Origin of the sequence: Streptomyces sp. NPDC018019 (assembly GCF_044327805.1) — a bacterium.
Taxonomy (GTDB): Bacteria; Actinomycetota; Actinomycetes; order Streptomycetales; family Streptomycetaceae; genus Streptomyces.
Map to the genome: position 1 here is coordinate 54,106 of NZ_JBIRGD010000025.1, position 56,340 is coordinate 110,445.

At 73.9% G+C, this 56,340-nt stretch carries 50 protein-coding genes and 3 tRNA genes (1 of these 53 only partly in view); 30 read left to right on the forward strand and 23 right to left on the reverse strand.

The annotated features are described in order from the left end of the window. The 5 genes from ACH4FX_RS32570 to ACH4FX_RS32590 all read left to right on the forward strand — a co-directional run. Nucleotides 1–671, forward strand: the 3' portion of a protein-coding gene (locus ACH4FX_RS32570) for a PucR family transcriptional regulator (protein ID WP_398485027.1). The gene continues 385 nt to the left of window position 1, outside the view; only the last 671 of its 1,056 coding nucleotides appear in the window; the start codon falls outside the window, past its left edge; the stop codon is at nt 669–671. 185 nt (nt 672–856) lie between these two features. Beyond that, the gene (locus tag ACH4FX_RS32575; RefSeq protein ID WP_398485028.1) at nt 857–1,159 is read left to right on the forward strand and encodes a DUF6412 domain-containing protein; all 303 of its coding nucleotides are present in this window, start codon (nt 857–859) and stop codon (nt 1,157–1,159) included. A gap of 96 nt (nt 1,160–1,255) precedes the next feature. Then, nucleotides 1,256–2,155 carry a YidC/Oxa1 family membrane protein insertase gene (locus tag ACH4FX_RS32580; protein WP_398485029.1) on the forward strand — a complete coding sequence of 300 codons (900 nt, stop codon included), beginning with the start codon at nt 1,256–1,258 and terminating at the stop codon, nt 2,153–2,155. 138 nt (nt 2,156–2,293) lie between these two features. Beyond that, nucleotides 2,294–3,151, forward strand: coding sequence for a fumarylacetoacetate hydrolase family protein (locus ACH4FX_RS32585; RefSeq protein ID WP_398485030.1), 858 nt, complete (start codon nt 2,294–2,296; stop codon nt 3,149–3,151). Between the two features lie 208 nt (nt 3,152–3,359). Beyond that, nucleotides 3,360–5,138 carry a choice-of-anchor A family protein gene (locus ACH4FX_RS32590; RefSeq protein ID WP_398485031.1) on the forward strand — a complete coding sequence of 593 codons (1,779 nt, stop codon included), beginning with the start codon at nt 3,360–3,362 and terminating at the stop codon, nt 5,136–5,138. Between the two features lie 7 nt (nt 5,139–5,145). Here the strand turns inward: ACH4FX_RS32590 and ACH4FX_RS32595 are convergent, their stop codons facing one another. Together ACH4FX_RS32595 and ACH4FX_RS32600 are read right to left on the reverse strand one after the other, a co-directional pair. Continuing rightward, nucleotides 5,146–5,664, reverse strand: a complete 519-nt coding sequence (locus tag ACH4FX_RS32595) for a heme-degrading domain-containing protein (RefSeq protein WP_398485107.1) — start codon at nt 5,662–5,664, stop codon at nt 5,146–5,148. A gap of 5 nt (nt 5,665–5,669) precedes the next feature. Beyond that, a complete protein-coding gene (locus tag ACH4FX_RS32600; RefSeq protein ID WP_398485032.1) occupies nt 5,670–6,767 on the reverse strand; it encodes a Gfo/Idh/MocA family oxidoreductase in 1,098 nt (365 codons plus the stop codon). A 200-nt stretch (nt 6,768–6,967) separates the two neighbouring features. Between ACH4FX_RS32600 and ACH4FX_RS32605 the strand changes: the two genes are divergently transcribed. From ACH4FX_RS32605 to ACH4FX_RS32665, 13 genes are all read left to right on the forward strand, one after another. Next, nucleotides 6,968–8,077 carry an ROK family transcriptional regulator gene (locus ACH4FX_RS32605; protein ID WP_398485108.1) on the forward strand — a complete coding sequence of 370 codons (1,110 nt, stop codon included), beginning with the start codon at nt 6,968–6,970 and terminating at the stop codon, nt 8,075–8,077. Between the two features lie 115 nt (nt 8,078–8,192). Then, nucleotides 8,193–8,537, forward strand: coding sequence for a hypothetical protein (locus ACH4FX_RS32610; protein WP_398485033.1), 345 nt, complete (start codon nt 8,193–8,195; stop codon nt 8,535–8,537). A gap of 103 nt (nt 8,538–8,640) precedes the next feature. Next, nucleotides 8,641–9,399: a GntR family transcriptional regulator gene (locus ACH4FX_RS32615; protein ID WP_398485034.1), complete on the forward strand. Its 759-nt coding sequence runs from the start codon at nt 8,641–8,643 to the stop codon at nt 9,397–9,399. Nucleotides 9,400–9,536: 137 nt separating this feature from the next. After that, a complete protein-coding gene (locus ACH4FX_RS32620; protein ID WP_398485035.1) occupies nt 9,537–10,658 on the forward strand; it encodes a TIGR03364 family FAD-dependent oxidoreductase in 1,122 nt (373 codons plus the stop codon). Between the two features lie 5 nt (nt 10,659–10,663). After that, entirely contained in the window at nt 10,664–11,404 is a 741-nt protein-coding gene (locus tag ACH4FX_RS32625) for a phosphonatase-like hydrolase (RefSeq protein WP_398485036.1), read from the forward strand. Continuing rightward, nucleotides 11,401–12,531 (forward strand): ABC transporter ATP-binding protein, encoded by a 1,131-nt coding sequence (locus ACH4FX_RS32630; RefSeq protein ID WP_398485037.1) that lies wholly within the window; start codon nt 11,401–11,403, stop codon nt 12,529–12,531. Before ACH4FX_RS32625 ends, ACH4FX_RS32630 begins: the two co-directional genes overlap by 4 nt. Further along, nucleotides 12,524–13,459 carry a 2-aminoethylphosphonate ABC transporter permease subunit gene (locus ACH4FX_RS32635; RefSeq protein ID WP_398485038.1) on the forward strand — a complete coding sequence of 312 codons (936 nt, stop codon included), beginning with the start codon at nt 12,524–12,526 and terminating at the stop codon, nt 13,457–13,459. The genes ACH4FX_RS32630 and ACH4FX_RS32635 overlap by 8 nt, the downstream gene beginning before the upstream one ends. Further along, complete coding sequence (locus ACH4FX_RS32640; protein ID WP_398485039.1) at nt 13,446–14,243, forward strand: ABC transporter permease; 798 nt, start codon at nt 13,446–13,448, stop codon at nt 14,241–14,243. Before ACH4FX_RS32635 ends, ACH4FX_RS32640 begins: the two co-directional genes overlap by 14 nt. 41 nt (nt 14,244–14,284) lie before the next feature. Beyond that, nucleotides 14,285–15,349 (forward strand): 2-aminoethylphosphonate ABC transporter substrate-binding protein, encoded by a 1,065-nt coding sequence (locus ACH4FX_RS32645; RefSeq protein ID WP_398485040.1) that lies wholly within the window; start codon nt 14,285–14,287, stop codon nt 15,347–15,349. A gap of 200 nt (nt 15,350–15,549) precedes the next feature. After that, on the forward strand, nt 15,550–16,329 hold the full coding sequence (locus ACH4FX_RS32650) for an HAD-IIA family hydrolase (protein ID WP_361144700.1): 780 nt from the start codon (nt 15,550–15,552) through the stop codon (nt 16,327–16,329). A 175-nt stretch (nt 16,330–16,504) separates the two neighbouring features. Continuing rightward, nucleotides 16,505–17,251, forward strand: coding sequence for a hypothetical protein (locus tag ACH4FX_RS32655; RefSeq protein WP_398485041.1), 747 nt, complete (start codon nt 16,505–16,507; stop codon nt 17,249–17,251). Next, on the forward strand, nt 17,241–17,954 hold the full coding sequence (locus ACH4FX_RS32660) for a class F sortase (RefSeq protein ID WP_398485042.1): 714 nt from the start codon (nt 17,241–17,243) through the stop codon (nt 17,952–17,954). Before ACH4FX_RS32655 ends, ACH4FX_RS32660 begins: the two co-directional genes overlap by 11 nt. A 397-nt stretch (nt 17,955–18,351) precedes the next feature. Further along, on the forward strand, nt 18,352–19,419 hold the full coding sequence (locus ACH4FX_RS32665; protein ID WP_398485043.1) for a glycoside hydrolase family 6 protein: 1,068 nt from the start codon (nt 18,352–18,354) through the stop codon (nt 19,417–19,419). A gap of 66 nt (nt 19,420–19,485) precedes the next feature. Here the strand turns inward: ACH4FX_RS32665 and ACH4FX_RS32670 are convergent, their stop codons facing one another. From ACH4FX_RS32670 to ACH4FX_RS32685, 4 genes are all read right to left on the reverse strand, one after another. Next, a complete protein-coding gene (locus ACH4FX_RS32670; RefSeq protein WP_398485044.1) occupies nt 19,486–21,459 on the reverse strand; it encodes a galactose oxidase-like domain-containing protein in 1,974 nt (657 codons plus the stop codon). Next, nucleotides 21,456–23,417: a glycosyltransferase family 2 protein gene (locus ACH4FX_RS32675; protein ID WP_398485045.1), complete on the reverse strand. Its 1,962-nt coding sequence runs from the start codon at nt 23,415–23,417 to the stop codon at nt 21,456–21,458. The genes ACH4FX_RS32670 and ACH4FX_RS32675 overlap by 4 nt, the downstream gene beginning before the upstream one ends. Before the next feature lie 351 nt (nt 23,418–23,768). Then, complete coding sequence (locus ACH4FX_RS32680) at nt 23,769–24,449, reverse strand: FadR/GntR family transcriptional regulator (protein ID WP_398485046.1); 681 nt, start codon at nt 24,447–24,449, stop codon at nt 23,769–23,771. Between the two features lie 125 nt (nt 24,450–24,574). Continuing rightward, nucleotides 24,575–24,648 (reverse strand) — tRNA-Lys (locus ACH4FX_RS32685). A gap of 332 nt (nt 24,649–24,980) precedes the next feature. Between ACH4FX_RS32685 and ACH4FX_RS32690 the strand changes: the two genes are divergently transcribed. The 6 genes from ACH4FX_RS32690 (at nt 24,981) to ACH4FX_RS32715 (ending at nt 31,753) form a co-directional block, all read left to right on the forward strand. Further along, the gene (locus ACH4FX_RS32690) at nt 24,981–26,363 is read left to right on the forward strand and encodes a peptidoglycan-binding protein (RefSeq protein WP_398485047.1); all 1,383 of its coding nucleotides are present in this window, start codon (nt 24,981–24,983) and stop codon (nt 26,361–26,363) included. Nucleotides 26,364–26,707: 344 nt separating this feature from the next. Beyond that, complete coding sequence (locus ACH4FX_RS32695; RefSeq protein ID WP_398485048.1) at nt 26,708–28,042, forward strand: SPFH domain-containing protein; 1,335 nt, start codon at nt 26,708–26,710, stop codon at nt 28,040–28,042. Between the two features lie 52 nt (nt 28,043–28,094). Beyond that, nucleotides 28,095–28,985: a C40 family peptidase gene (locus tag ACH4FX_RS32700; RefSeq protein WP_398485049.1), complete on the forward strand. Its 891-nt coding sequence runs from the start codon at nt 28,095–28,097 to the stop codon at nt 28,983–28,985. Between the two features lie 48 nt (nt 28,986–29,033). Further along, on the forward strand, nt 29,034–30,158 hold the full coding sequence (locus ACH4FX_RS32705; protein ID WP_398485050.1) for a hypothetical protein: 1,125 nt from the start codon (nt 29,034–29,036) through the stop codon (nt 30,156–30,158). Between the two features lie 238 nt (nt 30,159–30,396). Next, nucleotides 30,397–30,990, forward strand: coding sequence for a lytic polysaccharide monooxygenase (locus tag ACH4FX_RS32710; protein WP_398485051.1), 594 nt, complete (start codon nt 30,397–30,399; stop codon nt 30,988–30,990). A 175-nt stretch (nt 30,991–31,165) separates the two neighbouring features. Continuing rightward, entirely contained in the window at nt 31,166–31,753 is a 588-nt protein-coding gene (locus ACH4FX_RS32715) for a lytic polysaccharide monooxygenase (RefSeq protein WP_398485052.1), read from the forward strand. A gap of 61 nt (nt 31,754–31,814) precedes the next feature. Here the strand turns inward: ACH4FX_RS32715 and ACH4FX_RS32720 are convergent. From ACH4FX_RS32720 to ehuB, 6 genes are all read right to left on the reverse strand, one after another. Beyond that, nucleotides 31,815–31,888, reverse strand: a tRNA-Lys gene (locus ACH4FX_RS32720). A 112-nt stretch (nt 31,889–32,000) separates the two neighbouring features. Continuing rightward, on the reverse strand, nt 32,001–32,759 hold the full coding sequence (locus tag ACH4FX_RS32725; protein WP_398485053.1) for an IclR family transcriptional regulator: 759 nt from the start codon (nt 32,757–32,759) through the stop codon (nt 32,001–32,003). Between the two features lie 321 nt (nt 32,760–33,080). Then, nucleotides 33,081–33,896, reverse strand: coding sequence for an ectoine/hydroxyectoine ABC transporter ATP-binding protein EhuA (ehuA, locus tag ACH4FX_RS32730; RefSeq protein ID WP_398485054.1), 816 nt, complete (start codon nt 33,894–33,896; stop codon nt 33,081–33,083). Beyond that, nucleotides 33,886–34,539 (reverse strand): ectoine/hydroxyectoine ABC transporter permease subunit EhuD, encoded by a 654-nt coding sequence (gene ehuD, locus ACH4FX_RS32735; protein ID WP_398485055.1) that lies wholly within the window; start codon nt 34,537–34,539, stop codon nt 33,886–33,888. Before ehuD ends, ehuA begins: the two co-directional genes overlap by 11 nt. Continuing rightward, entirely contained in the window at nt 34,536–35,267 is a 732-nt protein-coding gene (gene ehuC, locus ACH4FX_RS32740) for an ectoine/hydroxyectoine ABC transporter permease subunit EhuC (RefSeq protein WP_398485056.1), read from the reverse strand. The genes ehuD and ehuC overlap by 4 nt, the downstream gene beginning before the upstream one ends. Continuing rightward, nucleotides 35,264–36,196 carry an ectoine/hydroxyectoine ABC transporter substrate-binding protein EhuB gene (gene ehuB / locus ACH4FX_RS32745; protein WP_398485057.1) on the reverse strand — a complete coding sequence of 311 codons (933 nt, stop codon included), beginning with the start codon at nt 36,194–36,196 and terminating at the stop codon, nt 35,264–35,266. Before ehuB ends, ehuC begins: the two co-directional genes overlap by 4 nt. Before the next feature lie 256 nt (nt 36,197–36,452). Between ehuB and ACH4FX_RS32750 the strand changes: the two genes are divergently transcribed. Then, nucleotides 36,453–36,953, forward strand: coding sequence for a DUF3830 family protein (locus ACH4FX_RS32750; RefSeq protein ID WP_398485058.1), 501 nt, complete (start codon nt 36,453–36,455; stop codon nt 36,951–36,953). Here the strand turns inward: ACH4FX_RS32750 and ACH4FX_RS32755 are convergent. Together ACH4FX_RS32755 and ACH4FX_RS32760 are read right to left on the reverse strand one after the other, a co-directional pair. Further along, on the reverse strand, nt 36,934–38,358 hold the full coding sequence (locus tag ACH4FX_RS32755; RefSeq protein ID WP_398485059.1) for an amidase: 1,425 nt from the start codon (nt 38,356–38,358) through the stop codon (nt 36,934–36,936). The two genes, ACH4FX_RS32750 and ACH4FX_RS32755, sit on opposite strands and share 20 nt — an antisense overlap. Nucleotides 38,359–38,403: 45 nt before the next feature. Then, a complete protein-coding gene (locus ACH4FX_RS32760; protein WP_398485060.1) occupies nt 38,404–39,369 on the reverse strand; it encodes a D-2-hydroxyacid dehydrogenase in 966 nt (321 codons plus the stop codon). Nucleotides 39,370–39,576: 207 nt separating this feature from the next. Between ACH4FX_RS32760 and ACH4FX_RS32765 the strand changes: the two genes are divergently transcribed. The 3 genes from ACH4FX_RS32765 to ACH4FX_RS32775 all read left to right on the forward strand — a co-directional run bounded on the left by ACH4FX_RS32765 (nt 39,577) and on the right by ACH4FX_RS32775 (nt 42,644). Then, nucleotides 39,577–40,506 carry a decarboxylase gene (locus ACH4FX_RS32765; RefSeq protein WP_398485061.1) on the forward strand — a complete coding sequence of 310 codons (930 nt, stop codon included), beginning with the start codon at nt 39,577–39,579 and terminating at the stop codon, nt 40,504–40,506. A gap of 132 nt (nt 40,507–40,638) precedes the next feature. Beyond that, nucleotides 40,639–41,379, forward strand: coding sequence for a decarboxylase (locus tag ACH4FX_RS32770; protein WP_398485062.1), 741 nt, complete (start codon nt 40,639–40,641; stop codon nt 41,377–41,379). 101 nt (nt 41,380–41,480) lie between these two features. Continuing rightward, nucleotides 41,481–42,644 carry an LLM class flavin-dependent oxidoreductase gene (locus tag ACH4FX_RS32775; protein WP_398485063.1) on the forward strand — a complete coding sequence of 388 codons (1,164 nt, stop codon included), beginning with the start codon at nt 41,481–41,483 and terminating at the stop codon, nt 42,642–42,644. Between the two features lie 249 nt (nt 42,645–42,893). On the opposite strand, the gene ACH4FX_RS32780 is transcribed toward ACH4FX_RS32775, so the two are convergent. Then, nucleotides 42,894–44,804 (reverse strand): putative bifunctional diguanylate cyclase/phosphodiesterase, encoded by a 1,911-nt coding sequence (locus tag ACH4FX_RS32780; protein ID WP_398485064.1) that lies wholly within the window; start codon nt 44,802–44,804, stop codon nt 42,894–42,896. Between the two features lie 387 nt (nt 44,805–45,191). On the opposite strand from ACH4FX_RS32780, the gene ACH4FX_RS32785 reads away from it, so the two are divergent. Then, nucleotides 45,192–46,415 (forward strand): M6 family metalloprotease domain-containing protein, encoded by a 1,224-nt coding sequence (locus ACH4FX_RS32785; RefSeq protein WP_398485065.1) that lies wholly within the window; start codon nt 45,192–45,194, stop codon nt 46,413–46,415. 64 nt (nt 46,416–46,479) lie between these two features. Here ACH4FX_RS32785 and ACH4FX_RS32790 read toward each other — a convergent pair. The 7 genes from ACH4FX_RS32790 to ACH4FX_RS32820 form a co-directional block, all read right to left on the reverse strand. Beyond that, nucleotides 46,480–46,553: transfer RNA gene (locus ACH4FX_RS32790), tRNA-Lys, on the reverse strand. A 142-nt stretch (nt 46,554–46,695) separates the two neighbouring features. Then, on the reverse strand, nt 46,696–47,430 hold the full coding sequence (locus ACH4FX_RS32795) for a hypothetical protein (RefSeq protein ID WP_398485066.1): 735 nt from the start codon (nt 47,428–47,430) through the stop codon (nt 46,696–46,698). 157 nt (nt 47,431–47,587) lie between these two features. Further along, a complete protein-coding gene (locus ACH4FX_RS32800) occupies nt 47,588–47,971 on the reverse strand; it encodes a hypothetical protein (protein WP_398485067.1) in 384 nt (127 codons plus the stop codon). Between the two features lie 289 nt (nt 47,972–48,260). Then, nucleotides 48,261–49,616, reverse strand: a complete 1,356-nt coding sequence (locus ACH4FX_RS32805; RefSeq protein WP_398485109.1) for an AAA domain-containing protein — start codon at nt 49,614–49,616, stop codon at nt 48,261–48,263. 53 nt (nt 49,617–49,669) lie between these two features. After that, the gene (locus ACH4FX_RS32810; RefSeq protein WP_398485068.1) at nt 49,670–51,379 is read right to left on the reverse strand and encodes a hypothetical protein; all 1,710 of its coding nucleotides are present in this window, start codon (nt 51,377–51,379) and stop codon (nt 49,670–49,672) included. Beyond that, the gene (locus tag ACH4FX_RS32815) at nt 51,370–52,740 is read right to left on the reverse strand and encodes a hypothetical protein (protein WP_398485069.1); all 1,371 of its coding nucleotides are present in this window, start codon (nt 52,738–52,740) and stop codon (nt 51,370–51,372) included. The genes ACH4FX_RS32810 and ACH4FX_RS32815 overlap by 10 nt, the downstream gene beginning before the upstream one ends. Beyond that, nucleotides 52,640–53,704, reverse strand: coding sequence for a phosphatase PAP2 family protein (locus tag ACH4FX_RS32820; RefSeq protein ID WP_398485070.1), 1,065 nt, complete (start codon nt 53,702–53,704; stop codon nt 52,640–52,642). Before ACH4FX_RS32820 ends, ACH4FX_RS32815 begins: the two co-directional genes overlap by 101 nt. A 318-nt stretch (nt 53,705–54,022) precedes the next feature. On the opposite strand from ACH4FX_RS32820, the gene ACH4FX_RS32825 reads away from it, so the two are divergent. Then, entirely contained in the window at nt 54,023–54,616 is a 594-nt protein-coding gene (locus ACH4FX_RS32825; RefSeq protein ID WP_398485071.1) for a histidine phosphatase family protein, read from the forward strand. A gap of 154 nt (nt 54,617–54,770) precedes the next feature. Here the strand turns inward: ACH4FX_RS32825 and ACH4FX_RS32830 are convergent, their stop codons facing one another. Further along, complete coding sequence (locus ACH4FX_RS32830) at nt 54,771–56,291, reverse strand: tetratricopeptide repeat protein (protein WP_398485072.1); 1,521 nt, start codon at nt 56,289–56,291, stop codon at nt 54,771–54,773. Nucleotides 56,292–56,340 lie beyond the last annotated feature (49 nt).

Genomic DNA, 56,340 nt, shown 5'->3' on the forward strand with positions numbered 1-56,340 from the left:
CCCTCGCCTCGCCCGCCGAAGCGCACCAGCTGGCCGCCGCCCTCGGCGACGCCCTGATCGGCACGGTGGACGGCGACACCTGCCTGCTCGTGCCCGACCCCGGTACGCAGACCCGCGCCCGGCTGGAGGCCGCGCTCAAGGGCCGGGCGGCGGCCGTCGGCCATGTCGTACCGGCCGGTGACACCGCCTCCTCGCTGCGCTGGGCCCGTGCCCTGCTGGCGCTGTCGCCCGTCCGCGGCGGGCCCGATGCGCGCCCGGCCTTCGTCGACGACCACCTCTCCGCGCTGCTCCTCCTCCAGGACGAATCGCTGGCGCGGGCGCTGTCCTCGCGCTGGCTGAGCCCCCTGGAGGGCCTGACACCGCGGCAGAGCGAGCGCCTGGAGGTCACCCTGCTGGCCTGGCTGGAAGGCGGGGGCGCGCCGGAGGCGGCGAAGGTGCTCCAGGTGCACCCGCAGACGGTGCGCTACCGGCTGCGCCAGATCGAGAAGCTCTTCGGGCCCGCGCTGCGTGATCCGCGCACCCGCTTCGAGCTGGAGATGGCGCTGCGCAGCCGCCGTCTGATGGCACACGTACGGCGCTACCGCTCACGGGCCGGCCGCCGCGCGCGGGCCGTCGCCTCCACCATCCGCCCGCTGGGCATGGCCCGGGAGGCCCGGGTCAACGGGCTGTGACGGCATCCCGGACCGCGGCGGCCCCGGACTCCCCTCCGGGGCCGCCGCCCCGCGCGGCGGACCGCCCGGGCCGCCGCCCCGCGTCCGGTGCCGCCGGCCGTCCGGGGCCACCATCCCGCCGGCCGCCACTGCCGTTACCCTGGGGCGGACACCGGTGGTACGGCCTGCGGAAAGGGAGTGAGCACATGCAGCGCTTCGCCGACGCCTGGCGGCTGTATGTGGGCGCGCTCTTCTTCCTGCTCTCCGGGTTCCTGCTCGCCCAGAGCGGGCTGGCCTCCGTGTTCGCCGCCGCCGCGGCCACCGCTGCCGTGCTGCTGTGCCGCGCCTTCCTGGCCGCCGCACTCGCCCGGCCCGAACCGCCCGGCCGCGTCCGTACCGCCCTGCGCGACCGGGAACGCCGTACGGCCTTCCTGCCGCAGCGCGATCCCGATGCCGCCGGCCGCCCGCGGCCCAGGGCACCCGGCCGTCCCCTCCCGACGGCCGCGTAGGCGCCCCACCTCGCACGTCGCGGGGGCCCAGGCCCCGCGCGGCTCGTCACGCCGACCCTTTTCCCGGCACGACGAGACCCCGTGGAGGGCTCACCCATGTCCGTTTTCTCTGCCCTGGGCAGCGCGCTGTCCCAGGCCGCCGACGTCATCGCACCACTCTTCGGCGCCTCGGCGACGGCCGCCGCGATCGTCCTGTGCACCCTGTGCGTACGGGCCGCCCTGCACCCGCTCGCCCGCGCCGCCGCCCGCGGCGAGAAGACCCGCGCCGCACACGCCCCGCGCTTGGCCGAGCTGCGGCAGAAGTACGCGAAGGACCCGGAACGGCTGCGGGAGGCGACGGCCGCGCTCTACGCCGAGTCCGGCTCCTCGCCCCTGGCCGGCTGCCTTCCGGCGCTCCTGCAACTCCCCGTCTTCTTCGTCATGTACCACCTGTTCACCACCGACGGCAGTGGCCTGCTCGGGCACACGCTGCTGGGCGCGCCGCTCGGCGGGCACTGGTCGCAGGCCCTCGCGGACGGCGGGCCGTTCGGCCCGCACGGGCTGGTCTACCTCGCTCTGTTCGCGCTGGCCGCCGCCGTCGCCACCTGGAACTACCTGCGGGCGCGTACGACGATGGCGCAGAACTCCGCCACGGCCGCCGTCCCCGGGCGGGCGGGCGCTCCCGGCGGCGACGCGGTCCCGGGCCTCGCCGGCCTGACGAAGGTGATGCCGTTGCTGTCCTTCGGGACGCTGGTCAGCGTCGCGGTACTGCCGCTGGCGGCGGCGCTCTACCTGGTGACGACCACGGCGTGGACGGCGTGCGAGCGGGCGCTGCTGCACCGGGACCGCGGCCGGGGCGGCGACGGGGACCGTACGCCGGGGAAGGGGGCTGTGAGCGCGACGAGTACGCCGGGCAAGGAGGCTGTGAGCGCGACGAGTACGCCGGGGGAGGAGGCCGTGACCGCGGCCCGTACGCCGGAGAAGGGGACCGCGGCCCCGGCCCGTACCACCGGGTAACGGTCCAGTACGTGAACCGGGTCTTGCGGACCGGACGGCCTTCTTGGACGATCGTCCGAATCGCTCGATGGCCGTCCCCCATCGGCCGGTCCGGGAGAGCCCTCCCGGACCGACCCTTCGACCACGGGAGTTGTACCGATGAAGCTGCTGCGTGTCGGTCCGGTGGGGGCGGAACGCCCGGCGCTGCTCGACGACCAGGGCGCCCTGCGCGACCTGTCGGGGCTGGTCACGGACATCGACGGGGCGTTGCTCGCGGACGGCCCGGCCCTCACGCGCATCCGGGCGGCGGACGCCGCCGGCGTGCTGCCGCGCCTGGACCCGGCCGGGCTGCGCACCGGCCCGCCCGTCGCCCGGATCGGCAAGGTCGTGTGCATCGGGCTGAACTACCACGACCACGCCCGGGAGACCGGCGCCGCCGTCCCGGCCGAACCGATCGTCTTCCTCAAGGCGCCGGACACGGTCGTCGGGCCCGACGACACGGTGCTGGTGCCGCGCGGCAGCGTGAAGACCGACTGGGAGGCCGAACTGGCCGTCGTCATCGGCCGGACCGCGCGCTACCTGGAGACCGACGAGGAGGCCCGCGCCGCCGTCGCCGGATACACGATCGCGCACGACGTCTCCGAACGGGAGTTCCAGATCGAGCGCGGCGGCCAGTGGGACAAGGGCAAGAACTGCGAGACGTTCAATCCGCTGGGCCCGTGGCTGGTGACGGCGGACGAGGTGCCCGACCCGCAGGCGCTGGGCGTACGGCTGTGGGTCAACGGCACACTGCGGCAGAACGGCACGACCGCCGAGCAGATCTTCCCGGTGGCCGAAGTGGTCCGCTACCTCAGCCGGTTCATGACCCTCTACCCGGGCGACGTCATCAACACCGGCACCCCGGCGGGCGTGGCGATGGGCTGCCCGGAGCCCAAGCCGTACCTGCGCGCCGGTGACGTGGTGGAGCTGGAGATCGACGGCCTGGGGCGGCAGCGGCAGGAGCTCAAGGGGGCGTGACGGGCGCCCGCCGCTGTTCCGGCGGGCAGTCGGCGGCATCCTGACGGGCGATCAGGTGCGGGAGGCGGCGGGGCGGCCGGCGGCCGGCTGCCGCCTGTCGGCTGGACAGGGGGAATCGCCGTACGGGTGCGCGGGCCGTCGGGCTGCCCGGCCGGTCCGCGCACATAGTGCCCATATGCCTGCAAAAAAGACAAAATGGTCCCATGGGGTGGCCGCCGCCGTGCTGGGGGGCGTCGCCGCCGTGCTCCTCGGCCTGTTCGCGGCGTTCGGCTTCGCGGCGCCGCTGCCCGGCGGCCTCGGCCCGTGTGGGGGAAACCAGTGCCCGTCCTCGTACGACGATCCGAACAACGGACCGGTGGCCGGGCGGGACGAGAACATCAACATCTTCGTCGGCGGTGACTTCCGCGTCGGCGGCTCGGCCGCCGAGGCCGAGGGCAAGATCGTCACACTCGGCGGCTTCGAGATGAACAAGACCGGCGGCTCCAGCGTCTACAACGTGGGCATCGTCGGCGTGGGCTCCCGGGTTCCGCCGCCCAACGGCTCCGACTTCCTGACCGTGGGCGGCGACGTCACCATCGCCCCAGGACAGCGGCTGCTCGCCGAGGAGGGCATCAGCCACGGTGTCGTCGCCTACGAAGGCAGGCTCAGCGGCACGGTGATGCCCCAGGCGGACCAGCGGCCCGGCGTCGCCGGCCCGTACCGCCGGCTGGTGCCCGACCTCACCGCGGCCAGCCGGTGCTACGCGCGGACCGGGGACGGGCCGCGCCCCGCGACCGGCACCGCCGTCAACCAGGGCTACGCGACCGTCTTCACCGGCGACGGCACGTCCGCCCTCCAGGTCTTCACCGTGGACTTCGACCTGGTGGGCCGGAACGGCGGGGCCCAGGGCATCACCTTCACCGGCATCCCGGAGGGCGCGACCGTCCTGGTCAACATGGTCGGTGACGCCCGCACGGTCAACACGTACATCGGACACGACCTCCGGCCGCCCGGCATCCGCCGGCGGCTGCTGTGGAACTTCCCGGACGCGAACACGGTCGAGTTCAAGGGCGGTGCGCAGTTCCAGGGGAGCGTGCTGGTCGGCCGGCAGGGCAGTACGACGACGGTGTCGGTACCGGGCATGAACGGCCGGTTCTTCACGGTCGGTTCACTGGTGCACACCTCGACGTCCGGTGCGGAGATGCACAACTATCCGTTCGACGGCGACCTGCCGGACTGCCGCGACCGGTCCCCGTCACCCAGCCCGAGCCCGACCGAGCCGTCCCCGTCGCCGACAGAGCCGTCGCCTTCGCCCACCGAGCCGAGCCCGTCCCCGACCGAGCCGTCCCCGTCGCCGACGGAGCCGTCGCCTTCGCCCACCGAGCCGAGCCCGTCCCCGACCGAGCCGTCCCCGTCGCCGACCGAGCCGTCGCCGTCCCCGACCGACGAGCCGTCACCGTCACCGTCCCCGACCGACGAGCCGACGCCGAGTCCGACCGAGCCGACGCCGTCGCCCACCGAACCTTCGCCGTCCCCGACGGAGCCGAGCCCCACACCTACGGAGCCGTCGCCGTCCCCCACCGAGCCGACCCCGTCGCCCACGGAACCCACCCCGTCCCCGACGGAGCCGAGCCCGAGTCCGACCGAGCCGAGCCCGTCCCCGACGGACCCGACCCCCGGCCCCACCGATCCGACCCCGGCCCCCACAGACCCCACTCCGGACCCCACGGACCCCACCCCCGAGCCGACCGACCCGGAGCCGACCGACCCCGAGCCGACCACCTCCGAACCGACCCCGTCCCCGACCCCCACTCCCACCGACTCCTCCGGCACCCCCGCCCCCGCTCCCAGCCCCACGCACAGCCACGGGCCGGGCGATGACGGGGACCAGCTGGCGCACAGTGGCAGTGCGTTTCAGGATCCGCTGTTCGTCGGGGCGGCCGTGGCCGCCGTCATCAGCGGTGCGGTGCTCGTACTGATCATCCGCACCCGGCGCCGCTCCGGCTGACCCCGGGTCAGTCCGCCGGCTGCTGCTCGATGTAGCGCCCCAGGGCGTCGACCACCAGCGCGTGGTCGTCGCCCTGGGGGAGGCCGGAGACCGCGACCGTGCCGACGACTCCCGTACCGCGCAGCCGTACGGGGAAGGCGCCGCCGTGCGCGGCGTAGCGGTCCGGGTCGAGCCGCGACGCCTCCTCGAAGGTGCGGCCCTTGGCGCGGAAACGGGCGCCCACCAGGTACGACGATTCCGCGTACCGTTCCACGACGCGGCACTTGCGCTCGATCCAGGCGTCGTTGTCCGCCGACGTGCCCGGCAGCGCGCAGTGGAACAGCTGCTGCGCGCCGCGCCGGATGTCCACCGTCACGGCCGCGCCGCGCTCGCGCGCCAGGTCCGTCAGCAGGCAGCCGAGCCGCCACGCGTCCTCGTTGCCGAAGCGGTCCAGGACCAGCCGCCTTTCCTGTTCCTCCAGCTCGCGGACCTGGTGGCGCGCCGCCTCCCGCTCGTCCGTCCCGTTCAGCACACCCGTGCCGTTCATGCTGCTCATGCCGTCTCCTCGATCCGGACCGTGCGGCCCTCGGCCGCCGACGTCTTCGCCGCCTCCAGGACGCGCAGCGTGGCCGCCGCCTCCCTGGCGCCGACCGGCGGCTCGCCCCCGGTGCGCAGCGCCTCCGCGACGGCGGCGTAGTACGCGGGGTAGTCGCCGCGCAGAGTCGGTACGGGGTCGCCGCCGCCGGTCGCCGGGGACTCCCCGGCGCCGATCCGGCCCCAGGCCGATTCGGGCTCGGTGCCCCAGCCGGCCGGGTCGTCGCCGGGCCGCCGGCCGTCGCGCAGCGCCGCCTCCTGCGGGTCCAGCCCGTACTTCACGTAACCCGCCCGGCTGCCCAGCACCCGGAAGCGCGGGCCGAGCTGGGCGGTGGTCGCGCTCACCCACAGGTGGGAGCGGACGCCGTTCGCGTGGGTGAGCGCGAGGAACGTGTCGTCGTCGGCCTCGGCGCCGGGGCGGCGCACGTCGGACTCGGCGTAGACCTGGGTGACCGGCCCGAAGAGGGCGAGCGCCTGGTCGGCGACGTGGCTGCCCAGGTCGTACAGCAGCCCGCCGATCTCGGCCGGGTCGCCGGACTCGCGCCAGCCGCCCTTGGGCTCGGGACGCCAGCGTTCGAAGCGCGACTCGAAGCGCTGGACGTCGCCGAGCGCGCCCTCGGTGACCAGCTTCCGCACCGTACGGAAGTCGTTGTCCCAGCGGCGGTTCTGGAAGACGGAGAGCAGCAGGCCGCGGTCGTCCGCGAGGGCGGCCAGCCGCTCGGCCTCGGCGGCCGTCCCGGCGAGCGGCTTGTCGACGACCACCGGCAGCCCGGCCTCCAGCGCCGCGGTGGCGAGCGGGACGTGCGTCTTGTTGGGGGAGGCGAGGACGACCAGGTCCAGTTCGCCGGCGCGGTCCAGGACCTCGGCGGGGGTGGCGACCGTACGGACCTGGGGGTGCTCGGCGCGGGCCCGGGCCTGCCGGTCCGGGCTGCCGGTGGAGACGGTGTCCAGCACCAGGCCGCGGGTGGCGGCGATCAGCGGGGCGTGGAAGACCGAGCCGGCCAGGCCGTAGCCGATCAGGCCGACGCGTAGGGGTGTGCCGGGGGAGTCGTTCATGCCGTCCACTTAAGCAACGCTGTTGCCAAAGTGCAAGCAATGCGGACAATGGACGGGTGACCAGCAACGACCCCGAGGAACGTGTCGCCGCACCCCCGGCCCCCGCGTCGGTCCCGGTGCCGCCGGGCGACGCCGCGGCGGCCCCCGCGCCGTCACGTGCCGCCGGCCCCGCCCCCGCACCGCCGGGCGGCGGAGCCGGTCTGCCCGCCCTGCGCGGCCACAACACCGCCCTGGTGCTGGGACTGCTGCGCACGGTCGGCCCGGCGGGCGTCAGCCGCCTGGAGCTGGCCGCGCACACCGGGCTGACCCCGCAGGCCGTCAGCAAGATCCTCGCCCGGCTGCGGGCGGACGGCCTGGTCGCCGAGGCGGGCCGGCGCGCCTCCACCGGCGGCAAGCCGCCCACGGTGCTGCGTCTGGTCCCCGGGGCCCGGTACGCGATCGGGCTGCACCTGGACCGCGACGAGCTGACCGCCGTCCTCACCGACCTCGCGGGCCGCACCGTCGCCGCGCGGACCGCCCCGCTCGACTTCGGCGCGGGCGCGTCCGCGGTGCTCGACACGGTGGCCGGGCAGCTCGCGGCGCTGCCCGACGAGGCCCGTTCGCCCCGCGTCCTGGGGGTCGGCGCGGCTTGCCCGGGACCGCTGGACCACGCGTCCGGCGTGCTGCGCCGGGTCACCGGGTTCCCGGACTGGGACGGCTTCCCGCTGCGCGCCGCGCTCGCCGGGCGGACCGGCCTGCCCGTCGTCCTCGACAAGGACACCAACGCCGCGGCCCTCGGCCTGGCCCAGCGCGAGCCGGGCGGGCGGGGCTCGTTCGGCTATCTCCACCTCGGTACGGGCCTGGGCGCCGGCCTGGTGCTCGGCGGCGCGCTGTACCGGGGGGCCAGGACCGGCGCGGGGGAGTTCGGGCACCAGGTGCTGCAACTGGACGGCCCGCGCTGCGGGTGCGGCAAGCGCGGCTGCGTCGAGGCGCTGTGCCTCGACAGGGCGGCCCGCGGCGAAACCGCCGAGGCGGCCCGCATCCTGGGCGTCGGCGCGGCCAACCTGGTGGAACTGCTCGACATCGACCGGGTGCTGCTCGGCGGCCGTACGGTGCTGGCCGATCCCGGTACGTACGTGCGCGGTGTGGCCGGAGCGCTGGCCGAACAGGCCCGCACGCGCGGCGACGGCGTGGCGTCCGCCACCCCCGTGGCCCTGGCCGAAGGGGGTGCGCAGGCGGTGGCGGACGGCGCGGCGCACCTCGTCCTGGCGCCGCTGTTCGGGGCGCCGGGGGCGCCGTTCGGGGGCGGGGCGGCGGCGGAACTGCGCTGAACGCGCGGCATTCGGGCGATCGGGCAGCCGTACCGGCGGCGTCGGTGCCACGGCGCAGGACCCGCATGGCAAGGTCCGGAAGCAACCGGTCATACGAGCGGCAGGAGCGTCCGTCATGCCCGTGCGTCCGCCCCGCGCGCTGCTGCGCGCCACCCTTTCGGCGGCCTTGCTGTCCGTACCCCTCCTGATCGGCACCCCGTCCGTGCCCCTCCTGAACGGCACCCCACCGGCGCACGCTGCCGAGCCCCTCGCCGCCCGTACGACTGCCCTTCCTACGGAGGTCGCGCCCGCGTCGCGCCCCGCGCCGCCTGCCGGCGACGCCCCGGCCCGCCGCGGCCCCCCTGGGCATCTGGCCGACACCGGTTCGCCGGAAGTGGCCCGTATCGGGGCCGCCGCTCTGGTGTTCCTGTCCGTCGGGGCGCTCCTCGTGGCGGCGGCCCGCCGCCTCCGCCGACGCTGACCCCGGCGCGCGTACGCGCGTGCACCACCGCCGGACCCTGTACAAGTCCCCGCCTTCACCGGCCCGTCGGCCCGCGTTGTGCCGGGGGTGCGAGGATCGGCCGGTGGACTACCCGAACGGCCAGGAACCTGGCGCACCGATCCGCTCCGGCATCCCCGAGCACGGACGCATCCCCAAGTACTACGCGGCGAAGGTCCAGGTGGAGTCGCTCCTCGCCGAACTGGGTGAGGGGGAGGCGCTGCCCACCGAACGCGAACTGGCCCTGCGCTTCGAGGTGTCCCGGGAGACGCTGCGCCAGGCCCTGCGCGAACTCCACCTGGAGGGACGGCTGCGGCGCCTCGGCCGCGGCACCGTCGTCGCGGGCCCGAAGCTGGAGCAGCCGCTGTCCCTGGCGAGCTACACCGAGGGCGTACGGAAGCAGGGCCGCCGGCCGGGCCGCCACCTGGTCGGGCTGGACCGCTTCCCGGCGCCGGAGAAGCTGGCCGGCGAACTGGGCCTGCAAGTCGGCGACGAGGTGTGGCACATGGAGCGGGTGCTGCTCGCGGACGATGAGCGGGTCGGCCTGGAGAGCACGTATGTCGCCGTGGCCCGGGTACCGCGCCTGGACACGGAGTTCGAGCCCGACTCCTCCTTCTACGCCTACCTCCACGAGCGCCTGGGCATCGGTTTCGGGGACGCGGACGAGCGCCTGGAGACCGTGCTGGCCACCCCGCGCGAGGCCCTTCTGATCGGTACGCCCGGCGCGCTGCCGATGCTCCTCATCCACCGGCTGTCCCGTGACACCCGCGGCCTGCCGCTGGAACGCGTGCGGTCGCTCTACCGGGGAGACCGGTTCTCCTTTACGGCCCATCTGGGCGGCTGACCGCGAGCCTGGAGCGCCAGGAGCCCGCGTTTTTATCACGCCAAGATAACGGGTCTAGGCCAAACTTGCGGCCCCGTTCACCGCCCCGTCCCCTCCCGGACCGCCGCGCGCCACCCGCCCCGAGGAGCGTTCCGGGCATGCGAGTCATAGTTGTCGGAGCGGGTGTGCTGGGAACCCTGCACGCCTGGGAAGCGGTCGGGCGCGGCCACCAGGTCGTGCACATCGAGCGGGAGGACGAGGCGCGCGGGGCGTCGGTGCGCAACTTCGGGCTGGTCTGGGTCGGCGGCCGGGCCGGCGGCGCGGAACTGGACACCGCGTTGCGGGCCCGCGCGCTGTGGGAGGAGATCGGCGAGCGGGTCCCCCGGCTCGGCTTCCGGGCCAACGGTTCGCTGACCGTCGTACGCGACGGGGCCGAGCGGGCCGTCGCCGAGGCGGCCGTCCGCCGTCCCGATGCCGCGTCCCGCGGGTACCGGCTGCTGGGCGCCGACGAGGCCCGGGACCTCAACCCCGCCCTGCGCGGGGAGTTCGCCGGAGCGCTGTGGTGCGAGCGGGACGCCGCGGTGGAGCCGCGTACCGCCCAGCGGGCCCTGCGCGAGGCGTTGTCGGCATCCGGGCGCTACACCTTCCTCGGCGGGCGCGAGGTCCGCGATGTGGTCGGCGAGCGGGCGGTCCACGACGACCACGGCGACGTGCACGAGGGTGACGTCGTCGTGCTGTGCACGGGCGCCTGGCTGGGCGGCCTGGTGCGCGAGCTGGCGCCCAGCCTGCCGGTGCGCCGGGTCCGGCTCCAGATGATGCAGACCGCCCCGCTCGGCGAGGCCCTGACCACGTCCGTCGCCGACGCGGACAGCTTCCGCTACTACCCGGCCTACGCGGGGCCGGAGTTGGATGCGCTGGCCGCCGCGCAGCCGCAGCCGCCGGTCGCGGCCGAGCACCGGATGCAGCTGCTGATGGTGCAGCGTGCCGACGGCGGCCTGACGATCGGCGACACCCACGAATACGCGACTCCCTTCGGGTTCGACGTGACCGAGGACCCGTACGAGCACCTGACCACCGTCGTCGAGTCGCTGCTCGGCCGCCCGCTGCCGGCCGTGCGCCGCCGCTGGGCCGGGGTGTACGCGCAGTGCACCGACCCCTCGCGCGTCGTGCACCGGCAGCGGGTACGGGACGGCGTCTGGCTGGTCACCGGCCCCGGCGGGCGCGGCATGACCTGCTCCCCGGCGCTGGCCGAGGACACCGCGAACGAACTGGGCTGGTGAGGGCCATGCACGGCAACTACACGGAGGACGCGCCGATTTCCCTCGTCGTCCTCGACATGGCCGGGACCACGGTCGCCGACGGCGGACTGGTCGAGCAGGCGTTCGCCGCTGCGGCCGGCCGGCTCGGCGTCGTACCGGGCAGCGCCGAACACCGGGAGCAGCTGGCGTACGTCCGCGCCACGATGGGCGAATCGAAGATCTCCGTCTTCCGGCACCTCTACGGGGACGAGGCGCGGGCCCGGCGCGCCAACGCCGCCTTCGAGGAGGCGTACGGGGAACTGGTCGACGCCGGACGGATCGCGCCCGTGCCCGGCGCCCGGGAGGCGATCGAGGCCCTGCGGGACGCGGGCCGCACGGTCGTGCTGACCACCGGCTTCGCCCGGGTCACCCAGGACGCCATCCTGGACGCCCTCGGCTGGCGGGACCTGGCGGCGCTGACCCTGTGCCCGGCCGACGCGGGCGGGCGCGGACGGCCGTACCCGGACCTGGTGCTGACGGCACTGCTGCGGACCGGCGCCGCCGACTCCGTGCAGCAGGTCGCGGTGGCCGGGGACACCTCGTACGACATGCTGTCCGGGCGCCGCGCGGGTGCCTCCGTCGTCGCCGGGGTGCTGACCGGCGCCCACGACGAGGCGGCACTGCGCGGCGCGGGCGCCACCCACGTCCTCGCCTCGGTGGCCGGGCTGCCCCGGCTCCTCGACGGCCGGGCGGGCGACGGGCCGCGGGCGGCGGAGGGCCCCTCATGAGCGCGCCCGCCGAAACGGTCCGCCGCACCGCCTCCGGACCCGCCCCCGCCACGCCCTCCGGCATCCGCTTCGACCACGTCTCCGTCGCGTACGGCGGGCACGTCGTCCTGGACTCCTTCGACCTGACCGTCGAACCGGGCGAGGCGATGGCCCTGCTCGGGCCGTCCGGCTCGGGCAAGACCACCGCGCTGCGGGCGGTCGCCGGGTTCGTCCGGCCGAGTGCCGGGCGGGTGCTGATCGGCGGCCGGGACGTCACCGGACTGCCGCCGTACCGGCGCGGCATCGGGATGGTCGTCCAGCAGTACGCTCTCTTCCCGCACCTGCGCGTCGAGGACAACGTCGCCTTCGGCCTCAAGGCGCGGCGCGGGCGCACCGCGTCGCGCGCCGAGACCGCCGCGCGGGTGGCCGAGGCGCTGGAGATGACCGGCATGGCCGCGTACGCCAGGCGCTATCCGCGGGAGCTGTCCGGAGGGCAGCAGCAGCGGGTCGCCATCGCGCGGGCGCTGGCCATCCGCCCCGGGGTGCTGCTCCTGGACGAGCCGCTGTCCGCCCTCGACGCCCGGCTGCGCTCCGGCATGCTCGCCGAACTCGCCCGGCTGCACCGGGAACTGCCGGACGTCTCGATCCTGTACGTCACCCACGACCAGGTGGAGGCGCTGACGCTGGCGGACCGCATCGCCGTCCTGGACCGGGCGCGGCTGCGCGACTGCGGCACTCCGCAGGACCTCTACCGCCGCCCGCGCACCGAGTTCACCGCCTCCTTCGTCGGCAACGCGAACCTCCTGCCGGTCACGGCCGGTCCGGACGGCACGGCGGACTTCGCCGGCATCCGGCTGGCCGTCACGCCCGTCGACGGCGCGGCGCCCGGCGCCGCCGCCACACTGTGCGTACGCCCGCACCTGGTCGGCCTCGGCGAAGGCCCCAACGCGCTGCACGGCCGCGTCACCGAGGTGCAGTGGCGCGGCGCGACCCACCGGGTGTACGCGGACGTGGCCGGGCACCGCGTCATGGCCGACGTGCGGGAGCTGCGGACGCCCCCGGAGCCGGGCGGCGAAGTGGCCCTGCACTTCGCCGCCGAGGACGCGGTGCTGCTGCCGGCCGGAGCGGGGAGCGCGGGCGATGACTAGGCCGGGCACCCTCGCGCCGCCGCGGGACCGTACGGCGCCGCAGCCCCGGGCGGAGAAGCGGCAAGCCGCACCGGCCCTGTGGTCCCTTCCGCCGCTGCTCTGCCTCGGGCTCGTCTTCCTCTACCCGCTGGCCCTGGTCGTACGGCAGTCCTTCACGGACGCCGCGGGCGGCCCGCCGTCCACCGCCCCCTACGCGCAGGTCTTCGCCGAGGCGTCCTTCCGGGACGCGCTCGGCACCACCGTGCTCCTCGCCCTCGGCGCGACCGCCGGCTGTCTGCTGCTCGGCTTCGTGCTCGCCCTGGTGCTCGCTTTCGTGCCGTTCCCGGGCAGCCGGGCCCTGAGCCGCTCCATCGACGTCTTCCTCGCCGTCCCGTCCTTCCTGATCACCCTCGCGCTGCTGTTCGTCTACGGCACGGCCGGGCTGGCCAACGGACTGTGGACGGACGCCACCGGCGCCGCGACCGGGCCCTTCGCCTTCCTGCGCACCCCCTGGGGCGTGCTGCTCGCCGAGATCACCTACTGCACGCCCTTCGTGATGCGCCCGCTGCTCGCGGCCTTCTCCCAGGTCGAGACCGGGCAGCTGGAGGCCGCCGCCTCGCTCGGCGCCCGGCCGGCCCGGATCGTACGGAAGGTGATCTGGCCCGAGGCGCTGCCCTCCCTGGCGGCGGGCGGGGCCCTGGTCCTGGTGCTGACGCTGAACGAGTTCGGGATCGTGCTGTTCACCGGCGCCAAGGACGTGGTCACCCTGCCCGTGCTCGTCTACACGAAGGCCATCCTGGACGGCGACTACACGGGGGCGTGCGTGGTCGCCGTCGTCGACATCGTGCTGTCCCTCGCCCTCTACGCCCTGTACCGGGCCGTGGCCGCACGGGCGGGCGGGGCGCGCACGCCGTCCGCGGGAGGTGACGACCGCCGTGCTCGTGCATAGCAAGGGCGCCCGCCGGACCGCCTGGGCCCTGTTCTTCGTCCTCTTCCTGCCGGTCTTCGCGCTGCCGCTGCTGGTGATCGTCGCGGCGTCCTTCGCGAGCAGCTGGAGCGGGGCGCTGCCGTCCGGCCCGACCCTGGCGCACTACCGGGACATCGCCCGGGGCGACTCCCTCCAGGCGCTGGTCACCAGCCTGGTCACGGCCGGCGCCGCGAGCCTGCTCGCACTGGCCGCCGGAACCTGGGCCGCGCTGGCCGCGCAACGGCTGCGGCCCGGCGCCCGCCGCGTGGTCGGCGCACTGTTCATGCTGCCGGTCGCGGTGCCGTCCGTCGTCGTGGGCCTGTCCCTGCTGGTCGCCTTCTCGCAGCCGCCGCTGCTGCTGAACGGCACCCCGCAGATCGTGGTCATCGCGCACACGGTCCTGGTCACCGCCTTCGCGTACCAGTCCGTGACGGCCGCGCTGGCCCGCCTCGACCCGGCGTACGAGCAGAGCGCCGCCGGCCTCGGCGCGCGCCCCGCCTACGTCCTGTGGCGGGTGAAACTGCCCCTCCTGCTGCCGTCCCTGACCGCCGCGGCGGGCCTGTGCTTCGCCCTGTCCATGGGCGAGCTGAGCGCCACGATGATGATCTACCCGCCGGACTGGCTGCCGCTGCCGGTACGGGTCTTCGCCGCCACCGACCGGGGCGCCCTGTTCGCCGGCGCGGCGCTCGCGGTGACACTGCTGGCCGCCACGCTGCTCGTCCTGTTCGCCGTCTCCCGTATCCGCACCAAAGCCCCGTACCGCTGACGTCCTCCGTCAGCGCCCCGCCCAAGGAGTGACGTCACGTCATGCGCAGCCCCCTCAAGCCGACCGCCGCCGGCTGCGGCGCCCTGCTCCTGGCCGCCGCCCTGACCGGCTGCGGCGGCGCCTCCCGCGCCGACGCCAACGCCCGGGAAATCACCGTCTACAGCGCCGACGGCCTGCGCGGCGAGCGGGGCGACGGCTTCTACGACCGCGTCTTCGCGGACTACGAGAAGAAGACCGGCGTCAAGGTCAACCTGGTGGAGAGCGGGTCCGGCACCGCCGTGCAGCGGCTGGCCCGCGAGCAGGCCAACACCAAGGCGGACCTCGTCGTCACCCTGCCCCCGTTCATCCAGCAGGCCGCCGGCAAGGGCCTGCTGGAGACCTACCGCCCCAAGGGCTCCGAGCAGGTCGCCGCCGCGGACAAGGACCCGGACGGCAGGTGGACCGCCGTCGTCAACAACTACTTCTGCTTCATCTACAACAAGCGGCAGCTCAAGCAGCCGCCCCGCACCTGGCAGGACCTGACCGCCGCCCGCTTCAAGGACAAGCTCCAGTACTCCACACCGGGCGTCGCCGGGGACGGCACCGCCGTCCTCGTCCAGGCCCTGCACGACTTCGGCGGCCAGGGCCCGGCCATGGACTTCCTCAAGCGGCTCCAGGCCAACAACGTCGGCCCGTCCTCCTCCACCGGTCAGCTCGCCCCGAAGACCGACAAGGGCGAACTCCTCGTCGCCAACGGCGATGTGCAGATGAACTACGCCAACCTGAAATCCATGCCGGACCAGGGCATCTTCTTCCCCGCCGCCCGGCCCGGCGCCCGGCCGTCCACCTTCGCGCTGCCGTACGCGGCCGGCCTGGTCAAGAACGCCCCGCACGCGGCGCAGGCCAAAAAGTTCCTCGACCACCTGCTCTCGCCCGAGGTGCAGCGGCAGGTCTCCGCGGTCGGCGGCGGCTTCGCCGCGCGTACGGACATCAAGGCCGCCGACCGCAACGCCACCGAACTCGCCAGGATCATGCAAGGCGTCGACATCTTCCGGCCGGACTGGAACGACATCGACAAGAACCTGCCCCGCTACCTGGACGCCTGGAAGGCGGCGACGGGCAGCTGACCACCGCACCCGCCCCGCGAGCGGCCCGGAGATCCGGGCGTCCGGCGGGGCCGAGATCCCGTCGGCTGACTTAGGCTGGGGGCGTCGGCCATACGTACGAGACGCAGGTCACCCGGGGTGACGGGCGGGACGTACGGGACCCCGCGACGGCGCGGGCGCGGCCGGCGCCCCTGGCAGACACGCACGGCGGGAGACCGGCAGTGGCAGAGCGCAAGCCGATCGAGTCATGGCTGACCGACATGGACGGGGTGCTGATGCACGAGGGCATCCCGGTGCCCGGTGCCGACGCCTTCATCAAGCGGCTGCGCGAATCGGGCAAGCCCTTCCTCGTCCTGACCAACAACTCCATCTACACCCCGCGCGACCTGCACGCCCGGCTGAACCGGATCGGCCTGGACGTGCCCTGGGAGTCCATCTGGACCTCCGCGCTGGCCACCGCCCAGTTCCTGGACGAGCAGCGGCCGTCCGGCACGGCGTACGTCATCGGCGAGGCGGGCCTGACCACCGCCCTGCACGACATCGGATACGTGCTCACCGACCACGAACCCGACTACGTCGTGCTCGGCGAGACCCGCACCTACAGCTTCGAGGCGCTCACCAAGGCCATCCGGCTGATCAACGACGGCGCCCGGTTCATCGCCACCAATCCGGACGAGACCGGCCCCTCGGCACAGGGCGCGCTGCCCGCGACCGGCTCGGTGGCCGCGCTGATCACCAAGGCCACGGGCGTCGAGCCGTACTTCGTCGGCAAGCCCAACCCGCTGATGATGCGGCACGGCCTGAACGTCATCGGCGCGCACAGCGAGACCTCCGCGATGATCGGCGACCGGATGGACACCGATGTGCTGGCCGGTCTGGAGGCGGGCATGGAGACCTTCCTGGTGCTGACCGGGCTCACCGGGAAGGGCGACATCGAGCGCCACCCGTTCCGGCCGTCGCGGGTCGTGGACTCCATCGCGGACCTCGTCGACCTGGTGTAGTCCGGCACGTTCCGGGGCCTTCGCGGACCTCGTCGGCCCGGTGCAGGCCCGGCGCGTTCCGGGCCCGGCGCCCCCGCCGGGCCCCGGCCGGTCACCCGGACGGCGCAGTCCCGGCCCGCAGCGGATGCGGGACCGGGCCGCCGGGCGGACCTTCGGAAGTGTTCGGAGGTTCACCATGCGCTCACCGGGACTCACTCTCTGTGCCGCCCTCGCGGTGACGGCGCTGGCTCCGGGAACCGCGCTCGCGTCCGCCGCCCGGTCCCCGGGCGCCGCGGCCGGCGCGGTCGCGGTCACCCCGTCGGCCGTGGCACCGGGCACCGAGACGGCCCTCCAGGTCACCGGCTGCGCGGGCCGCACGGGCCGCGCCACCTCGGACGCCTTCGTCGACGCGGTACCGCTGGCGCGGGTCGCCGCGGGGCTGGTGGGCGACGCGCGGGTGCGCTCCCTGGCGGACCCCGGCGCGTACGACGTCTTCGTGCACTGCGACGGCGAGGACGCGCGGGCCGCGGGCACGTTCGAGGTCGTACCGGCTCCGGCGCCCGCCGGGAGCGGCGGTGCGGCGGCTCCCGGAGCCGGGCCGGAGGCGGGTGACGCACCGGCCGGGGAAGCCGGGGCGGACACCGCGTCCGTCCCCCTCGCCGATTCCGCCTCCGAGGCCGCCGCGGAACCCCCGGCCTCGCCCTCCGCCCCCGTACGGGCCGGGGGTGGCGGTACGGCGGTACGGACGGCCGCGGTGACCCCGGGGGCCTCGCGTACCGCGCTGGTGCGGACGGCGGCCGTACGGACGGCCGCGAGCCACGAGGGCGACGGCGTGTACGCGGTGGGCCTGGTGCTGGCGGGGGGCGCGGCGCTCGCGCTCACCGGGCAGGTGCTGCGGATGCGGCGCCGGCGCAAGGGATCGGACGACGGCGATGCGGGCTGACGACCACCCGGTGGCGGACCACCGCCCACCGCACGGCCCGGGACACGGCCGGATGGCCACCGGTGTCGCCTGGGCGGCGCTGCTGCTGGGCCTGTGGCTGTGGGGGCGCGACCTGACCGACGGCGGCGACCTGGCCGAGGGGCCGACCACCGGCGACGTCGCGGCCGTCGGCCGCCCGCTCGAACAGGACCTGCCCGCCGCGCACGCCCCGCTGGCCACCTCCCCGGAAGGCCGCCCCACCGAGGTGCAGATCGGCGCCCTGGACGTACGGGCCGGTGTGGTGAAGACCGGGCTGGACGCGACCGGCGCGGTGGACGCGCCGCCGTACCGCAGCCCCGGAGCCGTCGGCTGGTACGCCAAGGGCCCGCAGCCGGGCACCGCGGGCGCCGCGGTGCTGGTCGGCCACGTCGACACGGCCGACGGGGACGCGGTCTTCCACCGCCTCGGCAGTGTCAAGCCGGGACAGCCGGTGGACGTGCGCAGGGCGGACGGCAGCACCGCCCGGTTCACGATCGAGGACGTCAAGATCTACGACCGGGAGCGGTTCGTGCCCCGGAAGGTCTACGGCGCGCAGGTGCCCGGCCGCGCCGAACTGCGCCTGATCACCTGCACCGGCACCTTCGACCGGGAGCGGGACGCCTACACCGCCAACGTCGTCGTGTACGCGTACCTGTCCAAGGTCACGCCCGCGCCGGAGGGCTGAGGTCCCGGACGGGGGCGGAGGCCCGGAACCGCCGGTACCGGCCGGCGGCTCGCTCCCCCTGAACCGCCGGCCGGCCGGTCCTCGACCGCCGGGGTGCCAGGACTGCGGGAGTTGCCCTGCCGCCGGCGGGAGGTGCGCGGGCGCCTGAACTCAGGCGCGGGCACGGGCCCGACCAGGGGCTGGGGCCAGGTGACCAACGAAAGCTCACACTGGAGTTCACTGTAGAACTCCTGCACGGCATCGACTAGGGGGAGTTGGGCACCGAACGGGGCGGGCCAGGCTGAATTCCGGTCGCATGGTGGGCCGTAACAGGTTGTCCACAGGCCGGCCTGCTGCTGAGGGGCATGTGCCAGGATGGATTCGACCGGTCTTGTCCCGTGCTCCGAGGGGGGAGTGGATGTACGGCAACGTGCGGGGATCCGGGGGCGGTCCCCCGGGTGAGCGCCGCGCTGCCCGGCGGCGCGGCGCGTTCGGCGCGGCATCGGCGTTGGGGGCGCTGCTGCTGGTGTCCGGGTGCTTCGGGTCGTCCGACGGCGGCGAGGGCGACGGGAAGGCCGGGGCCAGGCCCGGGCAGCAGCCCGAGTCCACGGTGCCGTACTGGGTCAACCCGGACGGCAACGCGGCCCGGCAGGCCGCCGCGTACGCCAAGGACGGCAAGTCCGACGAAGCGCGCCAGATCGAGAAGATAGCCGCGCAGCCGGTGGCCGAATGGATAGGCGCCGAGAACCCGGAGAAGGAGGCCCGCGGCTTCACCGAGGCGGCCGCCAAGGCCGGCCGCGAGGCCCTGCTCGTCCTGTACAACATCCCGCACCGCGACTGCGGCAGCTATTCCAAGGGCGGCGCCGCGGACGGCAACGCGTACCGCGCCTGGCTGGACGGTGTGCTCAAGGGCATCGGGGACCGCCCGACGACGGTCGTCCTGGAGCCGGACGCGCTGCCGCACATCGAGGACAAGTGCACCCCCGAGCAGTTCCACGAGGAGCGCTACGCCCTGCTGACGGAGGCCGTCGGCAAGCTCAAGGCCCTGCCGCACACCAAGGTGTACCTGGACGCGGGCAACCCGCACTGGATCAAGGACCCGGGCCGGATGGTGGAGCCGCTGAAGCGGGCCGGCATCGACAAGGCCGACGGCTTCGCGCTCAACATCTCCAACTTCCAGACCACCGAGGAGAACAAGAAGTACGGCAAGCGGCTGTCCTCGATGGTCGGCGGCAAGCACTTCGTCATCGACACCAGCCGCAACGGCAACGGCCCGGCCCCCGGCGGCGACGACCCGGAGAACTGGTGCAACCCGCCCGGCCGGGCCCTGGGCGCGACGCCGACGACGCGCACCGGCGACCCCCTCGTGGACGCCTACCTGTGGATAAAGCGGCCCGGCGAGTCGGACGGGACGTGCAAGGGCGGCCCCAAGGCGGGCGAGTGGTGGGCGAGTTACGCACTGGAGCTGGCCCGGGCCGCGAAGTAGCCGGAGCGGGAGCGAGACCGCGGGGTGCCCCGGAGGAGTCCGGAGCACCCCGCAACCGGCACCGGCTCAGTTCAGGCCCAGCCCCTTCAGCTGCGCCTTGGACGCCGTCGGCACCTTCACCCAGACCGCCTTGGACGGCGTGCCCTGGTCGTCGACGGCGTTGAGCATGTACCAGCCCGGCGGCACCAGCGTCGGGTCCTTCGGCAGCGTCACCGTGACGCCGTCCTTGGACACCTTGAAGTCGAGCGCGATCGACCGCTGTTCGATGTTGGTGACGTGCGTGAACGAACCCGGCCGCATCAGCCGCATCTTCTTGATGGACGAGGCGTGCTTGGTCCGGTACGTGGCCGAGCCGCCCAGCTGCACCGTCTTCGGCCCCGGGTCCGTCAGCTCCGGCCGGGAGTCCCGGTAGAGGTACGGCGGTGTCCAGATGTCGATCTGCTGCTGGAAGACGCCGGGCTTGGTGTTGTCCTTGTCGGCGAAGAGCGAGTCGGAGCCGAACGTCATCACCCGGCCGTCCGGCAGCAGCAGCGCGCCGGAGTGGTAGTTGCGCCCCACCAGCGGATCGGCCACCGGCCGCGAGGTGTTGGCCTTCGGGTCGTACAGCTCGGCCTTGAGGATGTTGCTGTCGCTGCGCCCCCGGTAGTCGCCCGACCCGTTGGTGGTCAGGACCGTGTCGTCGGGCAGGATCACGCTGCTCGGGTAGCGCGCCTTCGCGTACAGCGGCGGCCCGTCCTTGAAACGCGGCTGGCCGGCGTGCAGGTCCACCAGCCGCGTCTTGTCGGTCGCCTTCGGGTCCTCGCCGACCCCGCCGCCGCCCAGCACCATGTACCGCTGGTCCTGTGCGGGCGGCAGCAGTACGGACATCGAGGTCTCCAGCACGTCCGGGTCGCTCATCCCGGGGATGGTCTGGAACTTGTTGGTCTTCAGGTCCCAGATGCCCGGGGTGCGCCCGACGTTGTCGGGCCCGTACCCGGCGTTGGAGCCGGTGTAGAGCAGCCGCCCCTTGTCGGTGAGGAAGAGCGCGGGGTAGGTCGGGAAGAAGCGCTGCTTGGGCAGGTAGGTCCACTTCTTCGTCTTCGGGTCGTAGATCTCCTGCTTGCCCGGGACGACCTGGCCGATCTCGTCGAGCCCGGAGGTGGACAGCACCTTGCCGTCCTCCAGGCTGGTCAGGGTCGGGTACCAGCGGGCCTCGTTCATCGGGTCGACCGGGATGTAGCGCTCGGCCACCGGGTCGAACTCGAACGAGTCCTTGATCCCCTGGAAGTCCTTCTTGTCGAAGGACAGCTTCTGCGCGATGCCGTAGAGGTTCCGGGCGTCGGCGCCGGTCAGACCCTGGATGCGGTAGTTGTCCTGGGCGCCGGTGGAGTACGCGCGGCCTTCCTTGAGCGCTTCCACGTAGACCCGCGCCTCGCTGTGCGTGACGGTGACCTTGCCGGTCTTCGGATCCACCTTCTTCTTGGCGCGCGGCACCACCACCGGGTCCTTGGACTCGAAGGTCTTGCCGTTCTGCTTGCCGGTGAACAGCGTCCCGGCCGGGAAGGTCTTCGGCGCGTCCGGGTTCTCGTTGTAGACGATCATCAGCCCGCCGGCCTTCTTCACGTCGCCGCCGAGCTTCTCGTAGCGCTGGGTGCCGCCGGCCACCAGGAGCTTGCCGTCCGGCAGCTGGGTGTGGCCGGCGCAGAAGAGGTCCTTCGGGGTGGGGATGTTCTTGAAGGTGTTCTTCACCGGGTCCCACAGGACGGTGCGGAACGACTTCGCCGCGAAGTTCTTGGCGTTGTTCCCGGACCCGGCGACCAGCAGCACCTTGCCGGTGTGCAGCAGCGCGGCGTGGATTGTGTTGATCTTGTACTCGGGCGGTACGTCCACCACGTCCCAGTGGCCGTTCGCCGCCTTGTACTCGGGCTGATTGATCTTGTACTGGTGGTACTGCTCCGAGACGAAGCCGAACAGGGCGGGGCCGTTCATCCCCGCCAGGGCGAGCACCACCGCCGCGCCTATCGCGACTCTGCGGGTGCGCCGGCTCGGACGGTATTTCATGGGCGACGTCCCCCAAGGGCGGTCTGCGCGGTCCGGTCGGCGGCGCCGGGGCGGTCCGGGGCGCCGGGGGCGCCGTACCCGGCGGGCATCGCCCAGCTGGGCTGCCGCTGCGGGTGCGGCGCCTGCTGTGCCCCGCCGCCCGCCGTCGGCCGGTCACCGCCGGTCTTCCCGCGCTTGTCCTGCCGGATGCCCCAGCGCCAGGCGAAAAGGGGCGCCGCGGTGATCAGCAGCGCCAGCGAGGCCCAGGTGATCATCGCCGGGTGGCTGTGCCCGAAGTAGAACGAGGCGCCCAGCGAGCCGCCGAAGACCAGGATGAAGAACAGGTGCACCCTGAACGTGCCGAACAGGGTGTCCGGGCTGGAGGAGTCGCCCTTCGGCGTCACCACGAACCTGCTCTTGCGGCGCAGCGCCGCGTCGAACAGCGACCGCGCGTAGATCGGCGCGGAGAGCGCGGACATCACCATGCCGGCCACCCCGCCGGAGCCTTCCGGCTCGTGCGGCGAGACGTTGTGCCGGCGGTTCCACACGTACAGCCCGATCTGGAGCGCCGAGGCGTTGCCGTACAGCATCATCCACACCGACGGGTCGATCTGCACGCCCGAGGCGCCCAGGCCCAGGAACAGCGCGCAACTGAGCGCCGCCAGTATCCAGTTCAGGGCGGACATCGGATAGAAGATGACCATCATGGTGTAGTTGAAGAACTTGCCCGGGGGCAGGGTGAAGGGCGCCTTCCAGAACTGCTTGAGGATGGTCTCGTACGTCCCGCGCGACCAGCGCAGCTGCTGGGTGAAGAAGTCCGTCCAGGCGGTGGGCCCTTCGCCGACCGCGAGCACGTCGGGGGTGTAGACCGAGCGCCATTTCCTCCCGGTGTCCGGGTTGCGGTGCCGGTGCATCTCGAACCCGGTCGCCATGTCCTCGGTGATCGAGTCGTACAGGCCGCCGATCTGCTTGAGGGCCTTGATGCGTACGGCGTTGGAGGTGCCGACGAACATGGGCGCGCCGTAGCGGTTGCCGGCCCGCTGGATCAGCGCGTGGAAGAGGAACTGCTGCGACTCGGCCGCCTTGGTGACGAACGTGTCGTAGTTCCCGTACACCTGCGGCCCGATGACGAAGCCGACATCGGGGTCGCGGAAGAAACCGAGCATCCGCTCCAGGTAGTTGGGCAGCGGTACGTGGTCGGTGTCGACGGAGGCGAAGTAGTCGTAGTCGTCACCGTGCGCCTGGAGCCAGGCGTTGTAGTTGCCGTGCTTCGTCTTGGCGCGGTGCGGGCCCTTCTTCCGGTTCCACTCCGGGATGCCCTTGCGCGTGAAGTGGTGGACGCCCAGGCGCTCGCAGACCGCCCTGACGTCCGGGTCGTCGCCCTCGTCGAGGAGCCAGACGTGCAGCAGACCGCGGTGGCGCACCTTGACGGCCGCCTCCAGTGTCTTCGTCACCATCTCCAGCGGCTCCTTGCCGGGCACGAAGGAGGTGAGGAAGGCGACGCGGGTGCCGTGTTCGGGGACGACGGGGATGGGGTCGCGGGCGACCAGGGTGGCGTGCGCGTTGGACAGCACGTTCATGCACCGGAAGAACTCGATCAGTCCGATCGAGACCAGCATGACGGTGTCCAGCGCCGGCAGGAAGTCGTAGGCGGGGTAGTCGCGTTCGGTCCAGTGGGCCGGCTGCATCAGCCAGGCGAGCAGGCCGAGCGAGAGCAGGGGAGCGGCGCCGAGGAGCAACGCCGCGCGTATTCGGTGTGGTTCGTCCGCCAGCAGGCTGCGGTAGCGCACCTTGTAGGGTTTGTCCGGGTCCGGCTGGGTGAGCGGCCCGGCCAGGCGGCTGTAGTGCTCGTAGTCGTAGCGCGGCAGCGGCTTGCGCTGCGGCCGGCGCGGCCAGTGCTGGCGCGGTACGCGCAGGCGCGTGGTCGCGGACGGGTCGTACTGATGCTCCTGCCGGGCGCCGGTAGGCGGCGACGTCATGAGTCCATCCCCCCGGCACGCATGCTGGCTGCGTGCCCTCTTCTCATGGCCCGAGCCTTCGGTCCCCCTCGACCGACCCGGGCGCAAGTGGTGTCGGCCGCCTACGGCGTAGACGTAGGACGGCCGCCTTCCGGTTGCATGATTCCCGCTCCGACTCGCGTCCCGTGCAGCGGGGTCCCCACATCCCCACTCACCGCAACCGGTACGTCACCCAACTTGAGCGTGCACAGGCTCAGTTGGGCTCCAGTATCCCGTCAGGGTCCCGAACCTCATATCTTGATCGCAAGGGTGAAACGAGGAGTTTACCGGACATGCAAGTGCATTGATGGACGGGTCAGGTCGGAGTGGGTGTTATCTCGGACCCGAACTGCGCAGTCGCTGGCGGATGTTGTCGAAATGGCGGCGTACGGCCTCCTCGGCCCGCTGTGCGTCACCGTCCCGTACGGCCGCGAGGATGTCCGCGTGCTGGCGGTGGGTGATACGGGGATCGGCGCCCAGTCCGGCCAGGTCCGTGCGGACGCGGTGGAACGCCTCCCAGAACGCGTCCAGCACCTCGCTCAGCAGCCGGTTGCCGAGCCCCCGGTAGAGCGCCGCGTGGAAGGCCCGGTCGGTGTCGGCGCGCACGGCGCCGTCCGCGGCCTCCGCCGCCATCCGTGCCACCAGCTCGTCCAGCTCCGCCAGGTCCGCCTCCGGCACCTGGCCCGCCAGCCGCGCGATCAGCCCGGTCTCCACCGCCTCGCGCAGCTCCAGCAGCTGGAGCAGGCTGTCCTCGCCGCGGTAGTGCCCGGCCACCGTACGGAAGGCCAGCCCCTCGGTCACCGGGGCCATCGACATCGCCCCGACGTAGGTGCCGAAGCCGTGCCGGATCTCCACGATGCCCATCGCCTGCAACGCCTTGAGGGCCTCGCGCACGGAGTTCCGGCTGACCCCGAGCAGCGCCATCAGGTCCGTCTCGGTGGGCAGCGGGGCGCCGGGAGCCAGCCGTCGGTCGATGATGAGCTTCTTGATCCGCTCCTGGATGTCGCGCGCCATTGTGCGACTGTGCACCCCGATCACCGTTTTGACCAGCGAGCCACCGGCCCGGCGCCGGAAAGCCGGCGGGGTGTGCCGCAACAGCACCGAGGCCCCTCGCAGCTGCGAGGGGCCTCGGTGTGACGTGCGCCGCCAGGGACTCGAACCCCGGACCCGCTGATTAAGAGTCAGCTGCTCTAACCAACTGAGCTAGCGGCGCGCGCTGACGTGGAAAACTTTACACGAACTCCAGGGGTGCTCCTGACCACCTGTCCGGCCGTCCGGACCGGCCGAATGTGTGACCTCGGTCACCGTCTTTCCGGGGGATTCGGGAGCCGTTGCCGCCGGGCCGGGAAGTCCCTGCGCGTCGGGGCGAAAGTCCCGTGATCTCGGGACCTTCGCCGGATCGCGTGCCCGTTTTGGTCTGTGAGTATCGTTTCGTGGTACATGATCATCAGTTGCCCCGTCAACATGCGGTATCGCCTACCAGTTGAGAAGCTGTGGCAGGTGCGAAGGCGAATGGGAACGGAACGGGCCAGGAGGGGAACTGAAATGGCGGTGCCGGTATTCGTGGAATTCGATCCCGCGGGCGCCTGCTCCTGCGGCGGCTGCGTCCAGTGGCGGCGCGCACTCCAGCAGGGGCCGGCGGTCCGGGACGGCGGCTACCCCGGCGCGCACGGCGCCCGCCGTGCGCTGGTCCTCGTCGCGACCGCCGGAACGGTCCTGAGCAGCGGCGTTTCCGGCGCCGGACACGCCGTCGCGCTCGGCGGCGACGCTCCCGCGGGCCCGGCCGGCGGCTCCGGCCGGGCCTCCTCCTCCCCGGCCGCGACCCACGGCCTCCTGCGGTCCCCGGCCCCCGGACCGGACGTACCGGCCGCCTTCCCGGCGTCCGGCGCGACCCCGCAAGGGCAGGTCGGCGGGTTGTACGGGGGAGCGGGCAGCGGGCGCGGCGCCGTCACCGCGGCCCGTGCCACCCGGACCCTCACCCGGGACCAGATCATCGCGCGGGCCCAGCGCTGGATCAGCGCCCGGGTCCCGTACGACATGCATCGCTACTGGTCTGACGGCTACCGCCAGGACTGCTCGGGATTCATCTCGATGGCCTGGAACCTCGGCGGCAACCAGTGGACCGGAAGCCTCGCCCAGTACGGCATCCGCATATCGAAGAGCGAATTGCGGCCCGGCGACATACTGCTGTTCCACAACCCGGCGAATCCGGGTGCGGGCTCCCACGTCACCCTCTTCGGCGGCTGGACCGATTCCTCCCGTACGCGCTACATCGCCTACGAGCAGACCCGGCCGCACACGGTGAAACGGCCGACCCCGTACGCCTACTGGAGCAATTCCACGCGGTACGTCGCCTATCGCTACCGCGGGCTGGCAGACGGCGGCGATCCGGGCGGCGGAACGGACGGCGGTACGTCGGCGTTCCCGGGCGCCGGGCATTTCGGGCCGGGCGCGGACAACGCGTACGTCACCCGGCTGGGCCGGATGCTGGTGGCCCGCGGCGGCGGCCGGTTCTACACCTCCGGGCCGGGGCCGCGCTGGACCGAGGCGGACCGCCGGGCCACCGAGGCGTTCCAGCGGGCACAGGGCTGGAGCGGCGCTGACGCGGACGGCATCCCGGGCCCGTCGACCTGGTCGTACCTGGTCAACGGGGTGGGCCGGGACATCGGCGGCGGCCCGTCGGGCGGCGGCACGGCGTTCCCGGGCACCGGCTGGTTCCGGCCCGGCCAGTCCAACGGTTACGTCACCAGCCTCGGGAAGCAGCTGGTGACCAAAGGTTTCGGCACGTACTACACCTCCGGCCCCGGCCCCCGGTGGACGGAGGCGGACCGCCGCAACGTCGAGGCGTTCCAGCGGGCCCAGGGCTGGACCGGCCGGGACGCCGACGGCTACCCCGGCCCCGAGACATGGCGGCGACTCTTCCGATGACGGAGCGCACGATGGCGACGAAGACCACGATGGCAACGGAGTCCGGGACAGCGGACACGAAGACCGCACCGGCGGACGCACCGGCCGACGATCCGGGCGGCACGCCGCGCGCGGCGGGGGAGGGCGGGGGCGCGGGGGAGGCGGAACCGGGCGACGGAGCGCCGGAAGCAGGGCCGGAAGACCTTCCAGGACCGGCGGAGGAACGTGCTGACGGCGCATCAGACGAAGGAGTCCAGACGTCTCCTGAGCGGCCCTCAGCGCCGGCCCCCGAAGGCACCACCGCCCCCCGGCACCCCCTCTGGACCGCACGTTCCCGGCCCGCGCGGTACGGCGACGGCATCCCCATGGACATGCTCTTCCGCGCCGATCCGGACGGGGAGGAGGCGCCCGGGACGCCGGACGGTGCGGAAGACGCGGACGAACGGCCCGGCGCGTGCGGCCCGAAGGACACGGCCGGTGCGGCGTCCGCCGATGCGGACACCGCCGAGCAGCCGCGGGTGCCGGCCCTGCCACCGGCCCCGGAACCCGCCCGGCCCACCCCCACCCCCACCCCCGCCGACGCCGCCGTGGCCGGCATCGCCGCCGCGACCGACCTGCTGGACACCGCGGAACGCGCCGCGCTCGACGGCGCCCTCGGCGTGGTCGACGCGGGCAGCCGGTCCCGTACGGACGGCGGCCCCGCCACCGGCGGGGACCGGAACGCGGGTACCGGCGACCGCCCGGCGTGGTCGCGGGAACGTTCCGGGACGGGCGAGCGCCGCTCCCCCAAGGTGGACCCCGGCCTGGTGGAGCACCGCGGCTTCTCGGTGTCCGGCTGGCTGGCCCTGTTCGCCGGGCTGCTGACGGTCGCCGGCACGGTGGCGTTCCTGTGGTGGCGGGGCATGCTGCCCGCCTCGGTCGTCCGCGCCACGGGACTGGCGATCGACGTCGGTCCCGCCCCGCACCTGTGGGAATGGGCGGTGGCCGGGCTCGGCGGCGTGCTCGCGCTGTGCGCGTTCGGCGGGCTGGCCCGCGGGCGGGTCGGCAGCGCCTGGGTGCTCAGCCTCTGCGGGCGCTACCGCGGCAGCGTCCGCCGTACCGGCCTGGTGTGGATCAGCCCGCTGGTGCTGCGCCGCCGGGTGGACGTCCGGCTGCGGCACTGGCGCAGCGAGGCGATGCCGGCGGTCGACGCGGAGGGCATCCAGCTGCGGGTCGTGGTGCTCGTCGTATGGCGGGTCAGGGACACCGCGCGGGCGCTGCTCGCCGTCCGCGACCACACCGCCTACCTGCGGGAACAGGTGGAGTCGGCGATGGCGCGGGTGCTCTCGCAGCTGCCCGCCGACGCCTTCCACGAGGAGGCGCCGACCCTGCGGGACTCGGAGGCGGTCGGCGAGGCGCTCACCCGGATCCTGTCGGCGGACTGCCGGCCGGTCGGCATCGAAGTGTTCTCCGTCCAGCCGACCCGGATCGAGTACGCGCCGGAGGTGGCGGCGGCGATGCAGCGCCGGCAGATCGCGGCGATCGACGCCAAGCACCGCGACAGCGTACTGACCTCGGTCGTGGACGCGGTCGACGACACCGTCCACCGGCTGACCAGCAGAGGGCTGGTCGAACTTGACGACTACGAGCGGAAAGCCCTGGTCAAGGACCTGACCGTGGCGTTCTACACGGCGCGCGGCAGCGCCGCCGCCAAGAGCTGACGAGAGCTGACGGAAGCGGAGAGGCAGGCAGGACATGCGGACACCGGTGTTTGTGGAGGACATAACGGACGGCTGCGGGTGCGCCTTCTGCAGCGGGGCCGCGGTCGAGTCCGCCGCGCGCAACGGCGGCAGCCGGCCGCGGTGCACGGTGCGCGGCGCGGTCGCGGCGGCGGTGGGCGCGGTGACGCTGGTCGGCGCGGCGGCGGGTGCGGCGAGCGCCGAATCGGCGCCCCGGCACGCGGGCTGGGACGGCTCGAAGTACTGGTACCAGGACGCCACCGGCTGGTGGCGGTGGACCAGCCACTACGGGAAGTACGTGCGCCACACGGGCGGTTCGGGCGGCGGCTCCGCGGCGGCGTCCGCCGCGCCCGCGCGCGGGCACAACCCCCACCCCACCTTCCGGGGCCGGTCCGGCTGGGACGCGACCGACCGGGTGTACTGGTACCGGCAGAACGGCAGCTGGTGGTGGACCAGCCACCGGGAGCGCTACGAGGCCCGTACCGGCGATACGGGTGCGACGGGCGGCGCGCCCGCCCGCACGGGCCCGGAGTCCGGCAGCGGTGCGGGCACCCCCGTCCGGTACGGCACCGAGGCCGCCGTGCAGTGGGCGCTGGCCCAGATCGGCAAGCCGTACGCGTGGGGCGGCAACGGCCCGTCCGCCTTCGACTGCTCCGGTCTGGTCCAGCAGGCCTACCAGCGCGCGGGCATCTCGCTGCCGCGGGTCGCCGACGCCCAGTACCGCGCCTCGACGCCGATCTCGCGCGACCGGCTGCGCCGCGGCGACCTGGTCTTCTGGTCGTCCAACGGCTCCCCGTCCGGCATCCACCACGTGGCGATCTACCTGGGCGACGGCCGGTACCTGGAGGCGCCCCGGTCCGGCCGGGCGGTCCGCATCTCCTCCTTCGCCGCCTACCGCCCCACCTTGTACGGACGGGTCGGCTGACCCCGCCCTACGCCGCGCAGACCCGCCCCAGAAGAAAGGTCGTCCGTCATGGCGCCGACAGCCCAGGCCACCGTTCCGCCGTCCCGCTCCGGCGAACCGTCCGCGGACCCCGCGACGGACCTGCCCGGCCGGATACCCGACCTGCGGACGCACGGCTTCCTGCCCGAGCGGCCGCCCGTACGGACGATGATCGGCACCTGGGCGTGGCTGGACGAACTGGCCGGGGCCGTCGCCACCGCCCCGGACCGGGACACCGCCCGCGCCCTGGTCGCCCACGCGGGCCGGGACGGCGTGCTGACCGCGCTGCGGCAGCGGGTCTCCCGCCTGTCGCCGCGCAACGCGGACGCCGCGTCCCTGCGGGTGGCGGTGATCGCGGCGGCCTGTGGCTGGAGCGGCCTGGACCCGCTCGTACCGACCGCCCGGCACACCGCCGACCTGGCGTTCCTCGACCTGTGGTCGGCCGTCGGACACCGCGTCGACCACCAGCAGTTCGTCGCGCTGCCCACGCTCGCGCTGCTGAACTGGGCGCCCGAACGCAAGCCGCGCCGCCATCTGCCCATCGACCAGCTCGCCCGTACGGAAGGGCTCGTCCCGGTGGTGCGCTGGTCGCCGCAGGGGCAGCCGCTCGGCCGGCTGGACCGGCTGATGCTGGCCACCACCCGGCTGGAGGCCCATGGCATCTGGCTGTTCCGGCTGGCCGGGACGCTCGCCGGGCGTGCCCCCGGGGACGCGTCCACCGGTACGGCGCTGCGCCGCCTGATCCGGGTCCAGCACGCGCTGCGCGCCCAGCTCCGGGCGGAGGCGGCGGTGTTGCGGGCGGCCCCGGCACCGGAGTGGCAGGGCGTGGTGCTCGCCGAACTCGCCGGGCTGGGCGCGCTGGAGCCGCCGGTGTTCCAGGCGGCCGACGCGGTGCTCTGCGCGGGCGGACGCCGGATGGGGGACGCCGGCCGGCACCGGCTGCGCCGCCACCTGCCGGTCCGGCACCGCGCCTGGCTCAGCGCGCTGAACCGGCACTGCGCGCCGGTCCGCACCCTCGCGCACCGCGGCGGCCCGGACGCGGCCGCCTATCGCGAGGCGCAGGAATCGCTGATCGCGCTGCGGCGTACGTACGCGGGCCTGGTGCACTGTGCCGCCGCCCGGCCGGCCGGGGGACAGCTGTCGGCCGTGGCCTGATCCGGAGGGGGTGTTCCGGCCACGGGAGGTCCGTGGGGCCGTGGCGTGATCAGAGCGGTGTGGCGGTGCCGTACGCGGGTGAGGGGTGGGCCGGCCGTACCCCGGCGTCAACCGGCCGTGCGCCTGTTATTGGTCTGGACATGTCCATGCGGCGTCACTAGTCTTCGCGTTGGTCTAGACCGCACAGCACGCAAGACAGCAGCTCACGGAACACCCCCTCGTTCTTCAGGAGCCAAGCATGCGCAAGAAGCTCAGTGCTGCCGTGGTCGGTCTCGGCATCGCCGGAGTCTCCCTGTTCGCCACCGGCAGCGCGTCCAGCCACGGCTACAGCGACGCACCCCCCAGCCGCCAGGTGCTCTGCGCCAAGGGCGTGGTCAAGAACTGTGGCGCGATCCAGTGGGAGCCGCAGAGCGTCGAGGGCCCCAAGGGCTTCCCGGCCGCCGGCCCCGCCGACGGCAGGATATGTTCCGGCGGCAACAGCGGGTTCAAGGAGCTGGACGACCCGCGCGGCGGCCAGTGGCCCGCCACCAACCTCAGGGGCGGCCAGGGCTACACCTTCCAGTGGCGGCTGACCGCGCGGCACGCCACCACGGACTTCCGCTACTACATCACCAAGGACGGCTACGACCCGAGCAAGCCGCTCACCCGGGCGGACCTCGAACCCGAGCCGTTCGTGACGGTGCCGATGGGCGGGCGGCAGCCGGCCGCGACCGTGCAGCACCAGGGCACGGTGCCCACCCAGAAGCACGGCCACCACATCATCCTCGGCGTCTGGAACATCGCCGACACCGGCAACGCGTTCTACGCCTGCTCCGACGTCAACCTCTCGTAACCGCGCCGGAGCTCCCACGGGCCTCCCTGTCCTTCCTCCGGGGAGGCCCGGTCCCGTCGCCGAACCGGCCGCTCCGCTCCTCTAGGCAGCACCGACCGGCGGGAATATTCTGCTGGTTGGTCTGGACCGCAGTGCACTCGGCTCGCAGGAAACCCCCTCATTCCGGGAGCGAAGCATGCGCAAAAGGATCAGTGCGGCCGTCATCGGCCTGAGTGTCATCGGCGCGTCCGTCCTGGCGACGAGCGGCGCCACCGGCCACGGCTACACCGACGCCCCCATCAGCAGACAGAAACTGTGCGCCAACGGCACGGTGAAGAACTGCGGCGCGATCCAGTGGGAGCCGCAGAGCGTCGAGGGCCCCAAGGGCTTCCCGAACGGCGGGCCCGCCGACGGCAGGATCTGCGCCGGCGGCAACGGCCGCTTCGCCGAGCTCGACGATCCGCGCGGCGGCCAGTGGCCCGCCACCAAGGTGAGCGCGGGCACCTACACCTTCCGCTGGCGCTTCACCGCCCCGCACCGCACCACGGACTTCCGCTACTACATCACCAAGAACGGCTGGAACCCCAGCCGCCCGGTGACCCGGGCCGACCTGGAACTCACCCCGTTCCTGACCGTCCCCTACAACGGGCAGCAGCCGCCGACCACCCTCTCGCACCAGGGCACGCTGCCCGGCGGGAAGACCGGCAGGCACCTGATCGTCGGCGTCTGGACGATCGCCGACACCGCCAACGCCTTCTACGCCTGCTCGGACGTGGAGTACTGAGCGGCCCCGGACAACACGAACGGGCCTCCCGGAGCTGTGCTCCGGGAGGCCCGTCCTCAGGTGCGCCGCCAGGGACTCGAACCCCGGACCCGCTGATTAAGAGTCAGCTGCTCTAACCAACTGAGCTAGCGGCGCTCGCTGACGAAAGAAATACTACCTGGTCCCGAGGGGTGCTTCTGACCACCGCCCGGACCGGGCGGCCGAGCGCGCTCCCGGAGCCCCGCTCCCGCGTCCCGGCCGCCGGGATTCAGAGCGACAGCGACAGCAGCACCGGGGCCGCCCGCCGGTTCAGCGCGTCGGCGGCCTGCCGCAGCCGGTGGGCGTGCTCCAGCGGCATGGACAGGGCCAGGCAGCCGACCGTGGCGCCCGCCGTGATCGGTACGGCCGCGCAGACCGTGCCGACCGCGTACTCCTGGAGGTCCAGCATCGGGACCGTCGGCGGCTGGCTGTCCAGCTTGTGGAAGAGCACCTTCTCGTTGGTGATCGTCCGGGAGGTGAGGCGGGCGGTCTTGTGGCGGGAGAGGTGATCCATCCGGCCGTCGTGGTCCAGCTGCGCCAGCAGGCACTTGCCCACCGCGCTGGCATGTGCCGTACGGCGGAATTCCGCCCACTCGTTGACCTTGGGGGCCCGGGGACCGTCGGCGTAGTGGAGGATCTTGACCTCGCCGTCGATGTACCGGCTGATGTAGACCGCCGCGCCGACCGAGTCGCGCAGCTCGACGAGCGTGCGCTGGAGCTTGTCGCGCAGTGCCTCCTCGCGGTCGCCGCCCGAGCCGAGCAGTATCAGGGACTCGCCGACGACGTAGGCACCGTCGGCGACCTGCGCGACATAGCCCTCGCGGCGCAGCATCGCCAGCATGTGGGCGAGGTGCCCGGTCGGCAGGCCGGTCTCGCGGGCGATCTGCACGTCCGTCACGCCACCGGCGTGCCGGGCGATGGTTTCGAGCACGCGGAGGGCGTACTGCACCGAGTGGAACGGCGCGGTCGGCTCGGGCTTCAGCGCCACGGTGTCCCCCTAGCAGGTTGTGACCGTTTGCGTCGCTGCCGTCGCTGGCGGTCACGACCGTCGAACATTACCGGCCGATCACGGGCAGCGGGGCACGTACCACGATAGCGGCCAAAGCCGCCCGCTGGAGGGGGTCTTGACCGAAAAGGGCGGACCGCCAACCACCTGTCCAGCGGCGTGCCCCGCTGGCATATGCCGACGTCATTCGGGGGCGGTGCCACGGACGTCGCGGGCGCGGCACCGGGCCGGCGGGCGCCCGGAGGACGACCGCAGCCGCGTCCGGGCACCGCGCCGCCCCTCGGTGCGTCGCGACACCGCTCCTCAGAGCACCGCGCTCAGGAACTCCCGGGTGCGGTCGTTCTCCGGCTCGCTGAAGATCTTCTCCGGGGACCCGAACTCGATCACCCGCCCCTGGTCGAACATCATCACGCAGTCGGAGATGTCCCGCGCGAAGTTCATCTCGTGGGTGACGCAGAGCATCGTGATGTCGGTGGTGTGCGCGATGTCGCGCAGCACGTCCAGGACGCCGGCCACCAGCTCCGGGTCGAGCGCGCTGGTCACCTCGTCCAGCAGCAGCACCTGCGGCCGCATGGCCAGAGCGCGCGCGATGGCGACCCGCTGCTGCTGGCCGCCGGAGAGCTGGGACGGGTACTTGTCGAGATGCTGCGTCAGCCCGACCAGGTCCAGCAGCCCGCGGGCCCGCTCCTCGGCCGCGTCCTTGCCCAGGCCGAGCACGTGCACCGGCGCCTCGGTGATGTTGCGCAGCACCTTCATGTTGGGGAAAAGGTTGAACTGCTGGAAGACCATCCCGATGTTCTTGCGGACCTCCCGGCAGTGCTTCTCGCTCGCCGGTACGAGGGTGCCGTTCTTCTCCTCGTGGGTGAGATAGGCGTCCCCGACCTTGATCTTTCCCTCGTCCGGCTTCAGCAGCGTCATCAGCAGCCGCAGGATCGTGGTCTTGCCGGACCCGGACGGGCCGATCAGCGTGACGTGCTTGCCGGAGTAGACCGTCATGTCCAGCGAGTCCAGGACGGTGTGCGTCCCGAAGCGCTTGGTGACCCGGTCGAAGCGGACCAGTTCGGGGCCGTCCTCCTCGGTGCCCACGGTGGCCTTCTTGGGGATGCTGTCATCGGACAAAGCGACGCTCCAGGACTCGCAGGAGAAGGGAGGTGGGGTAGGAGATCACGACGAACAGGACGCCGACGACCGTGATCGGCTCCATGTAGTCGAAGGTGGTCGCACCGATGCTGTTCGCCTGGAAGAGCAGGTCGGCCACCGTGATGGCGGCCAGCATGGGCGTGTCCTTGAACATCGCGATGACGTAGTTGCCGAGCGCCGGGACCACACGGCGGAACGCCTGCGGCAGGATCACCGCGGTCCAGGTGCGCCGGCGCGGCAGGCTGAGCGCGGTCGCCGCCTCCCACTGGCCCTCCGGGACACCGTCGATGCCCGCCCGGTACACCTCGGCGGTGTACGTCGAGTAGTGCAGTCCGAGGCCGATGACGCCGGTGGTCAGCGGGTCGAAGGTCAGACCCCAGCCGGGCAGCACGAAGAAGAGGAAGAACAGCTGCACCAGCAGCGGCGTGTTGCGGACGAACTCCACCACGACGCTGACCGGCCAGGTCACCCACCGGCTGGGGGAGCGCAGCGCCAGCGCCCACACCAGGCCCAGCACGAACGCCACCAGCGAGCCGAGCAGCGTCGCCTGCACAGTGATCCACAAGCCGTGGAGCAGGTCCGGCAGGATGTCGCCGACGTACTCCCATGACCAGTTGTTCACGGCTTACCTCCGGGAGCGGTGATCACCTGGGGGCCCTGCTCCGTGATCGGCAGCCGGCGCGAGAACCAGCCGGACCTCTCCGGCGCGCGGCCGATGGACGCCTTGGCCCGGCGTTCCAGAAGGCGCATGATCCGGGTCACCACGAACGCGATCACGAAGTAGAGGACCAGGATGATCCCGTAGACCTGGGCGCTCTGGCCCGTGGAGAGCCGGGCCAGCTTGGCCTGGAAGGTCAGCTCCCCGATGGACAGCAGCGAGGCCAGGGCGGTGCCCTTGAGCAGCTCGATCAGGAGGTTGTTGAACGGCGGCAGCATCTCCGGCACGGCCTGCGGCAGGATCACCTTGCGCATCCGCTGCCAGGGCGTGAAGCTCAGCGCGATGGCCGCCTCACGCTGGGCGGGGGCCACCGCCTGGATGGCGCCGCGCACGACCTCGGAGCCGTACGCCCCGTAGGACAGCCCGAGCGCGAGGGTGCCCGCCCAGATCCCGGCGAGCTGCCAGCCCAGCAGCGGCAGCGCGAAGAACAGCCAGAACATCAGGACCAGCGCCGAGGTGCCGCGGAAGAACTCCACGTAGACACCGGACAGGAAGCGTACGATCCACAGCCGGGACGTACGGGCCATGCCGATGCCGAAGGCGACGGCGGCGGCCAGCAGGGCGCTGTAGACCATCAGCTGGACGGTGATCCACACGCCTTTGAAGAACAGTTCCCACAACGCTCCGGTCACCGGGCACAGAGCTCCTTCGCCGTGAGGTCGGTCATGAACTCCTCGGTGAACCCGAAGGGCCGGGCGATGCGCAGGAGTTCGCCGCTCCGCTTCATCGTGTGCAGCTCACGGTTGAAGGCGTCCCGCAGCTTCGTCTCGCCGATCCGGAAGCCGTAACCGCCACCGTCCCGCTGCGGCTTGCCGTCCACCACCGGCGTGAAGGGGTGGGTCATCTCCACCTTGGGGTGCTTGCCGGTCTTCAGCGCCTCCATCATGGTCAGCGCGGTGCCGGCGAAGCAGTCGATGCGGCCCGCCTCCAGCGCCTCCATGCCGGCGATCTGGTCGCCGTACGTCTGGATCCGCCCCTTGGCGACGCCGTTGCCGACCGCGTAGTCGATCTCCGCGTACCCGATGCCGGTGCCCATGCGGAAGCCGCCCCGGGCCACGTCCTCATAAGAGTTGATCTTCTTCGGGTTGCCCTTCGGCACCAGGAAGCCGTCCTTGGACTCGTAGTCCGGGTCGGAGAACAGCACGGCCTGGCAGCGCGCCTTGTTGATGAACATGCCCGCCACGATCACGTCGTACTGGAAGGAGTGCAGGCCGGGCACGAGGGCGCCGAACTCGACCGGCACCGGTTCGAAGCGCTGCACCCCCAGCCGCTGGAAGATCGTCTTGGCGACGGCGGGCGCCTCGCCGGTCAGCTCGCCCTGGCTGTTGATCGACGCGTAGGGCGGCTCGCTGGCGATGCCCATCCGTACGACTTTCCTGCTGCGAAGATCATCGAGTAGGTGTCCCCCGTCCGTAGCCCCGGTGATGTCCACGCGCGAGCAACCGGTGGTGGCCGCTCCGAGTGCCCCTGTCAAACCCAGCGCCGCCGCTCCTGCAAGCAGCGAGCGGCGGCGGAACCCTGATGCGTCTCTTCCTGAGCTGTTCCCCTGTGGTGGAGCCATGGGCGCGCGACTACCCGAACGCGGGAAATTCATGCCGGTCGTTTCCGGCCCTTGATGCAAGCGGTGCGAGGCCGTGGTGCGGGCCGGTCATGCGTGCATACGACATCCGTTCGGGCCCTTAACTCCCCTCCTGTGCAGGCGGTTCGGCGCCGGGCGGGGGCGTCCGGAAAGGGCGTGCGCCGCGCCGCTGTGGCTGTTGTGCAAGGGGCCGCCCGCTGGTCCACCATGGGTCCGCAAAGCACCGTTAGGAGGCACCATGGCCGACCGTTTCATCGAAGTCTCCCTCGACAAGCGGGGCGTGAGCTGCACGGCGAAGCTGCTCGACGACCGCGCGCCGGTCACCTGCCGGGCCGTCTGGGACGCGCTGCCCCTCGGCGGCGACGTCTACCACGCCAAGTACGCCCGCAACGAGATCTACGCCCTGGTCCCGCCGTTCGCTCCGGAGGAGCCCCCGCTGGAGAACCCGACCATCACCCCCATCCCCGGCGACCTGTGCTACTTCACCTTCAGCGACACCCAGTTGGGCACCGCCTCGTACGGGTACGAGCGGGAGGCCAAGCACCAGGGCCGCGCCACCGTCGTCGACCTCGCGCTCTTCTACGAGCGCAACAACCTGCTGATCAACGGTGACGCGGGCTGGGTCCCGGGCATCGTGTGGGGCTCGGTGGTGGACGGCCTGGACCGGATGGCCGACGCCTGCCAGGACCTGTGGCGCGCCGGCGCCCTGGGGGAGACCCTCAACTTCCGCCGGGCGTAGGCGGCGCGGGCAGGTCCGCCGCGCCCGACGCGTAGAGGGCGTGCGCGGCGCGCAGGACCAGCGCGTCGGCGTGCCGCGCGCCCACCAGCTGCACCCCGATCGGCAGCCCGTCCCCGTCCACGCCGCACGGCACGGTCGCGGCGGGCTGCTGCGTCATGTTGAACGGGTAGGTGAACGGCGTCCAGCCCGTCCAGCGCGTGTGTCCCGACCCGGCCGGCACCTCGGCCCCCGCCTCGAAGGCGGTGATCGGCTCGGTCGGCGTGACGAGCAGGTCGTACGTGCTGTGGAAGCGGCCCATCGCCAGGCCCAGCGCCATCCGCACGTCCACCGCCGCCAGGTAGTCCAGCGCGCTGCGCCGCGCACCCTCCGCGCAGATCTCCTTCAGGCCCGGGTCGAGCAGCTCGCGCTGCGCGTGGCTCAGGTGCTGGACCACCCGGGCGGCGCCGCTGAACCACAGCGTGTGGAACTCCTCCACCGGGTCCTCGATACCCGGGTCCGCCTCCTCGACCTCGGCGCCCAGCTCGGCGAGCCGGTCCACGGCGCGCCGTACCGCCGCGGCGATCTCCGGCCGCACCGGCACGTCCCCGCCCAGCGACGGGCTGTAGGCCACCCGCAGCCCGGCCACCGGCCGCTCCAGCCCCGTCCGGAACGACCCGGTGTGCGGCGGGAGCTGCGACCAGTCCCGCCAGTCGGCGCCGGTGATCACGTCCATCAGCAGCGCCGCGTCGGCCGCGTCCCGGGTCATCGGCCCGACGTGCGCCAGCGTCCCGAACGGGCTCGCCGGGAACAGCGGCACCCGCCCGTACGTCGGCTTCAGCGCGAAGATCCCGCAGAAGGCGGCGGGGATGCGGACCGACCCGCCGCCGTCCGTGCCCAGGCTCAGCGGCCCGGCGCCGAGCGCCACGGCCGCCGCGCTGCCGCCGCTGGACCCGCCGGCCGTCCGGGACGGGTCGTACGGATTGCCCGTCACCCCGTGCCGCGGGCTGTCCGTGACGCCCTTCCACCCGAACTCGGGCGTGGTGGTCTTGCCCACGAAGACCGCGCCGTGCTCGCGCAGCCGCGCCACCGACGGCGCGTCCGCGTCCCAGGCGACGCCCTCCTCGCGCACCGTGCGCGACCCGCGCAGCGTCGGCACACCCCGCGTCAGCAGCAGATCCTTGACCGTGACCGGCACCCCGTCCACCAGTCCGGCCGGCCGCCCGGACCGCCACCGCTCCTCGGACTCCTTCGCCGCGGCCAGCGCCGCGTCCGCGTCGATCCGGGTGAAGGCGTTCACCCGCTCCTGCGCCCACCCGGCCCGCTCGATCACCGCCTGCACCGCCTCGACCGGCGAGAACTCGCCCGCCGCGTACCCGGCGACCAGCCGCACCGCCGAGCAGTCGGCCAGATCCGTCACCTCAGCCATCCCGACCTCCATCCACGAACGCTCCGCCTCCACGGTCCCGGAAGATCAGGCACCGGGTACGTAGCCCAGCCGCTTGTCCACCACATTGGTGAGCGGCTCGCCCGCCGCCCACCGGTCGAAGTTGTCCGCGAACTGGTCGGCCAGCGCGTCCCGCCAGCCCAGCGTGTCGCCGCTCATGTGCGGCGAGACGATCAGGTGCGGTACGTCCCACAGGACGCTGTCCGAGGTCAGCGGCTCGTGCGCGAAGACGTCCAGCGCCGCCGCCGCGATCCGCCACTCGCGCAGCGCCGCCACCAGGTCGTCCTCGACGACGAGCGGCCCGCGCCCCACGTTGATGAAGCGGGCCCGCTGCCGCATGCGGCCGAAGGCGGCCCGGTCGAACATGCCGCGTGTCTCGTCCGTCAGCGGCGCCGCGCACACGACCCAGTCGGCCGTGCCCAGCAGACCGTCCAGTGCGCCGCTCGGGTGCACCCGGCCGAAGTCGGGGTCGTCCGTACGGGCCCGCCGCCCGACCAGCTCCACCGTGACACCCAGTGCCAGCAGTGTCCGGCCGATGGCCCGGCCGATCGGCCCCGAGCCCACCACGACGGCGCGGCTGCCCGCCACCCGCAGCGTCTCCCGGTGCCGCCAGCGCCGCTGCCGCTGGAGCTCCCAACTTCCGTAGAAGTCCTTGGCCATGGCGATCACCAGACCGGCCACGTACTCGGCGATCGGCTGCTCGAAGACCCCGCGCGCGTTGGTCACCAGGGTCCCGTCCGCGATCAGCTCCGGGCACATCAGCCGGTCCACGCCCGCGCTGGCGGTGTGCACCCAAACGGGTCGCGGGCCGTCGCCCGGCCAGGCGTCCCGGATGGCGTCGGAGGTGAAGTCCCAGGCCAACAACACGTCCGCGGAGGGCAGTCGGTCGGCGAGGGTCGTGTCGTCGGCGAACACCACCCGGGCGCGGCCGGCGAGCCGGTCCAGCTTCGGAGGCGGGTCGGAACCAAGGACAAGGACGGTGCTTTCGGACATAGGCCAGAAACCGTTCTGAAACGTGAGCCCCTTTGAATGAAAGGAGGCGCCGACAGATGCCTGAGATGCGAGGATTGACCACGCTAAGAAGTCGTAACTACCGTGTCAACAACGGCTCTGTCCCGACGTCCCCGGCTTGTGCCGGTCGCAGCAAACCCCTGGCCAATGGCCTTGCCCTTACCAGCCCTTCGCTCTTCTGGGGGCCTCATGGACGTCTCATTTCTGGGGGGACCGAAGCCTCAGCTCGGTGTGGGTGTCGTCGCCCCGTTCGACTTCGCCCTGGACCGCGAGCTGTGGCGCTGGGTCCCCGACGATGTCTCCCTCCACCTCACTCGAACCCCTTTCGTACCGGTCGAGGTGAGCCTCGACCTGGCCCGCCTCGTCAGTGAACACGAAACCCTGCACGCCGCCGTCCAGGCGCTGTGCGCCGTCTCCCCGCAGGTCGTCTCGTACGCCTGCACCTCCGGCAGCTTCGTCGGCGGCGTGGCCGGCGAGCGCGCCATGTGCGCCGCCATGACCCAGGCGGGGGAGCAGCTCCCGGCGCTCACCACCTCGGGCGCGCTCCTCGAAGCGCTGCGCGAGATCGGCGCGCGGCGGATCGCGGTCGTCACGCCGTACACCAAGTCGGTGACCGACTCCCTGGAGGAGTATCTGAGGGAGGCCGGCGTCACCGTCACCGGCCGCGCCTACCTCGGCCTGACCCGGCACATCTGGAAGGTGCCGTACCGGGACGTCGTCGACATGGCCCGCCAGGCCGTCGTCGGCGCCGCCGACGCCCTGTTCATCAGCTGTACGAACCTGCCGACGTACGACGTCATCCCGCAGCTGGAGGCCGAGCTGCGGATGCCGGTCCTGTCGGCCAACCAGGTCACCATGTGGGCGTCCCTGCGGGCCATCGGTGCGGACGCGGTCGGCCCGTACCAGGCGCTGGTGGACCCCGTCGCCAGACGGGGGCCGGCCGCCATGACCGCCTCCTGGGCGCCCGAGGAGGGCGCCGGGATACCGAGGCGGGGCGGCCCTCCCGAGGCGGCGTTCGCCGGCTCGCCGGCCCCTTCGCCGGAGGCGGAGCAGGCCGACGGACGGGACGCGCCGCCCTTTCACCCCCCGGAGGAACCCGGCCCGGCCACACCGGTCTGAGACGTACGGGGCGGCGCCCGGCAGGACGCCGTCCCCGGTGCGGCCATCCGCGCGCCCGGCGCCCAAGCGCCCGCGGCGGCGCACCGGCCGCAGTGCACACCCCCACCCGCATCCCCCCGTCAGGAGACGTGCATGGCATCCACGGTCGGCTTCCTCTACCCCGGCCACTCCGCCGAGGACGACTACCCCCGGCTCGAAGCCCTCCTCGGCAACGGGCTGAGCCTGCCGCTCGTCCACACCGACATCGGCGAGGACGCCCACCGCGTCGACGCCCTGCTGGAGATGGGCTCCGCGGCCCGGCTCGCCGCCGGTGTCGCCGAGCTGAAGGCCCGCGGCGCCGAAGCCGTCGTCTGGGCCTGCACCAGCGCCAGCTTCGTCTTCGGCTGGGAAGGCGCCCAGGAGCAGGTGCGCGAGCTGTCGGCCACCGCCGGGCTGCCCGCCTCCAGCACCTCCTTCGCCTTCGCGCACGCCGTCCGGGCGCTGGGCGCCGAGCGGGTGGCCATCGCCGCGACCTACCCCGACGACGTGGCCGAGTGCTTCCGCGCCTTCCTGAAGTCCGCGGGGGCGGACGTCGTCTCGACGCGCGGCAGCGGGATCATCACCGCCGCCGAGGTCGGCACCTGGGGCCTGGAGGAGGTCCTGCTGCTCGCCCGTACGGGGGACCACCCCGACGCCGAGGTGGTGCTGCTGCCGGACACCGCCCTGCACACCGCCGCCCACCTCCCCGCCATCGAGGCGGCGCTGCGCAAGCCGGTGCTCACCGCCAACCAGGCCACCGCCTGGGAGGGGCTGCGGCTGCTGGACCGCACGGTCGCGTGCCCGGCGCTGGGCACGCTGTTCGCCGGGTCCTCGCTGCCCACCGCCGTGGGGTAGCGGCGGCCGCCGGAGGGCCCGCCCGGCCTGCCCGGGAATAACCGGAGAACTGCTCCGGTTGTTCGCCGGGCAGACCAGCGAACGCGAGGAGGGCCCGCACCGTGAGCGGCGACCACGACGAGATCCGGGGCACCGGCGAGAACCGGGGGACCGACGAGAACCGCGGGACCGGCGGGGCACCGGGTGACGGCATCCGAGGCACCGCCCACGGCACCGCGCCCGTGCCCCTGTCCGTGCTCGACCTGGTGACCGTGGGCGCCGGGCACACCGCCTCCGAGGCGGTACGCACCGCCGTCGGCATCGCCCGTACGGCCGAGCGCCGCGGCTTCCACCGCTACTGGGTCGCCGAGCACCACTCGATGCCCGGCGTGGCCTCCTCGTCCCCCGCGGTCCTGCTGGCCCACCTCGCCGCCCACACCGACCGCATCCGGCTCGGCTCCGGCGGCGTCATGCTGCCCAACCACGCGCCGCTGGTGATCGCCGAGCAGTTCGGCACCCTGGAGGCGATGGCCCCCGGCCGGATCGACCTGGGCCTGGGCCGCGCGCCCGGCACCGACGGCGCCACCGCGGCGGCGCTGCGCCGTACCGATCGCCTGCACGAGGGCGCGGACGAATTTCCGCAGCAGCTCGCCGAGTTGACCCGCTTCCTGGACGACGACTTCCCCGACGGGCACCCGTACAGCCGTATCCACGCGGTGCCGGGGCCGGTCCAGGCCACGTCGCCGGGCGGGGTCCAGTCGGCGCACCGGCCGCCGCTGTGGCTGCTCGGCTCCTCCGGCTTCAGCGCCCAGCTGGCCGGCCGCCTGGGGCTGCCGTTCGCCTTCGCGCACCACTTCTCCGCGGCGAACACCATCCCCGCGCTGGACCTGTACCGCGAGTCCTTCCGGCCCTCCGCCGTCCTGGCCGAGCCGTACGCCCTGATCGGCGTCGCCGCGCTGGCCGCCGAGGACGAGAAGGAGGCACGCCGCCAGGTCCTCACCGGCGCGCTGTCCATGCTCCGGCTGCGGACCGGGCGCCCCGGGCTGGTGCCGAGCCCGGAGGAGGCCGAGGCGTACGCGTTCAGCGAGCGGGAGCGCGACTTCGTCGACGGCTGGCTGTCCAACATCGTCCACGGCACCCCCGACGCGGTCCGCAGCGGCCTGGACGCCCTCGCCAAGCGCACCGGCGCGGACGAGCTGATGCTCACGGCGAACGCGCACGGCGGCGACGTCCGGCTGCGTTCGTACGAGCTGATCGCGGACGCGTACGGGCTGCCGACGGCGTAGCAACCGGTGGCCGGGCGTCCGGTTGCCGCACGGGCGGTCGAACGCAATCGAGCGGGCCGGGGCACCGGAGCGGGCGGGGGAGCGCGGTGCGCCGCTCGCTCCCTCCCGGGCTCCGACGAGTAGGGGAGTACGCCGGTCCGCCCGGTGCTCGTCCGGTCGGGCGGGCGGGGAAGGGCGCCGGTCGTCCGCTGCTTTCCCGGTTCGGCGGGCGGGAGAGCGTGCCGGTCCGCCCGCCCCCGGACGCCGCGGCTACGTGCCGCTCCGCCCCGCCCCGAGCAGTTCGCACACCCGGTCCGGCGGTACCGGGCGGGAGTACAGCCACCCCTGCCCGGTGTCGCAGCCGATGCGGCGCAACCGTTCCGCCTGTTCGGCGCTCTCCACGCACTCCGCGGTGACCGTCAGGCCCAGCCGGTGCGCCAGTGAGACCAGCGCCTCCACGATCGTCTCGTCCGCCGGGTTCGGGTGCTCCTGCGAGCGGAAGCCGCGGACGAAGGAGCCGTCCAGCTTCAGCACGGACACCGGAAGCCGGCTGAGGTAGGCGAGGTTCGAGTAGCCGGTCCCGAAGTCGTCGATGGCGATCCGTACGCCCATCTCGCTCAGCGCCTGGAGCGCCTGGAGCGGGCGCCCGGCCGACCCCATCACGGCCGACTCGGTCAGCTCCAGCTGGAGCAGGGCCGGCGGCAGCCCGGTCTCGGCGAGGATGCCCGCCACGTCGGCGACCAGGTCGGAGTCCCACACCTGCCGCACGGCCACGTTCACGCTGACGAACAGCGGATCGGCGCCGGGGCGCGCCAGCTGCCAGGCGCGGGCCTGGTGGCAGGCGCGGGCCAGCACCCAGCGGCCCAGTTCGACGATCGAGCCGTTCTCCTCGGCCAATCCGATGAACCGATTCGGCGACAGTGTGCCGAACTGCGGGTGCCGCCAGCGCACCAGCGCCTCGACGCCCTTCGCGCGCCCGTCCCCGAGCCCGACCAGCGGCTGGTACTCCAGGGTGAACTCGCCGCGGTCCACGGCCGGCCGCAGGGTGCTGGACAGGGCCTGGCGGGTCATCCGGTGGGCGTTGCGCTCGGGGTCGAAGAGCGTCCAGCGGGCCTTGCCGTCCTCCTTGGCCCAGTACAGCGTGGTGTCCGCGGCCTGCATCAGGCCGGTGGCGGTGGTGCCGGTCGCCGCGCGCTCCACGACGCCGATGCTCGCGGAGACCGACAGCCGCTGCCCGGCCAGGTCGAACGGCCGCTGGAGCGCGTCCAGCACGCGCTGCGCCAGCTCGGCGAGCTGCTCGGTGCCGGCCGAGTCCTCCACCAGGAGCGCGAACTCGTCGCCGCCCAGCCGCGCTACCAGGTGCCCGCTGCGGCCGCGTACCGCGCCGCGCCCGTCCAGGCTCTCGGCGCAGTGCGTCAGGCGCTGGGCCACCGCGCTCAGCAGCCGGTCGCCGACCCGGTGGCCGAGGGTGTCGTTGACGGCCTTGAAGCCGTCCAAATCGAGGTAGCACAGGCCGACGCGGCCCGTGCCGTGCTGTTCGAAGGCGGCCGTCTCCAGCGCGCCCGCCAGCCGTTCGAAGAACAGCGCGCGGTTGGGCAGCCGGGTCACCGGGTCGTGCATCTGGAGGTGGCGCAGCCGGGCCAGCAGGTCGTGCCGGTCGCTGATGTCCGAGACCGACAGCAGGACGCAGTCCTCGTCCGGCAGCGGCTCGACCGTCACCTCGGCCCACAGGAACTGCCCGTCCGGATGTTTCAGACGCCGGGTGCAGCGCAGCCGGTCGCTGTGGCCGCACAGCACTTCCCGGTAGGCGGCCCAGATGCGCGGGTCGGTGCCCAGCTCGGTCAGGTCCGCGGCGGTCGCCGCGACCAGGTCGTCGGGGGCCGCGCCGACCAGTTCCCCGAAGGCGGGGTTGGCGGCGAGGACCAGGCCGTCGCGGTTCAGTACGGCCAGCGGGACGCGGGCGGCCTGGAAGGCGGCGCGGTAGTCGCGCAGCGAGGCCGCAGAGCCGTCGCAGGCGTCCGGCTCGGGGCGGCCGGCCGCGCGCGGCTCGTCGTGGGTGCCCGGCCGTCCGCCGGGCCGGGTCCGGCCGTCGGCCGCGTCCGGGCCGGCGGTGTGGGCGGGGCCGGAGGCGTCGTCCGGGCCCGCGGCCGATTCTTTGGTCGGTTCATTACGCTCCGTCACCGCGGAGAGCGTCGTTCCGGGCGCGCGGCCCGTGCCGCCGGGGTATCCGCTCACTGCTCGCTCCCGCATGGCGCTTGTCTCGTGATGGAGGGGGAATCCGCGCTGGAAAGTGTGGCGATCATAGAGGCTGCCGCAAGGGCCTATCCAGCGACGCAGCCGTGATCATCGGCACCCATGGCGGAAGTTTGGCCATTTCCGTCCGGCTGTGTTCATGCGTATCCGGTCAACGATCGATAGTGACTTTCCGTTACGGGGCGGGGAGTTGAGCCGGTCACTCGTCTGGGGCCCCGGAACAGGACGGATGTCGGCAAACCGCCACAAAGTGGGGAGGGTGCTCCGAATCCGTACCGGGAGGTCGATGTGCCACGTGCCCAGCAACCTCCGGAGGTGGACCGTCATGTGCTGCGCCGGGTGGCCGCGGTGGCCACCTCCCTCAGCGCGGTCATAGCCACCTCCGTCATCACGGGCCCCGCCACCGCGTCCGAAGGGTCCCTGCCCTGCGCGCTGGCCCGTACCGACGCGCACCACTCCGAGGGCCTGGACACCTGGGACCGGACCTACCCCCGACCCGCGCGCACCCTCGACGCCGTCATGGTCTTCCTGTCCTTCCCGGACTCCGAGCCGGTCGCCGACCCCCGGGAGCTGGCCGCCGACTACTTCCCGGCCACCTCCCGCTTCTTCGAGCGCGCCTCCTACGGCCGCTTCAGGCTGCGCCCGGACATCCAGCGGCACTGGGTGCGGATGCCGCAGGTCTCCGGCTCGTACGGCATACGGCGGGACTGGGACGCCGGCCGCCGCGGCGCCTACCTGCGCGACGCCGTGGCCGCCGCCGACGGTGTGGTGGACTTCAGCCGCTACGACGTGGTCTACCTCGTCGCCGACCCGGACGCGCCCGGGGTCGACTCCGACGCCACCAAGGTCGTCAACCTCGACCGGCCGCTGCACGCCGACGACGCCGACCTGCGCCGGTTCGTCACCGTCTTCGAGCAGAGCCCGCCGGACCGCAATGTGCTGGCGCACGAGACCGGCCACGTCTTCGACCTGCCGGACCTCTACCACCGGCCGCGGGACGGCAAAGGGGACTGGGACACCTATGTGGGGGACTGGGACCTCATGGGCAGCCAGTTCGGACTGGCCCCCGACCCCTTCGGCTGGCACAAGTGGAAGCTGGGCTGGCTGGGTGGCCGGCAGGTGACGTGCGTCTCGCTGTCCAGGGAGCGGCGCGCCGCCGTGCACACGCTGCGGCCGTTGTCGGCGCCCATGGCGCCGGGCGACGCGCGGCGGTCGCGGCTCCTGGTGGTGCGCACCGGTCCGCGCAGCGCGCTGGCCATCGAGGCGCGCGGCGCGGTGGGCAACGATCACGACGTCTGCACCGAGGGCGTGCTGGTCTACCGCGTACGCAGCGAGACCGCCTCCGGGAGTGGCCCGGTGGAGGTACTGGACGGCCACCCCGGTACCGAGGCGTGTTGGGGGACTTCCGTCTACCCCCGGCTTGCTGATGCGCCGCTCGGCGAGGGGGAGAGCATCACCGACGCGGCGGACCGGGTGCGGGTGCAGGTGTACGGGCGGTCGCCCTCGGGGGACTGGACGGTCAAGGTCGGCCGGAGCTGAGACCGCGCCCGCCCACGGGCATACGAAGAAGGCCCCCACCGAGGTGGGGGCCTTCTTCTGTCGGTGCGCCGCCAGGGACTCGAACCCCGGACCCGCTGATTAAGAGTCAGCTGCTCTAACCAACTGAGCTAGCGGCGCCTGCTGACGTGGAAAACATTAGCATCCTGATCCGGTGGCGCAAAAATCGATTCCGCGGGGCCGGTTCCCCACCGGTCCGTACGGGGCGCGCCGGGCCCCGGAGGGCCGTGCCGCGGGGCCTCCGGAGCGGTGGTGGCGCTGGTCACAGGGCCGGCGGCGGTGTGCTCCCCGGCGCGCCGGGCGCCGGTGCCGCTTCGGGGGCGGGAGCGCGGCGGGTGGCGCGTATGCAGGCCCAGAGCAGCGTGCCGGGGCCGGGGAGCCACGGATGGCGTACGTCCGGGGCGACCAGCCAGCGGGAGGCGGCGAGGCCCGGGGCGTCGGCCTCGGGGTCGCATCCGGGGCCGGGGGAGCGCGGCTCGTAGTCGCTGTAGGCGGCGGTGGGGGCCGTGCGGCCGGTGGGGGCGGCCGGGGCCGGGGCCGCGGCGCCGGAGGCCGGGTCGCCGGGCCGTGCCGGGCGGTGCGGGAAGAGGGGCGGGACGGTCACCGCGTCGCCGGTGCCGTGGCAGAGCAGCGGCGGTACGGAGGCGGCCCACTCCTCCCAGGCGAGCAGGGCGGGCAGCCGCCGGGCCGTGCCGGGCTCGGCGAACAACAGGATGCGGCCGCGGTGGGTGGCGACCGGACCGGAACCGGGCCCGGCGGTCCACAAGCGGTCCACCAGGTCGCGGCCGAAGAGCGCGGGCGCGTTGATCACGTCGAAGACGGTGCCGCACGGGAGCGTGCTCGGCGCGTCCGGGGAGGCCGCCCACCGCGCGTGCACGCTCTCCGGGCACGGATCGGCGGAGGCGAGCCAGTCGGCGCCGGCGAGGGTGACGAACGACGCGGTGTGGAACGTGGCGGGGGCGGGGTGGCGGGGGTGCTCGGAGGGCCAGTCGTCCATGGGGGCAGGTCTACCGGTAGGGGGTGTTCCGTTTCTGCGGAATGGCTGAAATCGGGACAGGCCGGGGCGGTGTGGGGTATGTTTCCGCGCCCGCATATGCCAACGGCCCATGATCAACGTGGGTGATCATGGGCCGGGCAGGTCCGGAGCCGTGCGTTCAGTCCAGGTCGTCCAGCCGGTTGCCGCTGCTGCGCAGCAGGCCGCGGCCGAACTCGACCATCTTCGCGGCGTAGTCCTCGGTCCAGTCGGCGCGCTCCGCGATCACCGAGAGCGGCAGCCGGTCGAAGCGCTTGGGGTCGGCGAGCTGGGCCGCCGCCATCGCCTGGAACTCCGTGGCCCGGTCCGCCGCCGCGCGGAAGGCGAGCGTCAGCTCGGTGGAGCGGGCGAGCAGCTCCTTGGGGTCCTCGACGGACTCCAGGTCGAAGAAGTGCTCGGGGTCGGACGTGGCCTCCGGAGGCTCGAAGAGCAACGGAGCCGGTTTCAGGCGCCGGGGCGCCGGGGCCGTCCGGCGCGGGCCGGGAGCCGGTTGCGGCTCGGACATGTACGTACCTCCTGGATCGTGTGCCGCGTTCCATTGTCCCGCGCCGCGCAAGTGCGCCTGGGCTCACGCCCGTACGGGTCCCGTCCGCCCGCCGGGCACGGCGCGCCATCCGCCGCACGCCCACTGACGCGCCCCGCACCGCCACCGTACGACCGTACGCCGCGCGCGACAGCGAAAGTGCGCCGCGGTGGGGTGCGCGCGCCCCGGCCGGGCGCAGTCCGGTCCGCTCCGGGCCGGACCAGGGCCGGGCCGGAAGGCGGGGTGCCGGGGCTCGCCGCCCAGGCCCTCATCAGGGACGCCAGACCACCCGGTGCCCGGACCAGTGATCCCATGTGGACATCATGGCCTCCCAGCCGTCCGGGAACTTGACCGTGACGCCGAGTTGGACGGGTTCGGCGGACGGGTGCTCGTCCAGCAGCTCGGCCACGCCCGCCCGGCAGACCACGATGCAGGCGTGCCGGTGCCGGGAGGCGAGGACGCACAGCCGGCCGGTCTCCAGGTGGAAGGCGGTCGCGTCGGGGCGGCCGGAGAGCGGATGCAGGAAGACCGTGACGTCGAACTCGCGGCCCTGGAGGCGGTTGGCGGTGTCCACCGCCACACCGCCGACGCCCAGTCCGGCCAGCGCGGCCCGTACCGCCGCCGCCTGGTCGCGGTGGGCGGTGCCGACCGCGATCCGGTCGGCGGTCAGCGGTACCGGATCGGGGGAGCGCTCGCTGGTCGCCGCGCCGCCCCGGTCCAGCAGCCGCCGGACCACCAGCGCGACGGCGTGCACCGCCTCCGGGTCCGTGCGCGGGGTGTGCCGGGCGGGCAGTTCGAGCAGGCCCCAGCCGGATTCGGCGGCCTCGTCCAGGACGCGGTCCACGCCCGAGCCGTCCGAGGGCACCCCGAAGCCGAGCCGGCGGTCGCCGTGGTCCGTGCCGCTGCGGAACGGTGTGTACGGGTAGAACGCGTCGGAGACCAGCCGCGCGGCGGAGGCGGGCAGCCGCCAGGAGACCGGCAGCCGGTGCTGCGGCAGGCCGGGGTTGTGCGCCAGCAGGGTGGTCACGGCGCTGGCCGACGGGTCGTAGGCCAGCCCGGCCCACTGCTCGGCGCCGACCACGCTGAACGGGTCCAACTGCCCCGGATCGCCCACGAACAGCGCCCGCTCGAACAGCCCGCCGACGGCGAGCAGCGCGTCCGAGCGCATCTGGTACGCCTCGTCCACGATGGCGTGCTGCCAGGGCTCCTCGACCTTCGTGTACGCCCACTTGGCCGCCGTCGAGACGACGATGTCCAGCCCCGCCAGGTCGGCGATCCTGGCGGACGTACGGACGGCGGGCAGCTCCGTGAGCGCCGGGTCGAACGCGCCCGGCTCACTGCTGTGCAGCCGCCCCACCGGCAGCTCCGGGTCCTTCTCGGCGATGCGCAGGACGAGGTCGTCCACCTGCGCGTTGGTCTGCGCGACGATCATCAACGGGCGCCCGGCCGCGGCCAGTTCGCGGGCCGCCCGCACCACCAGCGTGGACTTGCCCGCGCCGGGCGGGGAGTCCACGACGACGCCACGGTGCGTGCCGTGCAGGGTGCTGCGCAGGATCGCGTCGGTCGCCTCGGCCGCCGCCGCGCCGGGGTCGAAAGGCGCTGCCGCGCCGGGGGCGGAGGGCGCCACGTCGTCCGGCCGCCGCGCGGCGGGCACATCGGGGTACGCGGGGCGGGCCTCGGTCACAGGAAGTCCTCCGCGGTGACGGGATCGGGCAGGTCCGCCGGCAGCGCGCCGGCGTCGGCGGCGGGCGGTCCGCCGTGCGTCCACGGCGTGTCCTCGGGGGCGGGCAGCTCCGGACCGCCCCGCGGCTGGTGTTCGAACAGCGTCCAGCACACCTGGTCGCCGGGCTCCGGCACCGACCCGGGCTCCGGCGTCCTGCCGCGCCCCATGCCACCGGTGAGCCGGATGACCAGGCCGTACGGACGCCCGGCCGTCGGAACGCTCGGGGCGTCCGCCGGGCCGGGCGGACCGTCCGGTCCACTCGGTCCGCTCGGCCCGTCTGAAGGGCTGCCCGATCCGGCTGCCGGTCCGCCCGGCCCGTCCGGTCCGTCTGCCGGTCCACCCGACCCGTCGGCCGGCCCGCCCGTCACGTACCCGACGAACTCGGCGGGCTGGCTCTTCCCGTCCGGCAGCGGACGGTACAGCTTGCCGCCCTCGGCCAGCTGCGGCCGGTCGTCCGTCCACAGCGTCACCAGCGGGCGCGGCATCGGCCGCTTGCCCTGCGAATACGCCATCTCGACCCCGGTCACCTCGCCCACCAGGGCCTCCCCGGCGAGCCGCCGGGCCGCCATGACCAGCGGGTCGTCCAGCGCCTCCTGCGCGTCCAGCTGCGCCTGGGCGGTCTCCCGGGAGGAGAGCTTCTGCGCGGCCGTGATCGCGTCGTCCCGCTTGGGCTGCGGCGGCTCACCGGCCCGTACCCGGTCGCGGTGTGACGTGTACGACCAGCGGTCGCGCTTCCAGCGGTCCGCCACCCGGGCGCCCTCGGGCAGCGCGCGCAGCAGGTCGAGGCCCCGCCACACGGCGTCCCAGGTGGGGCGCAGACAGCTCTCCACCAGGCCGCGGATCTCGTCCTCGGCGCCGGGCAGCCCGGCGTCGTAGCGGGCCATCGCCGGGGCGAGGAGCTTGTTGTCGAAGGCCGGGTCGGTGGCCGGGCCGGCCGGCGGGCACAGCAGCTGGCCGGCCGCGTCCCGCGCCGTCTCGGCGCGCTCCGCGGCCACCGCGCCGTGCTCGCCCTCCGGCGGGTCCAGCCAGGCGAGCAGCGCGCCCAGGTGCTGGTCCTCCAGGTTGCTCTGGCCGGTCGCCCAGTGGCGGGCGAGCAGCCCGGTCATCGGCAGCAGCAGACTCGCGCCCGGCACCCGGGCCCGCTCGCCGAAGTGCGTGAACCAGCGGCCCAGCAACGGCACATGGGGCGGTGCCGGATGCGGGGTGTCCGGTTCCTGCTCGGCGGTCCGCCGGAACCGCATGGACCGGCCCAGCAGGCGTACGTACTCCACACCCGCCGCGCTCGGCACGATCACCTGTGGCGCGTCGGCGCACAGTTCGACCTCGACCGGGACCTTCCTGCCCGTCTCCGGGTCGGTCTCCTTGCGCTCCTCCAGCTCGACGGTGTCCGCGTACCCGTCCACGTACGGCAGGACGGCCTCGGCCAGCTCGGCGAGGAAGGCGAACCGCAGGTCACGGTCGCGCGGCTGGGGTACGGCGAGCAGCAGCGGCTTCTCGCGGTCGGTGCCGACCAGCGCGCCCAGCGGCGCGCCCGCCTCACCCGCGGTCGTCAACGGGACGAAGACCAGCGGCCGCTCGGACAGATGGCGGTGCCGGACCGTGGTCAGCGGCTGCGCGCGGCCCGCCGCCACGGCCTCCATCCTGGCGAGCACCTCGATCAACGCCATGGCGCCTCCTCGGTCGCACCGTCGGCCGGGCCGTCCCCGGTGCCGTACGACCGGTGCCGCGCCTGCCCGGCGGCGGCCAGCGCCTCGGCGCGCAGGGCCGCCGCACGGCGCAGTGCCTCGACCGCGGGGGCGTCGGAGGAGAGCGCGTCGGAGGAAGGGGCGGCGCTGCCCGCCCCGCCGTCCGCGTCCTCCACGCCGTCCGCGCCGGCCCCGCCGTCCGCGTTCACCCCGGCCTCCGTGCCCGCCGCCGCCAGCACCTCCGCGACGGTCCGCAGCCCGCCCAGCTCGCCGCGCACCCCGCGGCCCAGCGACTCCACCGCGCCCGCCGCCCGGGCCCGGCCGCGGCAGTGGAACGCCAGCTCGCAGGCGGCGAGGCACTCCGGCGCGTACGCCGCCTCGACCGCGTCCACCGCCTCGGCCAGCTCGGCGGCGGGCCGGGTCGCCGTCCTGCCGTCGTCCGCGAGCCGGAGGTCGAAGGTGGTGCCGGGCGGGAGCTGCCCGGCGATGTCCTCGACCTTCGTCAGGCGCCGCAACTGGCGCCTGGTCGTCGCCAGTTGTCTGCGGATGTCGACGGCCTCGGCGGCCGGGCGGTTGGCGAAGTCCTTCGGGCAGACCAGCAGCACCCGGTCCCGCACCGGCACGGTACGGCCGGTCGCGGCGAGCACCTGGGCGGCCACCCGCTGCAACGCGAGGACGTACACGGCGGCCTGCCGGGCGGCGGCGCCCACCTTGGCCGGGTCGGCGGCCCCGTCGATCATCGGGAACGACTTGATCTCCACGACCGTCCAGCCGCCGTCCGGATGCACCACGACCGCGTCCGGCTCCAGGTAGGCGGGCGACCCGGCCACCTCCAGGGCGAGCAACGGGTGGTCCAGCAGCGTCCAGCCACCCGCGGTGGTGGCCTCGCGCAGCGCCAGGGCCGTACGGGCGGCGCGCCCCTCGGGACCGGCGGCGGACAGGTCGGGGACGGCGACCCGGCCGGGCTCGGGCGGCGCCGCGCCCCCGCCCATGCGCTCGTACACCAGGCGCATCAGGTCCGCGCCGTCGTCCGCCTTGACGCGGGCCTCGAACGAATTGCCCCGGGCCAGGGCGAACTGCGACTGCCCGAAGGGAGCGGGGGAGCCGAGGGCGCTCGCGAGCGCCGCCTTGTCGATCCCCGCGCCGTCCAGCAGCGAGCGGCGGCGGCAGCCGGGGTTGGCGGCCAGCGCGGCGAGCGCCCGGGCGTCCAGCGGCCGCGGGCGGACGCCGGGGCCGCGCAGCTCACCGAGCCGCTGTCGCAGCCCCGTCGTCGGCTGCGGCAGCGGAGGCTGCTGCGGCGGGCGGCCGGCCGCGGCGGGCCGGCTGTCGCGGAATACGTTCACCCGCGGAAGTCTCGCATCCGCCACTGACATGCGCGTGCGTGCCCGCCGTCCCGGCCACCCCGGTCGCCACGGCCACCCCGCCCATCCCGGGCTTGGGCACGCCGTCCGCCCTGGTCCCGGGTGCGGCCCCCGCCCCGGCCGCGGGCACGGCGCCCGCCCCGGAACCTGCCCCCGACTCCGCCCGGGCGACCGCCGCGCCCGCCACCGCACCGCGCACCCGGTCCGCCAGCCGCAGCGCCGGGCGTGTCAGCAGCAGGCCCAGCCCCATCACGGCCGTACCGGCGAGCGCGTCCAGCAGGTAGTGGTTGGCGGTGCCCATCACCACCAGCACGATGACCAGCGGGTACGCCACCGCGAGGGCCCGCGTCGCCCGCGACCGGCCGTGCTTCCACAGGACCGCCCCGCACCACAGCGCCCACCCCACGTGCAGGCTGGGCATCGCCGCGAACTGGTTCGTCATGCCGCCGAGCCCGCGCGGCGCGCTCGCGTCGTCGCCCCACCAGCCGTACGAGGAGAACCGCGCCATGGTGTCCGCGAAGCCGCTGCCCGTCTCCAGCAGGCGCGGCGGCGCGGTCGGCAGCAGCGTGAACCCGATCAGACCGATGAGCGTGGCGAGCATCAGCCACGTACGGAGCGTCCGGTAGTGCGCGGGACGCCGGTGCCACAGCCATATGAGGACCGCGGGCGTGATCAGGTAGTGCAGCGAGGCGTACGCGAAGTCGGCGGGTATGCCGAGGGCGGGGGTGCTGGTGAAGAGACGGTTCAGCGCGCGTTCCGGGTCGATGCGCAGCAGCTCTTCCCACCGCAGGATCGTCCGGCCGTGCCCGGCGGCGGAGTGCACGTCACCCCGGGCCACGAGCCGCCCGGCGGAGTAGGCCATGTACACGAGGGCCAGCAGTGGCAGTTCCGTCCACCAGCGCGGCCGGCTGCCGGCTGCCGCGGGGCGGCGCGCTGCGGTGTCCATCCCGGTCGTTCTCCAACGTGCGTGGCCCGTGCCGGATCGGCCGCGGGCCTGGTGCGAGGGGGTGCGGCGCGGTGCGGCACCCGTCGGCGCGGAAAAACGCCGACCCTCAACCGTACGCCGTATGGCGCGATGGTCCCGGCCGGGAGGGGTCCGCCCCTGGCGTACGGGGCGATGCGCGATGATGGAACGGACGGCCACCGCCAGAAGGCGACGAGAGCCGGACACCAGATCAGCGTCGATCGATCACCATCGAGCAACATCAGCCCCGAAGCGGGCTCCGACGACGGAAAGCCGAGCAATCGGCCAGAGGTATTCCCCATGGCACCGCGCATTCTGCTGGCCCGGCACGGGCAGACGGAGTGGTCCCTGTCCGGCAAGCACACCGGCCGTACGGACATTCCGCTCCTGGAGGAGGGCCGCCGTGGCGCCAAGCTCCTGGGGGAGCGGCTGCACCGCGCCCCCTGGGACGGCCTGCCGGACGTCGAGGTCCGCACCAGCCCCCTGGTCCGCGCCAAGGAGACCTGCGAGCTGGCCGGCTTCGGCGACCGGGCGCGGGACTGGGCCGCGCTGATGGAGGTCGACTACGGCGCGTACGAGGGCCTGACCCCCGCCGAGATCAAGTCCGGCCGCCCGGACTGGTTCATCTGGCGCGACGGCGTCCCCGAGGGCGAGACGCTGGCCGAGGTCGCGGCGCGGGCCGACGAGGTCGTCCAGTGGGCCCGCTCGGCCGACCGCGACGTGCTGATCTTCGGGCACGGCCACATCCTGCGCTCCCTGGGCGCCCGCTGGCTCGGCCTGGACGTCTCCTTCGCCGCCCGCATCCGCCTGGAGCCGACGTCCCTGTCGGTGCTGGGCTGGGCGTACGGGGAGCCGGCGATCGAGCGCTGGAACGACACCGGCCACCTGGGCTGAGCGACCGCCGGGCGGAAACCCGGCACGCCCGGGCCCGCTCGTCGCCCGGAGACCTGGGCAGGCGCCCGGAAGCCCCCGGGGCCACGCCACACCCCGCGACCGCACCTTCAGGCCGTACGCCCGCCCTCAAGACCTTCAGGCCGTACGCCCGCCCTCAAGCCATGTGCACATCGGCCGCCCGCTGCCCCGGCAGCGCACCGGACGGCCGCCGCGCCCCCTGCCGGACCTGCTTCCGGGAGGCCGGCGGCCGGGCGGCGGCGTGCCGGTCCAGGAAGGCGGCCACCTCGTCGCCCGCGCGCCCGGCCCCGTCGCGGTACGGCCGCAGCGCCCGCGCCGTCGCGTCCAGCATCGTCCGGATACGGGCCGACCGGACGTCCTCCAGGAGCTCCAGCGCCCGCGTCCCGGCCGTCGCGGCCTCCTCGGGCGCCCGGCTGAGCGCGAGGTCCCCCGCCAGCTCCGCGGTGAACAGGGCGATGTTGCGGGTGAAGTGCGCGTCCTGGAGCGCCACCGCCCGGCGCGCGTGCGCCGCCGCGCGCTCCTGCTCGCCCAGGGCCGACCAGCACTGCGCCTCCAGGCCCGCCAGCTCGGCCTCGCCGTAGAAGGACATCCACTCGGGATCGTGGTCGGACGGCCCCCTGGCGAACAGTCGATGGGCCCGCAGCAGCGCCTGCTCGCAGCTCCGGCGGTCGCCCAGCCCCGCCCAGCCGCCCGCCTCGCGCAGCGCCAGGAGCGACAGCAGGCGCGGCGCCCCGAGGTGCTTGGCGGCCAGTTGGGCGGCCTGCGCCGCACGGACGGCCTCCCGGGGGCGGTGGGCGTCGCGCGCCAGGAAGGCCGTGTTGCAGAACGCGTGCGCCTCAAGGGCGGCGTCCCCGGCGACCCGGGCGGTGGCCAGCGCCTCGGCGTAGTGCGACCGGGCGTCGCCGAACCGGCCCGAGTCGTGGGCCAGCCAGCCGACGGAGATGGCCAGTTCGCCCGCGCCCGCGTGCAGACGGTCGCGGACGGACCGGCGGTGCACCCCGGCGTCCAGCAGTTCGTACGCGGTGCGCAGCGGCTGCGCGGCACGCCGGTACAGGCCCTCCCCGCCGTGCCGGTCGTCCAGCAGCCGGATGCGGCGCACCGCCTCCTCGACCGCCGCGGCCTCCGCCTCACCGGCCCGTCCGGGGCGTTCGGCCGGGAGGGCGCCCGGTACGCGGGGGCCGGCGGCGGCCTCCGGGACGAACGGGGGCAGCGCGGTGAGCCCCAGAGCGGCGGCCGGGCCGCCGGTGATGAACGCGCGACGCAGCACGTCGCTCTCCTTGCCGGTCTCGGTACACAGGTCGGGGACGCCGGGCCCGGGCGCGGGCCCCGAGGGGGCCCCGGCCGCGGCCGCCGCACGGGCACGCCGCCCGCGGACCGTCTCGCGCGGCGCGAACCCCATGTCCGCGAGCGTGAGGCCGGGGAACATGTGGCGGAACACCCGCTCGTAGGCGTAGTTCGGGCAGCGGATCTCCCCGGCCTCGACGCGGCCCACGTACCGGGCGTCGCACGCGACCTGTTCCCCGATCTCGCGGGCGGCGCGGCGCACCGACGCCGCGAACTCGCCCGGCGAGAGCCGCCCGCGCAACTGCCGGAAGGCGTGGTTCGGCTGTGCGGGAATGTTCCGGGACGACGCTGATCCCGCGGCTGGCGACGCCATGGCAGACCCTCCGTGCCCTCTCCGTGGCGGTACCGCGGCCGGGCGGTGC

Excerpts from the sequence above, each read along its gene's own strand:
- ACH4FX_RS32575 (WP_398485028.1), top strand. The coding sequence starts at position 857 with ATGCAGCGCTTCGCCGACGCCTGGCGGCTGTATGTGGGCGCGCTCTTC.
- ACH4FX_RS32580 (WP_398485029.1), top strand. The coding sequence starts at position 1,256 with ATGTCCGTTTTCTCTGCCCTGGGCAGCGCGCTGTCCCAGGCCGCCGAC.
- ACH4FX_RS32585 (WP_398485030.1), top strand. The coding sequence starts at position 2,294 with ATGAAGCTGCTGCGTGTCGGTCCGGTGGGGGCGGAACGCCCGGCGCTG.
- ACH4FX_RS32595 (WP_398485107.1), bottom strand. The coding sequence starts at position 5,664 with ATGAACGGCACGGGTGTGCTGAACGGGACGGACGAGCGGGAGGCGGCG.
- ACH4FX_RS32600 (WP_398485032.1), bottom strand. The coding sequence starts at position 6,767 with ATGAACGACTCCCCCGGCACACCCCTACGCGTCGGCCTGATCGGCTAC.
- ACH4FX_RS32610 (WP_398485033.1), top strand. The coding sequence starts at position 8,193 with ATGCCCGTGCGTCCGCCCCGCGCGCTGCTGCGCGCCACCCTTTCGGCG.
- ACH4FX_RS32620 (WP_398485035.1), top strand. The coding sequence starts at position 9,537 with ATGCGAGTCATAGTTGTCGGAGCGGGTGTGCTGGGAACCCTGCACGCC.
- ACH4FX_RS32625 (WP_398485036.1), top strand. The coding sequence starts at position 10,664 with ATGCACGGCAACTACACGGAGGACGCGCCGATTTCCCTCGTCGTCCTC.
- ACH4FX_RS32630 (WP_398485037.1), top strand. The coding sequence starts at position 11,401 with ATGAGCGCGCCCGCCGAAACGGTCCGCCGCACCGCCTCCGGACCCGCC.
- ACH4FX_RS32635 (WP_398485038.1), top strand. The coding sequence starts at position 12,524 with ATGACTAGGCCGGGCACCCTCGCGCCGCCGCGGGACCGTACGGCGCCG.
- ACH4FX_RS32645 (WP_398485040.1), top strand. The coding sequence starts at position 14,285 with ATGCGCAGCCCCCTCAAGCCGACCGCCGCCGGCTGCGGCGCCCTGCTC.
- ACH4FX_RS32655 (WP_398485041.1), top strand. The coding sequence starts at position 16,505 with ATGCGCTCACCGGGACTCACTCTCTGTGCCGCCCTCGCGGTGACGGCG.
- ACH4FX_RS32660 (WP_398485042.1), top strand. The coding sequence starts at position 17,241 with ATGCGGGCTGACGACCACCCGGTGGCGGACCACCGCCCACCGCACGGC.
- ACH4FX_RS32665 (WP_398485043.1), top strand. The coding sequence starts at position 18,352 with ATGTACGGCAACGTGCGGGGATCCGGGGGCGGTCCCCCGGGTGAGCGC.
- ACH4FX_RS32670 (WP_398485044.1), bottom strand. The coding sequence starts at position 21,459 with ATGAAATACCGTCCGAGCCGGCGCACCCGCAGAGTCGCGATAGGCGCG.
- ACH4FX_RS32675 (WP_398485045.1), bottom strand. The coding sequence starts at position 23,417 with ATGACGTCGCCGCCTACCGGCGCCCGGCAGGAGCATCAGTACGACCCG.
- ACH4FX_RS32680 (WP_398485046.1), bottom strand. The coding sequence starts at position 24,449 with ATGGCGCGCGACATCCAGGAGCGGATCAAGAAGCTCATCATCGACCGA.
- ACH4FX_RS32690 (WP_398485047.1), top strand. The coding sequence starts at position 24,981 with ATGGCGGTGCCGGTATTCGTGGAATTCGATCCCGCGGGCGCCTGCTCC.
- ACH4FX_RS32695 (WP_398485048.1), top strand. The coding sequence starts at position 26,708 with ATGGACATGCTCTTCCGCGCCGATCCGGACGGGGAGGAGGCGCCCGGG.
- ACH4FX_RS32705 (WP_398485050.1), top strand. The coding sequence starts at position 29,034 with ATGGCGCCGACAGCCCAGGCCACCGTTCCGCCGTCCCGCTCCGGCGAA.
- ACH4FX_RS32710 (WP_398485051.1), top strand. The coding sequence starts at position 30,397 with ATGCGCAAGAAGCTCAGTGCTGCCGTGGTCGGTCTCGGCATCGCCGGA.
- ACH4FX_RS32715 (WP_398485052.1), top strand. The coding sequence starts at position 31,166 with ATGCGCAAAAGGATCAGTGCGGCCGTCATCGGCCTGAGTGTCATCGGC.
- ehuB (WP_398485057.1), bottom strand. The coding sequence starts at position 36,196 with ATGGCTCCACCACAGGGGAACAGCTCAGGAAGAGACGCATCAGGGTTC.
- ACH4FX_RS32750 (WP_398485058.1), top strand. The coding sequence starts at position 36,453 with ATGGCCGACCGTTTCATCGAAGTCTCCCTCGACAAGCGGGGCGTGAGC.
- ACH4FX_RS32755 (WP_398485059.1), bottom strand. The coding sequence starts at position 38,358 with ATGGCTGAGGTGACGGATCTGGCCGACTGCTCGGCGGTGCGGCTGGTC.
- ACH4FX_RS32760 (WP_398485060.1), bottom strand. The coding sequence starts at position 39,369 with ATGTCCGAAAGCACCGTCCTTGTCCTTGGTTCCGACCCGCCTCCGAAG.
- ACH4FX_RS32765 (WP_398485061.1), top strand. The coding sequence starts at position 39,577 with ATGGACGTCTCATTTCTGGGGGGACCGAAGCCTCAGCTCGGTGTGGGT.
- ACH4FX_RS32770 (WP_398485062.1), top strand. The coding sequence starts at position 40,639 with ATGGCATCCACGGTCGGCTTCCTCTACCCCGGCCACTCCGCCGAGGAC.
- ACH4FX_RS32795 (WP_398485066.1), bottom strand. The coding sequence starts at position 47,430 with ATGGACGACTGGCCCTCCGAGCACCCCCGCCACCCCGCCCCCGCCACG.
- ACH4FX_RS32800 (WP_398485067.1), bottom strand. The coding sequence starts at position 47,971 with ATGTCCGAGCCGCAACCGGCTCCCGGCCCGCGCCGGACGGCCCCGGCG.
- ACH4FX_RS32810 (WP_398485068.1), bottom strand. The coding sequence starts at position 51,379 with ATGGCGTTGATCGAGGTGCTCGCCAGGATGGAGGCCGTGGCGGCGGGC.
- ACH4FX_RS32820 (WP_398485070.1), bottom strand. The coding sequence starts at position 53,704 with ATGGACACCGCAGCGCGCCGCCCCGCGGCAGCCGGCAGCCGGCCGCGC.
- ACH4FX_RS32825 (WP_398485071.1), top strand. The coding sequence starts at position 54,023 with ATGGCACCGCGCATTCTGCTGGCCCGGCACGGGCAGACGGAGTGGTCC.
- ACH4FX_RS32830 (WP_398485072.1), bottom strand. The coding sequence starts at position 56,291 with ATGGCGTCGCCAGCCGCGGGATCAGCGTCGTCCCGGAACATTCCCGCA.